The sequence below is a fragment of the Heliobacterium chlorum genome, from assembly GCF_014502795.1.
Taxonomy (GTDB): Bacteria; Bacillota; Desulfitobacteriia; order Heliobacteriales; family Heliobacteriaceae; genus Heliobacterium; species Heliobacterium chlorum.
Map to the genome: position 1 here is coordinate 519,041 of NZ_JACVHF010000001.1, position 57,214 is coordinate 576,254.

Sequence of the window (57,214 nt, forward strand, 5' to 3'; positions counted from 1 at the left end):
GCGAGACCTTACAAGGGCTTTTAAAAGAAGAATAAGAGAAGAGGGTTCTTATGGCACGGATTTTGATTCAGGGTGGGACAATCCTGCCGATGACCTCCCGCCTAGATATCTGTCAGGGCGATCTCTATATCGTCGATGGGAAGATCGCCGGAGTGTTTCCGGGAAAAGCTCCAGAGGAAATTCAAGGCCCTGATCTGCAGGTGATCGACGGCCGAAACAAAGCCGTCTTACCTGGTCTGGTCAATGCTCACACTCATGCAGCGATGACGCTCTTTCGCAGCTATGCCGATGATCTTCCCTTGATGCGCTGGCTCAATGAGGCCATCTGGCCGGCCGAAGCGAAATTGACCGGTGATGACGTTTACTGGGGAACGATGCTGGCCATCGCCGAGATGTTGAAGTCCGGTACGACTGTTTTTGCCGACATGTACTTCTTTATGGACCGGGTCGCCGAAGCTGTCGCCGAGAGCGGCATCCGGGGCCATCTTAGCCGGGGCATGATCAGCTTTGGCGCCAGCGCCGAAAAAGCGATCGTCGAATCGGAAGAGCTCTTCCAGCGTTGGAACAACGGCGCTGACGGGCGGGTAAAAATCTGGTTAGGACCCCATGCGCCCTACACCTGTACGCCAGACTATTTGAAACGGGTCATGGAATTAGCTGACCGGTTAGGAACAGGGCTTCATATCCACCTCGCAGAAACACAGACGGAAGTCCAGGACATCACCAAACAATACGGAAAACCGCCCATCCAACTCATGGACAGCATTGGCCTCTTCGAACGGCCAGTTCTCGCCGCCCACTGTGTTCATTTGACAGAAGAAGAACAAAACATACTTGCCACGAAAGGTATCGGTGTAGCTCACAACCCCGAATCAAACATGAAACTCGCCTCAGGGATTGCTCCCGTGGAAAGCCTGCGTCAAAAAGGTGCCGTCATGGCTCTCGGGACGGATGGCGCCGCCAGCAACAATAACCTTGATTTAATAGAAGAGATGCGTCAAGCAGCTTTCCTACAGAAAGTGCACCTGCTCAATCCCGAGGCACTCCCGGCTTACGCCGCCTTAGAGATGGCCACCATCGGCGGGGCCCGTGCCTTAGGTTGGGATGATATGATCGGTTCACTCGAAGTGGGCAAACGAGCCGACATCACCATGGTCAATCTGGCACAACCACACCTCTGTCCCAGCCATGATGTGGTCGCCCATTTGGTCTATTCGGCTCGCGGATCCGACGTCGATACGGTACTCGTCGATGGAAAAGTGCTTCTCCGTGAGGGCAAGCTGACCAGTCTCGATGAAAGCCGGATTATGGAGGAAGCCCGCCTGCGTGCGATCCGCCTGACGACGGACTCGCCTGCACAATAAGGGACACAACTGTGCAAAGTCGTTTCACGGGCTTTACCCAAACAAACAGTAAGCATTTTGCTCACGACGGAAAGAGTTTTATTCAGGAGATATGCTTTAAAAATCGGGTAGAAGGAAGGATAACCTTCCTTCTTTTACTGTGAAGGAAAAACCCTTGACAGAGGGAAGCGGTCATAGTACAATTGCATTCGTTGAGTCTGTCAAGTGCTAACCCTTAACAGAGGGAACCTATGAATGAAGAACAATCCTTAGCAAAACTGCAACGGATGGCCCTGCTGTACGACTTTTATGGTCAATTACTGACGGAGCGGCAGCGGGAAGTCCTCTCGTTATATTATGAAGACAATCTCTCACTGGCGGAGATTGCCTCAGAATCTCAAGTATCGCGGCAAGCCATCTTTGACTTGCTCCGGCGGGCTGAAAAAGTTCTCCTGGGCTATGAAGAAAAGTTGGGATTGCTGCGTCGCTGGCAGGAAGACCGCGACCGCCTGTCGGAAATTCTCATCTTGTTGAAGCGTTCTCGCAGCGGCGGTGATGTGGGTCAGTTGGAAGAGGCTATCCTTCGCTTGAAAGAAATGCTAGGCGAAAGTGGGGAATAGACCCATGGCCATGTTTGAAGGACTCGCGGAAAAACTGCAAAATACGTTAAAAAAACTGCGGGGCAAGGGAAAAGTGACCGAGGCCGACGTGGCCGAAGCCATGCGGGAAGTGCGCATGGCCTTGCTCGCGGCAGATGTCAACTTGAAAGTCGTTAAAGACTTCGTTGCCCGCGTGAAAGAGCGGGCCATCGGCCAGGACGTGCTGGAAAGCTTAACACCGGGACAACAGGTCGTCAAAGTCGTTCATGACGAACTGATTCAGTTGATGGGCGGAACCACCTCCAAGCTGAACATGTCCTCAAAACCGCCGACAGTGGTCATGCTCGTCGGACTGCAAGGTGCCGGTAAAACGACAACCGTTGCCAAACTGGGCCTTTACCTGCGCAAACAGGGACGGCGCCCCCTCTTAGTTGCCTGTGACGTCTACCGTCCTGCCGCGGTAAAACAGCTACAGGTGCTTGGCAACCAGCTTGATCTCCCTGTCTTCTCCATGGGGACAGGCGTCAGCCCTGTCGACATCGCCCGGGGTGCTACGGAATACGCCGTCGCTCAAGGCCGTGATGTGATCCTTCTCGATACAGCCGGACGCTTGCACATCAACGAAGAGTTGATGGATGAGCTAAAGTCGATCAAGTCCACCGTAAAACCTCATGAGATCATGCTCGTTGTCGACGCCATGACCGGTCAAGACGCTGTGAACGTGGCCGATTCCTTCCATAAACAACTCGGTTTGGACGGTGTCGTATTGACGAAGCTTGACGGTGATGCTCGAGGCGGGGCCGCACTCTCAGTCAAAGCGGTCACCGGTTGTCCAATCAAGTTCGCTGGCATGGGCGAAAAACCGGATGCCTTGGAGCCCTTCCATCCCGACCGGTTGGCTTCCCGTATCTTAGGCATGGGTGATGTGCTCTCCCTGATCGAGAAAGCCCAATCGACCTTTGACGCCAAAATGGCTAAAGAGATGGAGCAAAAGCTGCGCAAGTCTGACTTCAACTTTGAAGACTTTCTCTTCCAAGTGCAGCAGATGCAGAAGATGGGGCCTCTTGACCAACTTGTAGGCATGCTGCCGGGCATGGGCAAAATGAAAGCCCTCAAAGATGTTCAGTTTGACGAAAAAGAGATCAAGCATGTGGAAGCGATCATTCTTTCGATGACGCCGGAAGAACGACAGAATCCGCAAATTCTGAAGGACAGCCGAAAACGTCGCATCGCAAAAGGGTCGGGCACCTCGGTGCAGCAGGTGAACAACCTGATCAAGACCTACGAGCAGACTCGCAAGATGTTCAAACAATTTGCTGATATGCGCGGCAAAGGCCCCGGAAAAGGTCCTGGCGGAAAAGGTAAGGGTATGTTCAAGCTGCCCTTTATGAAATAGGTTCTATTTTTCGAATCGACAGGACCAGACTCTTTGAAGGAGGTGATACACTTGGCAACTCGTATTCGACTGAAACGTATGGGTATGAAAAAAGCTCCCTTTTACCGGGTCGTAGTAGCGGACTCCCGTTCTCCTCGGGATGGACGCTTTATTGAAGAGATCGGCATTTACAATCCGACGAAAGATCCGGCTATCGTCCAAATTGATGAGGAAAAAGCCCTCAAATGGCTGAACAACGGTGCTCAACCTTCGGATACCGTCAAGGCTTTGCTGAATAAGGCGGGGATCCTGGACAAATGGGCTCAGAAAAAAGCCTAAGCTTTTTTGAGTCTGATGGGGAATGTCCAGTGGGGAGGTACCCACGTGAAAGAATTAGTTGAAATACTGGCCAAAGCTCTGGTCGATCGACCGGATCAGGTGCAAGTGACCCAATCAGAATCGGAGAAGCAAGTTCTCATTGAACTTCGCGTCGCCCCGGAAGATATGGGAAAAGTCATTGGCAAACAAGGCAAGATTGCCAAGGCGATTCGCACCATGGTAAAAGCTGCTGCGGCGAAAGACGGCCGACGTGTCGTTGTAGAGATTGTCTAAACGGCTTGTTTAAGCCGGAAATGGGGGAAAAGGGGGCTTTAGGCTCCCTTTTTCTCGTCTCATAAGGTGATTCTATTTTCAATAGGGGGCAGCCGGTTTATGAACAAATTCGTCCGGGTTGGACAGATCATCAATACACAAGGTGTCAAAGGACAAGTCCGTGTTTGGCCGTTGACGAAAGACCCGGCCAGGTTTATGCAATTGAAACGTGTTTACCTGGAGGGAAAGGTTCCCGGCTGTCCGGAAATGTTGACGATCGTCTCTTCGAAAGCGCACAAAAACCTATTTCTACTCACCTTCGAAGAGATTCAGGATATGACGACTGCGGAAAAACTAAAGGATATCTATTTGACGATTCCTATGGAAGAGGTTCCGCCTCTTGAGGAAGGCGCCTATTATCACTTCCAATTGGAAGGACTTAAAGTCTTCACTGAAGCTGGGGAATCGCTTGGCTTGTTGCGACAAATTATCGAGACCGGAAGCAACGATGTCTATCTGGTCCGTTCAGAAGATACAGGAAAAGAAGTGCTGATTCCGGCGCTAAAATCAGTCGTGCTGCAGGTGGATTTGGAAAAAGGGTGCATGACCGTACAATTGCCGGAAGGATTGCTTGAGTGAAACCGATGAAGATCGATGTATTAACGATTTTTCCTGATATGTTTAAAGGTCCCATGGAGACGAGCATCATCGGCCGCGCCCAAGGTAAGGGGATCGTATCCATTCAGACCCATGATGTACGAGACTACACAGACAACAAGCATCGCCGTGTCGACGACACCCCTTTTGGCGGGGGAGCCGGCATGGTCATGATGGCGCAACCTTTTTTTGATGCCTTAGAAAAGATTCTCGACGCAAAAGCTGGAGAAAAGGCGCCCGATACCCGTGTAGTCCTGTTAACTCCACAGGGTAAGACCTTTGACCAGGCGAAAGCCCGGGAGCTCTCGCAAATCCCTCGCCTCGTCATGCTCTGCGGGCGTTATGAAGGCATCGATGATCGGGTTCGACAAGTTTGGGTCGATGAAGAGTTGTCTATCGGCGACTATGTCCTGACTGGCGGTGAACTGGCCGCCATGGTCATCATTGATGCTGTGGTGAGACTTCTCCCCGGTGCCCTGGGAGACGAAAGCTCTGCCGAAGAAGAGTCTTTTAGCGACGGGTTGTTGGAATATCCTCAGTTTACCAAGCCTGCGCAGTTTCGCGGACTTGAAGTGCCACCAGTACTGCTCAGCGGGCATCACGCATCGATCCGCCGTTGGCGAAGAAAAGAATCGCTGAAGCGCACCTATCAAGTTCGTCCGGAATTATTAAAGGAACGAAACTTTGATTTTGACGATCAGGTGCTGATGGCCGAGGCGCTGCAAGAACTAGGGCATGATGTAGAAATACCCCGAAAAGAGAAAAAGAAGCGAACCAAGGGGAGGGGCTAGATTCCATTGGATTTGAAAGATGTGCCGCTCTATATCGGCCTGATCCACCATCCCGTCTACAACAAGCGCATGCAGGTCATCGCCACATCGGTGACGAATCTCGACTTGCATGACATTTCCCGTACGGCCACGACCTATGATGTAGCCGGCTATTTTGTCATCCACCCTCACCAAGCGCAACAACGACTCGTCTCCGAGATCCTGCGGTACTGGATCGAGGGCTATGGCGCCGAATACAACCCTGATCGCAAGGAAGCCTTGGAACGATTGACCGTGGCTAGCACTTTAGAAGATGCGAAAAAGATGATCGAGCAAAAAGAAGGCCGTCTGCCTAAAGTCATCACCACGGATGCCCGAATTTATCCTCATTCGGTCGGATACCGGGAGATGCGTAAAAAACTAGTGCAAGAAGAAGGGCCCTGGCTGTTGCTCTTCGGCACTGGTTTCGGCATGGAACAAGAGTTGATGGAGTCGGCCGACCATATATTATATCCCATCTGGGGACGAGGTCCCTATAACCATCTCTCCGTTCGGAGTGCGGCGGCGATCATCCTTGATCGGTTGTTAGGAGAGGCCTGGTACGAAGGGGAGTTTTCCCCGGTTAAAGAGTAATACACACTAGTTGTATGTTCAAAATCCTTCCCCTCATTTTATTTTTCCTGAATCAGCATAATTCTCTAAGACCTTCTGCGTTAACAGTAGTCGAGTTTTTTCAATAAAGCTAAACTCTTTGTTGCGTAGAAATTGTGATTATGATATACTAACTTTTGTTTGATACCGGGGAGTTATGCTCTTCGGAAGCAAGGGTGGTCCGCTGCCCCGTATAGAAACTGGGGGTAAGAACGCCTAGGCGAGGAAGGGGGTTCAGAGTATGCAAGACATTATTCGTCAAATCGAAGCAGAACAACTGCGTAAAGATATTCCTCAGTTTAATCCTGGGGATACGGTGAAAGTCCACGTCAAAGTCGTGGAAGGTAACCGTGAGCGGATTCAGGTGTTTGAAGGCATTGTCATCAAACGTCGTGGCGGTGGAATCAGTGAGACTTTCACTGTTCGCCGTGTATCCTACGGTGTCGCCGTAGAACGGACTTTCCTCGTCCATTCTCCGCGTATCGACAAGCTCGAAGTGGTACGTCGCGGTCGCGTTCGTCGGGCCAAACTGTACTACCTGCGCGGCTTGTCCGGTAAAGCTGCCCGGATCAAAGACAAACGCTAGACTGGTTACAGGGACTGGGAAACCAGTCCCTTTTGTCTATTATTCCTATGGAATATAATGGAAATGGACTAGGGGAGGTATCCTCGTGGAAGAGATGAAAGGGCCGGAGGATTCTACCGTCCAGGCTGAACAAAAACAACCCAAATCGGCCATTCGAGAAATCGCTGAAGCGGTCTTAATCGCCGTCGTGCTGGCTTTTGTAATCCGGTTCTTTTTGTTTCAGCCTTTTTACATCCCTTCGGGCTCGATGGAGCCCACCCTCATGCCGCTGGATCGGATTATCGTCAGTAAGGTGAACTATTATTTTAGTGAGCCGAAGCGGGGCGATATCATCGTCTTCCGTTACCCATTGGATGAAAGCCGCGACTTTGTCAAGCGGGTCATCGCCCTTGGCGGTGAGACAGTGGAGATTCGCAATAACCAGTTGTATGTAAACGGAGAGAAGATCTCCGAACCGTACCTTCCCCCGCTGAAAATGGAGGACTTCGGACCAAAGGCAGTTCCAGAGGGACAGCTCTTTGTCATGGGTGATAACCGCAACCATTCCGATGACAGCCGCCGCTGGGGTTTTGTGCCGAGGAATAACATCATCGGCAAAGCGGTATTTTTATATTGGCCTTTAAATCGGATTCGCACAACGGAGGGCATCTAAGTTGAGTGGGATACAATGGTATCCAGGACATATGACTCGTGCACGGCGTCAGGTAGAAGCGGACTTGGCCAAGGTGGACTTGGCGCTGGAACTCGTCGACGCCCGCGTTCCTGTGAGCAGTCGTAACCCTGACATCGATCGAATACTCGGCCAAAAACCACGGATCATCTTGCTAAACAAGTCTGATTTAGCCCACCCGGCGGCAACGCAGAAGTTCGCTGAGAGTTTCCGCAGCCGCGGGATTCCGGCTTTGTCCATCGATGCTGCTTCGGGAGAGGGAGTGAAAGCGATCGCTCCCGCTGTAGAACAGGCTTTACAACAGTTGTTACAGCGATGGCAGCAGCGGGGGATGCGTCCTCGGCCTTTCCGGGCCATGGTCTTGGGAATTCCCAACGTGGGCAAGTCATCGTTGATCAACCGGTTAGCCGGTCGGAGAAGAACCGTAACGGCAGATCGTCCCGGTGTCACTCGGGGACCGCAATGGGTAAGCATCGGACAAAAGCTCGAACTGCTCGATACGCCGGGAATTTTATGGCCCAAGTTCGAAGATCCGATGGTCGGCTTAAAACTATCGGCCACAGGAGCGGTCAGCGACCTGGTCGTCGATGTGCAGCATGTGGCTTCCTATATCCTGCAGGCGATTCGGGATAAGGCAGTGGAGACCCTGCAAGAACGGTATAGCCTGAACGTCTTGGAAGTGCCTGAGGTGAATTGGCTCGACGCGGTAGCCAAACGGCGCGGATTTTTGCTTTCCGGCGGAGTCTTCGACCGGGAAAAAGCAGCTATTCAAGTCTTAGGAGATTTCCGAGCTGGCAAACTGGGCCGGTTCACTCTCGACGTAACGGAATAAATGAAAGCACCCTTAGTCGAAGGGTGCTTTTTGTTATTGCTTTTGGATCTCTGTCAATGGGACAATAGAGTAGCCCCGTTCCTTTATGGCTGTCATCATATCTTCCATCTGGTCGACGACAGCTTTCGAGTTGCCATGAAGTAAAATGATAGCACCCGGGTGGAGTTGGCTAAGGACATCGTTGTAGACTTTGCGCGGAGAAGAGGACGGAAGCCAATCTACGGAAGAGATACTCCAAAAAATCGTTTGATAACCGAGGCTTTTTGTTGCATCCAAACTGGAACGGCTAAACTCTCCTTTTGGCGGACGAAGATATTTGGCCGCATAATCACATCCGGAAGCTTGTTGGATGTCCCGGTGAAGGGACATGATCTCCTCGGTCAGTTTATCTTGAGAAAGATCAGGCAAACTGGGATGATTCCAAGTGTGATTTCCTATGTCATGGCCTTCGGCGATCATGCGTTTCAATAAATCCGGTTGCGTCTTTACCCAGTGACCGGTTAAAAAAAAGGCAGCCTTCGCATCATGCTTCTTCAATACATCAAGGATGCGTGGTGTAGCGCCTTCCAATTCGTATCCCATATCAAAGGTGATCGCTAGGACCTTCTGGGCCCCGCTTCCTTTATAGATAGCGTTGTATTCCTTCAACAAGTCTTGTTGCCACTGAGGGACATAAGGGGGTTGCTCTTCTTTAGAACGGACAAATCCCCAACCGTATTTTTTATGAGGATCTCGAACGTTGGGATTGTTCGCCGGCGCATTTTCCGGGGAACTGTTTTCTAAGCGATTATACTCGAGGGAGAGATATTCCTTCGGTGGATGTAAAGGTTGCAAGCCCACAAACCCGATAATACCAACAAGAGATAAAATTAAAGCGATTTTTAGCGCGATATTTTTCAAGGGACACCTCCATTCCCGTTCTTCAAAAGGTAGTTTGTCTAGGCGGGAATGAAGCTATGGGAGGTATCTAAAGGACCGGCAGGTGTTCCTTTCCAACGAATTAGGGAGTTGAAGAAGTTGTCAAAGAGCAGTCAACTGTTGCAAGATTCCTGGTTAACGACAGAAACAAAGTTGAGGGAGATGGGATTCGAACGGATTGCCGGCATCGACGAAGCAGGTCGCGGACCGCTAGCTGGTCCTGTGGCAGCAGCAGCTGTCATCTTACCGCCCTTCTGCCACATTGAAGGATTAAACGACTCCAAAAAGCTCAGCGCTGCTCGGCGAGAGCGTCTCGCCCAAGAAATCCGGCGACAAGCCTTGGCATGTGCAGTCGCCGTTGTCGCAGCGAGGGTGATCGACCAAATTGGTATACTCCCGGCTACCTTTAGGGCCATGTCCTTAGCCGTTAGCAACTTAAGGATCCAACCGGATTATCTCTTCGTCGATGGCAACCTGCCTTTGCCCCAGTATAAGGGCACACAGGAAACACTCATCGGCGGTGACGGACTGGCTGCTCCAGTAGCTGCCGCTTCGATCCTGGCGAAAGTCACCCGAGATCAATTAATGATCCGTTTTAATCAGATTTTTCCCGGTTATGGCTTCGAGAAACATAAAGGCTATGGCACGGTAGCCCATCGAGAAGCGATCATTCTTCGAGGGCCCAGTTTGATTCACCGCACCTCTTTTCTGCATATCGACAAGTGGGAGGAGGAATGAACCTTGACAATGGATGTCACCCAAGTGGTACTGCGGTCTTTGCTTTCACAGATGTCGCAGCGAAACAATGGTGAAGGCAGCGAATGGAAGATTGGCGCCCTCCTCAAAGGGCTAGTCTTGGAAATGGTTCTTCCAGACACGTATACGGTAAAAATGGACGGAAAAAAGCTATCCCTGCAATCGCCATACCCATTAACAGCAGGTCAAGAGATCGAATTACAGATACAGGGAGTCAACGAAAAGCAGATCCAAGCCCGCCTCATCCCGCCAGGACAGAAAGAGCTAGCGGGAGAAAGAACGTCTCTGGTACTTCGCCAAGCCGGTGTTGAAGACAACGCCCAAAACCGGACAATCTTTAAATCCCTTACATCGGCCATGCTTTCATTGAGCCGAGAGAACTTTCAGCAAGTGGCCCGGGCCATGATGGTGATGGGTAAACAGGATTTAGGTACAGCTCAAATCGCTGCCTTTGCGTTGAAAGCAGGATTACCTCTCGAGAGCGACGTGCTGCAAATTATGCAGCGAGTTTTTACGGAGCCCGATCCTGTCCAAGGGCTGCAACGATGGATCAACGATACAAAACAACTCTTGCAAGGACAAGGCCAACAGTCCCAGGCGTTGACTCAACTGGAGGAAATACTTCAACAGGTTCGACTCAGCCCTGACGATGGAACGGCTGAAATCGCGCAAAAGCTGGAGAGCCTCTTCAAAAATCAACAGATGCCTGGGAAAAGCACCTCTGGTGCTTCCAGTTTCGCAAGCACCTCCTCATCGACAGTTTTCTCGGGAAAAGAGGCTACGACCGGCCTTCCCGACGGGGAGAAGTCGTCTGTGCAAGAGCCTCACGCCGCCTCTTTTTTCTTGGCGACAGCGGATCCAGAGAAGGAAACGGGCTTCTTCGTCACTGCTTCGACGAATCGAACACAAGGAGAAAGCGAGAGAGCCGGACTAGAGGCTGGGCGATCCGGTCTTTCGAATCTGAATCAAGAAGGTGAGGGGAAAGACCCTTCCCCGATCGACTCATCGAAAGGGAAAAAAGCTTCAGGTCAGCAAAACCAGATCGAACATGTAGAAAAGAATTCGGGAGCCCTAAAACATGCTTCACCAGGAGAAGAAAAAAATCTGCTTCCATTGATCAGTCGAGCCGTGAAAGAAGTGGAACAGTTTTTCAAGTCGCCGGGAACCGAAAGAGCGGAAGTGCTCACTAATGGCGCTGCTGTTGAAGAACAGTGGGCCGGTCAGCAAATCTTGCAAGGGCTAAACAAAGGAGTAAGCGGTTCTAACGATTATTTGTATTTTTCCATCCCCTATTTGCACAGAGACGGCAGCGAAGGCACCGGTCAGTTGAGAGTATATAAAGATGGGAAAAACCGTACCTTGGACCCAAAAAACCTCAGGCTGGCTCTCGTTTTAGATACGGAACATCTAGGTCCTATCGCTGTGGAACTGGCTTTGCGGCAGCGGGACGTAATAAGTAAAGTTACCGTGTACGATGTAGACATCATGAAAGAAGGCATGGACGCTTGGCCGGAACTTCAGAAAGCTTTATCCGAACAGGGATTCCGACTCCATAGTGCCGATTGGAAAGTAGGCACCCCGCCTGATTTACGTCCGCAACCGACAACTGCAGCTATTCCGAAAGAACCTGGACAAATCAACATTCGCATTTAGATAGAGCAAAAGGAGATGGTTCTATGGCCGAACGTGACAGTGGCGACGGTGAAACCGGAAGAAAAAGACTAGACAAAGCCGTCGCTCTCAAGTACAATCCTGCCGACGATGACGTTCCCAAGGTGGTCGCAACCGGGCAAGGACACCTAGCCCGTCGAATTTTAGAAGTGGCGAAAGAAAAAGACATCCCCGTCTATAAAGATCCCACGCTCGTCAACCTACTTGCCAAGCTTGACCTGGGTGCCGAGATACCGCCGGAATTATACCGGATGGTGGCCGAGGTTTTAGCCTTTATCTACCGCCTCGATCGTCGAGTGGCAGAAAATAGTGAGAAATGAAGATATTTATCGAACAAGAGACTATGCATTATATTTCCCGGTTTCCTGAATGTATACATGGACAGGGCCGGGATTTTGCTTTAATATGAACAGGGAACGTCGACTCTATGTAAAAGGTTTATAATCCCCTCTAATATTTCATTTTTGTGGAAGGGTTTTTTCCGAAAACGCAGAATAATAAACTTTTGGGATCTCGTCTTTTGGTCAGCTCTTCCGTTATTTTCAAATATGATTACACAGGAAGGAGGGAACAAGGTTGTTGAAAGAATACTTGGGCATCAGTTTGTTCCTGGCCGCCGGTTTCATTATCCCGATCGCTGCATTCCTCGTCTCTAGGTTGTTTCAGACGCGGAGAACCAGTCGGGTCAAAGCCGATCCTTATGAGTGCGGTATGGAAACGATTGGGGACACATGGGTTCAGTTTAAATCAAACTACTTTCTTTACGCCTTGGTGTTTGTGGCCTTTGATGTAGAGACCGTATTCCTCTATCCCTGGGCCGTCAAGTTCCAGCAGCTGGGAACCTTTGCATTCGTGGAGATGTTCATCTTCATCGCTATCTTAGTAGTAGGTTTCTGGTATGCCTGGAAGGAAGGAGCTTTGGAATGGAAATAGGCAAAAACGTCGACGTTCTTAACGACGCCCAAGTGCAGGAACTCGTCCAAAAGAACATCATCATGACCAGTCTTGAGTCTGTCTTTAACTGGGCCAGAGGCAACTCCTTTTGGCCATTGTCTTCCGGGTTAGCTTGTTGTGCGATTGAGATGATGGCCAGCGCAGGTCCGCGCTTCGACATCGCTCGGTTTGGGTACGAGGTATTCCGACCTTCTGTGCGGCAAGCGGACTGCATCATCATCGCCGGTACGGTGACATGGAAAATGGCACCCGCCTTGGTGCGGCTATATGAACAGATGCCGGAACCGAAATGGATCTTGGCCATGGGTTCTTGTGCCTGCACCGGAGGACCCTTTGTGGACTCCTATGCGGTTGTACCCGGCGTGGACAAGATTCTTCCGGTAGACGTATATATTCCTGGTTGCCCGCCTCGTCCAGAAGCCTTAATCGACGGATTCTTGAAACTGAAAGAAAAAGTTCAAAACCCAACCAAAGTGGGGTTGAAGCATGGCAATTAATCTGTTAGACCGGTATAATCCGGAAGAATTGAACGCCAAGCTGGGGACAACTGTGGAGGTCGTCGGCGAAGGCGTGAGCCGCTCCCTAGTCGTCACCAAGGAAAACCTCATTCCCGTCATGGAAAAGTTGTGTAAGAGCCCCGAATGGGCTTTTGATATGTTGTCGGATATCTCGTCGGTCGACCGCAAAGATGCCGGCCTGGAAGTGGTTTATCAACTCTTTTCCATAAAGCACAAGTATGACCTGCGGGTAAAAACGATCACTGCTAGGGATGAGGCGCAGGTTCCCACGGTGACGAGCATTTGGCCGGGCGCTAACTTTATGGAACGTGAAGTCTACGACCTGATGGGCGTCGCTTTTCCAGGACACCCGAATATGACTCGATTGCTGCTACCGGAGGAGTTCGAAGGACACCCGCTGCGTAAAGACTTCAAGCTCCAACCCAGAGCTTAGGATAGGGTGAGGTGAGACCTTTTGCAAACACAAAAATATGAACTGAATATGGGTCCCCAGCACCCTTCGACCCACGGGGTGTTGCGGATTCTCTTAGAACTGGACGGGGAGATCGTCGTTAAGGCGACACCGATTATCGGATATCTTCACCGGGGCATTGAGAAGATCTGTGAAAATAAAACCTATGTGCAGACGATCCCCTTTACCGACCGGATGGATTACCTGGCTGCCATGGGCAATAACTTAGGCATCTCCCAGGCCATCGAAAAACTGATGGGCGTAGCAGTTCCGGAGAGAGCCGAATACATCCGGGTGATTATGGCCGAATTGTCTCGGATCGCCTCCCATATGATCTGTATCGGCAGTTTGGTGATGGACATCGGCGGTGTAACCGGTTTTACTTTCTGCATTCGCGACCGTGAAGAGATTTTGGAACTATTCAACCGAGCTTGCGGAGCTCGCATGACCTTCAACTATATCCGTGTCGGTGGTGTCTCCCAAGACCTTCCCGAAGGATGGGTTGATGCCTGCTGGAAGTTTGTCAAGAACTTTGACAGAGTGATGGAGACCTACAACAACCTGATCGTTGGCAATGAGATTGTCCAACTGCGCTTGAAAGATATCGCCTTTTTAAGTGCAGAACGAGCCATCGCCATGTCAGCAACGGGTGCCGTCTTACGGGCCAGCGGTGTCAACTATGACGTTCGCAAAGCTGATCCCTACGGCATTTACGACCGTTTTGATTTTGACATTCCTCTCGGTCAAAAAGGAGACAACTGGGACCGCTTTATGCTCCGCTTTTACGAGATGGAGCAGTCAGTGCGGATCATTAAACAAGCGCTGGAGCAAATGCCTGAAGGACCGGTCATGGCCAAGGTTCCGAAAGTCATCAAACCACCTGCTGGCGAAGTCTATCACCGTGTCGAAAACGCGAAGGGTGAAATCGGCTTTTATGTCGTCAGCGACGGGACAACCAAACCGTACCGCTGGCATGCCCGCCGCGCCGCCATGGTCAACTTGCAGCTCTTAGATGAACTTTGTCAAGGCAACAAATTGGGCGACGTCGTCGCGATTCTCGGTACCCTGGACCCCGTTCTGGGTGAGGTAGACTGTTAAGGGAAGGTGGGGGATGTTACTGTGAACGATTCGAATATTTTTATGCTCATCTCCAGCTTCTTGCGGTCTTTACTAAGCCCGTTGTTGGGGAATGATGCCACCGACATGTCCATCTACGTCGTTGGACTGGTCGGCGTAATCATCGTTGTATTTACCAACGCGGTCATTCTGGTCCTGATGGAACGGAAAGTGGCCGGTTTTATGCAGTCCCGGTTGGGTCCGAACCGTGTCGGTCCCTGGGGGATTCTCCAAACGGTGGCCGATACACTGAAACTCTTAAGTAAGGAAGACTACCAACCGCGGGAAGTTGACAAGTGGGTCTGGGCTTTGGCTCCGGCGCTGCTGTTCATCCCTGCACTGGGCGCTTATGCAGTCATTCCTTTTGATAATCAAGCGGTCCCCGTTGATTTGAACATCGGTATTTTCTACTTTATTGCGCTCTCCTCGCTGTCCACACTGCCTTTCTTGATGGCCGGGTGGGGTTCCAACAACAAATATTCCATGCTCGGCGGCATGCGGGCTGTGGCCCAGATGATCAGTTACGAGATCCCCTTGATCTTCTCTATACTCGGAGTCATCATGCTGGTCGGATCCTTGCAGATGTCTTCCATCGTCGAGGCCCAATCGAAAGTCTGGTTTGTCTTGCTGCAGCCAGTGGCCTTTGTCATCTATGTCATCGCCGCTACGGCGGAAACGAACCGTACGCCTTTTGACCTCGTCGAGTGCGAAGGGGAAATCGTTGCCGGTCCCTTTACGGAGTACTCGGGCATGCGCTGGTCCATGTTCTTCTTGGCCGAATATGCCAACTTATTTGCCGTATCGGCCATCGCTACCACACTGTTTCTTGGGGGCTGGCAGCCCTTGCCGTTGCCCGGGGCACTCGGAGATATTCTGCACTTTATCCCCGGTTGGATATGGTTTGCGGCAAAAACCTACTTCATGATCTTCGTCTTCATGTGGTTCAGATGGACCTTCCCCCGTTTTCGGATGGACCAACTGATGTCCTTTGGCTGGAAAGTGCTGCTGCCCCTGTCTCTGGCAAATATCCTGATCACCGGTGTAGGTATTTACTTCTACCGTGTGATGATAGGAGGGTAAACGATGCAGGGTATAGGCTTACTCAAAGGGATGTTCGTCACGATCCAAGAGTTCTTCCGTAAACCTGTTACGGAAGAATATCCGGATGTGATGCCCGACCTGGGAGATCGGTTCCGAGGCGGCACAATCAAGCTGAAGACAAGCAAGTGTATCTCCTGTGGAATCTGTATGAACTCCTGTCCGAATGGTTCGATTAAACTGACAAGTGTCAGAGACGAGAACAACAAGCGTCATTTGAGCACCTATGTTCACGACTCTGGTTTGTGCCTCTACTGCAACTTGTGTATCGAATCTTGCCCGGTCAAATGTATCGATTGGACGAATGAATTCGCCTTCTCCGGTTACAGCCGAGAGGATCTGATCTTCGATTGCATCGACTTGGCAAAAAAACGGGGTTATGATGTCCCAGAAGTGAAAGCGACTCCGGAAGCTGGGGAAAAGGGGTGACAAGCCGGTGAATGACTTTATCTTCGCAGCTGCCTTTTATGGCCTGGCGGGAATGACGATCTTGTCAGCGGCCGGTGTAGTATTCCTGAAAGACATTGTTCACAGCGCATTGATGTTGGCATTGTCCTTCATCGGTGTGGCTGGACTTTACGTCCTGCTGAACGCCGATTTCCTGGCAGCCGTTCAAATCCTCGTCTATGGCGGCGCCGTGGCGATCTTGATCGCCTTCGGTGTCATGTTGACACGCCGTAGAAACATGAAAGAATCCAACCCCAACAACCGTTGGGTGATCTATGCATCCTTCGTCTCGGCCGCCTTCTTCGCGATCTGCGGCTGGGCTTTGATGGGTACAGACTTCAAACCGGTCGGGCAACAGGTGAATCCTGAAGCCGCCGTAGAAGGTCTCGCATCACTGCTTTTGGGAGACTATGTGGTGGCATTTGAATCTGCAGCCGTCTTGCTACTGGTGGCTTTGGTCGGCGCGATTATCCTTGCGAAGGGGGCGAAAGAAGCGTGACCATAGGATTAACGCATTTTCTGCTCCTCGGAACGGCTCTGTTCTGCCTCGGTTTGTATGGCCTTCTGTCGAAACGCAATGCCATCGCGATTCTGATGGGAATCGAATTGATGCTGAACGCAGTCAACATCAACCTGATCGCCTTCAATAAATATGTGGCGGCTGGGAGTTATACCGGACAAGTATTTTCTGTGTTTGTCATCGTGGTAGCCGCAGCTGAAGTGGCCGTAGGTCTGGCTCTTGTCCTTGCCATTTACAAGGATCGTCTCAGCACAAATGTGGATGACCTCGATTGGCTCAAATGGTAATCATGGAGCACAGCGACATCCGGAAAGTAAGGTAGGTGTGGCAAAGGAATGGATTTTGCCCTGTTTAGTCTGAATAATGCCTGGCTGATTCCGCTGCTGCCCTTTATGGCCTTTGTGCTGATCGCGTTTGTTTTCAAAAATATGGAGAAGACAGCGTCGACAACGGCCATCCTGTTCAGCGGGACTTCCTTCCTTATCGCGTTGGGAGTGGTCACTGCTGTACTGCAGCGCCCGGAACTGATTGAAAACCCCTTTGTAAAAGAAGTCCGGTGGTTTTCCATGCCCGGATTGCATATCACCATGGGTCAATTGATCGACCCTGTCGCGGCGATGATGCTCTTCGTCGTTTCTCTGGTGGCAACCTTGGTCATGATCTACTCCACCGGGTATATGCATGGAGACCCTGGGTATACACGGTTCTTCGCATACCTCTGTCTCTTTGCGACATCCATGCTCGGTCTCGTCATCGCGACCAACTTACTGCAAATGTTCATCTTCTGGGAACTGGTAGGTCTTTGTTCTTACCTGCTCATCGGTTATTACTATTTCAAAGACTCCGCCCGTGAAGCAGCCAAAAAAGCCTTTATGACGACTCGGATCGGCGACTTTGGTTTGCTACTGGGGATTATGTTCCTGCAACTCAACTTCGGTACCCTGGAGTTTACTGAACTGGCCGACAAGCTTCCTGCTTTCGCAGTAGCTCATCCGGCTCTCGTGACACTCATGGGCATCTTGGTCTTCATCGGTCCCATCGGTAAGTCCGGTCAGTTCCCGCTGCACGTCTGGTTGCCGGACGCGATGGAAGGCCCCACGCCGGTCTCCGCCTTGATTCACGCCGCAACGATGGTCGTCGCCGGTGTTTATCTGGTGGCCCGCGCCTTCACTCTCTTTGAAGTATCTCCCGAAGCGATGCATGTTATTGCCTACATCGGTGGTTTTACGGCCTTCTTTGCCGCATCGATCGCGCTGACGCAACGGGAAATGAAACGAATTTTGGCTTATTCCACCGTATCCCAGTTGGGATACATGATGATGGCGTTAGGTGTGGGCAGCTTAACTGCATCCATGTTCCACCTGATGACCCACGCCTTCTTCAAAGCCCTCATGTTCTTGGCTGCCGGTTCGGTCCTTCACGCCCTCCATGGCACAACAGACATCTTTGAGATGGGCGGCCTGAAAAAGAAAATGCCCTACACGACGGCCTTCATGTGTATTGGCCTCGTAGCCATTGCCGGGGTGCCGCCTTTCGCCGGGTTTTGGTCGAAGGACGAAATCCTGTTGATGACCAAACTGCACGGATTCACCGACCTTTACTATCTCGCGTCGTTGACAGCTTTCATGACCGCCTTCTACATGTCACGGATGGTCTTTACAGCTTTCTTCGGCAAAGAGAATCCTCATAACCATCCTCATGAATCTCCCTGGAGCATGCTCTTCCCCATGTCGGTGCTGGCTGTTCTGGCTTGTGTCGGTGGTCTCGTTGGCACACCTTGGACTGAACATGGCTTTGGCTACTGGGTTCGCTACGGTGAACTCCACCATCCCGAGGTGGATTGGACCGTCATGGGTGGTTCCGTTCTGCTTGGCCTAGCTGGTATGAGCTTAGCTTGGATCATCTATGGGGCCAAACTGATCGATGCGAACAAGCTGGCCCGCCGGGCAGGTTTCCTGCACACCTTGTCTTATCGCAAATTCTTCATCGATGAAATCTATCAATGGATCAACAAGGTCATCGTCGACGGAACAGGCCGATTCCTCTACTGGATCGATATTCACGTCGTCGACGGATTTATCGACGGTCTTGCCGACGGTACCGATTGGTCTGGCAAAATGTTGCGCCGCGTACAAACTGGTCAAGTACAGGTGTATGCGCTCATCTTCTTTGCTGCTGTAGTATTCATCGCAGTCATCATGGGGCTGATGGGAGAAAGCTCTGCCATGGCCTTGATCGGAGGTGGAAAGTAAATGGGCTTCCCGTTGCTGACCATCGCGCTGCTGGCGCCGATCATCGGGGCCTTGGTGCTGGTGTTTATCCCGAAAGACGAGCATAAAATCGTCAAAGCCATCTCTGCCTTTGTTATGGCCATATCCTTGGGGTTAACCTTGGTGGCCTATTTCGGTTATGACTTTGCCAAAGGCGGTATGCAGTTCACGGAAGATATCGTCTGGGTAAAAGAGCTTGGTGTAACCTACGCCATGGGTGTAGACGGCATTTCCTTGCCCATGCTGCTCTTGACCAACTTGATCGGCTTCAGCGCCGTCTTCGCTTCTTGGAATGTAGAAAAACGCCCGAAGACCTTCTTTATCCTGTTGCTTCTGCTGATCGCCGGGGTTATGGGAACATTCATCGCTCGTGACCTCTTTATTTTCTTCCTCTTCTACGAAGTGGTTGTCATCCCGCTCTATATCATGGTTATCATCTGGGGTTCCAGCAAACGGGTGACGAAAGAGTACGCCGGTATGAAGCTGACCATCTACCTGCTGATCGGTTCGGCTTTCCTACTCGTAGGGCTCATCGCCATCTACTTGAACGCCTATCCGGTGGGACAACGGACATTCATGATCGATAAGCTCGCGGCAGCAAGTTACAGCGAACCTTTCCAAATCTTCGCTTTTGCCCTTCTAGCGGTCGGTTTTGGTTCTCTCTTGTCCATGTTCCCCTTTCACTCCTGGTCCCCCGACGGTTATGCTGGTGCTCCGACAGCCGTCTCCATGATTCACGCAGGCGTCTTAAAGAAAATCGGTGGTTATGGTTTGATTCGTGTCGGATTGTTAGCATTACCTTTGGGAGCGAAGTTCTGGGCGCCTGTCATCGCCTTCCTCGCCGTCTGTAACGTAGCTTACGCAGCGATGATCGCTTTGGCTCAGAAAGACTTGAAATATGTTATCGGTTACTCATCGGTCAGCCACATGGGTTACGTGCTCATCGGTCTGGCTGCCCTAAACGTGATCGGCATCAACGGTGCCGTCGCCAACATGTTTGCTCACGGTGTCATGTCGGCGCTGTTTTTCTCCATGATCGGTTACGTCTATGAGAAAACCCATACCCGTTATATCCCCGACCTGGGTGGTCTGGCTCACCAGATGCCTCGCGTAGCCATCGGTTTTATGATGGCAGGTATGGCCTCCCTCGGTCTGCCAGGTTTAGTCTCCTTTATCCCGGAGTTCACCATCTTTGTCGGCTCCTTTGCCGTCTATCCCACCATGGCCATCATCGCCATCGCCGGGATCATCATCACCGCATTGTATACGCTGCGTGCCCTTGCCAATGTGCTCTTTGGTCCTCGCCGTCCTGAATTCGACCACTATCCTGACGCAAAAGGACCGGAAATGGTGCCTCTCTTGGTCCTCGGTTCTGTTCTCGTCCTGGGTGGTATCTTCCCGCACTTGATTCTTGACATGGTCAATTCGGGAGTCGAACCGCTGGTCAGCGCGATGATGGCCAAACTGGGTGCCGCTGCAACGATTGGAGGTGGATTCTAGCATGAATATGAGCCTGCTTTCCACCGAGATACTGACAGCGGTTCTAGCTTGCGGCTTGTTGATTTTATGCTTGTTATCCCCCAACAAGGAAAAACACCGGGGTATCGGCTATGCGACCCTTTTCGGTTTACTGGCGATTCTGGTGACGACCTTCTTCCAATACGGGATCAATGAGACCACTTTCCATGAGTTGTGGATTCATGACGATTATTCCGTATTCATGAAGGAACTGTTCTTGGTCGCTGCCATTTTAGTCACCTTGTCCTCTATCGACTTTGTAGACACATTGCCCCGGTTCCGGAGCGAATACTATTCCCTCATCGTCTTTGCTGCCCTAGGTATGATGGTGATGGCGTCGGCCAACGATTTAGTCACCATCTACGTAGGCATGGAATTGATGACGATCACCTTTTTCGTCCTCGTCGCCTACGTTTTAGGCAACGGACGTTCGTCCGAAGCTGGGGTGAAGTACCTGCTCCTTGGCGCTGCCTCATCGGCAGTTCTGCTCTTTGGTATGAGCTTGCTCTACGGTTTGACTGGTACGACAGTCATCCCGGAAATGATGGCAAAGTTGCACTGGAGCCCCGCTCTGGTAATCGCCGTCGTGACCTTGATTGCTGGTTTTGGATTCAAGATCTCAGCGGTTCCGTTCCACATGTGGTCCCCCGATATCTATGAGGGGGCACCGACGCCGATCACCGGCTACTTGGCTGTGGCATCGAAAGCGGCCGGTTTTGCCGTACTTGTTCGGGTCTTCATTGACGGACTCCCGCTGCAAAACGGCGTTGACTGGTTGACGGTTATGTCCGTCCTGGCCGGTATCACCATGGTGATCGGTAACGTCGTCGCCATTCCGCAGACCAACATCAAGCGGATGCTCGCTTACTCTTCTGTGGCGCAAGCTGGTTATCTGCTCGTCGGCTTGATGTCTGCTGACGCCGCCGGCGTAAAAGGCATTCTCTTCTACGCCATGCTCTATGTGGTGGCGAACATGGGTGCCTTTGCCGTCGCTATTGTCGTCGCGAAGGAACTCGGTACCGAAGAGATTCCCGATTATGCCGGTCTGGCGATTCGTCAACCTCTTCTCGCTTCCGTCATGACCATCAGCCTGCTTTCTCTGGCTGGTATTCCGCCTCTGGCCGGTTTTGTCGGTAAACTGTACCTCTTCTCTGCCATCATGGATAAAGGGGTCTTGTGGCCGGCCTTTGTAGGCTTTGTCATGTCGATGGTCTCTGTTTACTACTACTTGAATGTAGCCTTGTACATGTGGCGGGATGAGCCGAAAGACAACCGTCCTATCCATGTGCCGGGTGCGATTAAATTCACGGTCCTCTTCGCTATGGTCGCTACGGTGTTCTTCGGAATCTACCCGGGCCCCTTGGCCGAAGTGGCCACGATGGCCGCAAAATCCTTGTTCTAAGTCTTTGCAAATGAATGGGAAGAGCCGGAGAAAAACTGTCGTTTTGCTCCGGCTTTTTTCAGACAAAACAAGGAGTAGGGAGATGGTTTTTCATGAGCCTGCCAAAAATACTGAAAATTGCCAGTTTGCTGGTAATGCTGCTCGGCGTAGTGATGAGCGTCAATGTAGTCAACAGTACTCAAGAGCTTCAAAATACTCCTGGCTACCAGTCTGCCAAGCTAGCTGTGCAAGAGAACCCGAATGATCAAGCAGCACAAGCAGAATTGGCGAAATTTGAAGCGTCTATTGAAGAGACTTATAACCAAAAAGCGGTTTTGATGTGGATTTATTTGCTTTCCGGTTCTACCGGTTTTGGAGTTCTTTTTACGCTCAGTAATTATCTGAGTAAGAGGGAAGACGAGGCACAAGCGAGATAGGTATGTATTGGTTGTTAAATTTTAAAGGTAGAAGGGCTTGGGTATAGTACCCAGGCTCTTCTTTTTTATCAAATCCAACACGATTGCTCCATCTAATCGTTGATTGGCTCGATTAGTTTGCTCAGTCGCTACCGGGTAAGGTGGCTTGAAACTGGCGATAACCTAAACGATGAGCATATTTTTCAGTCAATTCCTGATGCTTTGACCATATTCGAAGAAGTTCTAAATCCTTAATGTCATCAAGGTGACTATTCGAAAAATCTAGAGAACCTGCTGTTTTAGCTACAGATGCTCCTTCGATGCTTTCAATGGTAAAACCGGATTGCTTAAAAAATTGAATCCATTCGGATTCCGTCGGGATGTTGTTCATACCATAAAACTGGGATAGTTCTTGAAATTCCGTGCTGGAAAGGGTCGATTCAGCGGTCATTTCTAGATCGAGTAAGCGACCACCAGGTTTCAATACCCTAGCATATTCAGACAAAGATTTATGGATATCTGTAAAGACGGTAACTGATTCAGCGACAATCAAATCAAAAGTACTGTTTTGCATAGGAAGATTTTCTATATCTCCTTGGATTAATTGTACGGTTAATCGCTCTTGAGTAAATCGTCTATGTGCATTCCGAATCATGAGCGGGTTTAGGTCCAAAGCGGTTATAGCACAACCGTAGGCACGAACGAGGTATGAAGATGTTAGTCCGGTTCCACATCCTGCGTCAAGTACTGTCCAGTTTTGTTGAATTTGTTGCTTTTGCATCAATCTTTTTGTATGAAGAAAGCCTCCAGGATGGGCACCATTTACTCCTAATAAGGCAAGTAGGTCCTGATAAGTCCTTTTTTGCACAGGTAAACCCCCTGTAAATTGTGGTGGTAAATTTTTGAGTCCCTTTTATCCAAGAGCTGATTGTCAAACTTATATGCTATGATGATAGTTTTAACTTGGCCTTATGGTTTACTTCAGTAATCCCAAAGAGAATATAAAATTAAATAGCGTGGGCAGCTTTCACTGCCGCACGCTAAAACAAACTGTCTTACCGTTTAAAAACCTGCGCCAAAACCATAACCAAATCCGGTGCCGAGGATAGCTATGATGATAATCAAAATAGCCAAAGCTACAATGCTATTTCCGATATAGCCGCCTGTTCCGCAGCCGCATGCACTCATAGTTCATACCTCCTTTTTCAGCATCAAAATTCCTCAGGGATCACCGACGGCACCAAAGCCAATAATGGCCGGATAAAATGCCCCGATAACAATGAGGGCAATTACGAGTCCAGCAACGGTTCCAAAACCTCCACCAAAGAACCCGCCAGCATAACCATTAGCCATTTTTCTCTACCTCCTCTCTAGAACTAGGCATTTGGAAGTTATTGCCTGATTCCAATTTACGTATAGCATATCAAAGATGTGATTGTCCACAACAAGAAGGATGGTGAATAATCACAGTTCAACCCCTCATCTTCGTATTATAGAAGTGGGACTAATTTCCATACGGATTGTTAGGGCTTTGATTAGGAGGGGATGGAATGTATAGCACGATCAGTCCAGTTGGCTATCGAACAGTGTCACCTCATTGCGGAAGAAATTGTAGATTGCGTCTTCAGAATGGAAGATATCTCAATGGGACGATTCACCGAGTTACTCCGAGAGGAGTTTATCTCCGTGGAATTGACCCGCCAGGGGTAGGATACGGTGCATACGGAGGGATTTACGGGGGCTATCCAGGTTATTGGTTTTTCCCCTTTTGGGCAATAACTTCGTTAGCCCTCGCGGCGGCTTTATGGTGGTAAGTAGAGAAGCGTCCGGCTTTACAAGGCCGACGCTTCTTTTTTGACGATTCCATAAGTTTTATTACCGGGCTAGCTCCGTTCCTAGAGCCCGGCGCTTACGGTAGGAAAGGGACAATAAAAAAGCTCAGGATGACCTATCCTGAACTAAAGCAAACTAAAAATTAAGTTAGACCGTATCCTTTTCTATCGAAAGAGCCTAACACTAATAAGCACCGAAACCAAATCCAAAACCGGTGCCGAGAATAGCAATAATAATAATTAAAATGGCTAAAGCGACGATGCTATTGCCGATATAACCGCCACCGGTGGTTACGCATGCACCCATGTTACGTACCTCCTTTCTAGCGCGATTTGCATTAGAAAATTAAACCGTATAACCAACACCAATAATGGCCGGGAAGAAAGCTCCGATGACAATGAGGGCAATAACTAAACCGACGACTGTGGCGAAGCCGACGTTGCCAAATACTGCACCACCGCAAGACATAAAAAGCACCCCTTTCTTCAAAACGTTAAGAGGTAACCGAACCTCAATACCACTATATGGAAATATCTCTTGTGGTGATAATCAAAAAAACGCAGAAACATATTTCACGGTGCTCGAACTTTTAGGTCAAATCGTAATCCCTACAGGATATCTATCTTTATGATGTTTTTTGATATCGTTATAAATTCTTACAACATACTTTGGCATGATGAAAGAATATGGAATCGAAAATCGGGATTGGAATAGAGCGATAATTGCGTTTGAGTTCAACTAAAAAGAGGAAATAAATCCCTGTTATCGAAAAATATATTATAAAAACACCTGAGGTGAACTATGCAACGAAAACGTCTAGGCCAGTGGGGAGAAGAGACGGCACAAAACTTTCTTCTCGAAAAAGGATGGCACCTCCTCGCTAAAAATTATCGCACCCCTTTTGGCGAGATTGATTTGATATTTCGTGACCGGCAATGGATCGTTTTTGTGGAAGTTCGTGCCCGTTCCACCTTGCTTATGGGACGAGCTGAAGAAACCATCGATTATCGTAAACGAAAACGGTTGCTCACGACGGCCTCTCATTTTCTATCGAGCTACTCCGGCCCAAGGCTTAGCCCTCGCTTTGATTTCATCGGCATCCTCCGACATGATGAAATCAACTATGAATTAAACCATATCTGTGGCATTTTTACCCCCTGAAACGTCTCGGTGTAAAAAAAGATGCAAAATAAACGGAAATTGGAGGAAAAACGTTGCAGTCGTCGAAAAGGTACCAGGAAATAAAAGGTATTTTATGCTTTGCGACGGCTGGAGGGGTACATTGAGTATGTTGGCCCGGATACATAGTGTCGTTTTGGAAGGGTTGACGGCAAAAACGATTGAAGTCGAAGTGGATGTTTCCAACGGACTGCCGGCCTTTGACATGGTTGGACTGCCGGCGACGGCAGTCCGGGAGGCGCGGGAACGAGTCCGGTCAGCTATTCGCAACAGCGGATACGATTTTCCGCTTCGCCGAATCACCGTAAATCTAGCACCGGCTGATGTTCGGAAGGAAGGATCAGGGCTCGACATCCCCATCGCCCTTGGAATATTGGCAGCTACAGGTCAAGTAACCGGTTGCCTTGAAAACTGGTTTTTCGTCGGTGAATTGGCTTTAGATGGATTCATTCGGCCTGTCAGCGGTATCTTAGCCATGGTTTGGGGGTTGGCCCACAGCACGAGAGAAAGAGAACATATCAAGTTTTTGGTACCCGATGCGAATAAGGCGGAAGCGTCGCGCATACAGGGAATTAAAGTGTATGGTGCAACAAAATTAATCTCGATCGTAGAGATGTTGAACCATGGCTTTACGGAAGTCCCTATTCCCCATACTCGATGGGAAGGTGAAGTTCAGCCCGATTTTGACGACACCATCGATCTATCTGCAATCAAAGGGCAAAGGTCAGCAAAGCGGGCGATGGAGATTAGCGCTGCCGGCGGTCATAATCTCGTTTTTATCGGGCCGCCAGGGACGGGGAAAACGATGTTGGCCCGCAGTATGCCCGGCATCCTCCCGCCTATGACAGAAAAAGAATCACTGGAAACGACGATGATTTATTCTGTTGCCGGCGCATTGCCCGATGGAGTGACTTGGCTTACGCGGCGTCCTTTTCGAACACCCCATCATCATACGACCTTATCGGCACTGATCGGTGGGGGAAGGCCGCCTCGTCCCGGAGAGATCACTTTGGCCCACAACGGCGTACTTTTCATGGATGAATGGCCTGAATTCTCTAGAGATGTCTTAGAAGCTTTTCGGCAACCATTAGAAGACGGGAAAGTAACGATAGCCCGTCTCGGAGGGACCGTTACATATCCTGCGCGAATGATTTTGATCTGTTCTAGTAACCCTTGTCCGTGCGGATTTTTTGGAGATGAGGAGAAAGAATGCAACTGTTCCTCTTTAGCCATTGAACGCTATCGTAACCGCATCTCCGGCCCCCTCTGGGACCGGATGGATTTGCAGGTCATGGTCTACCGGCCAAAATATGAACAGTTGCGAAACTCTTCCTTAGAAAAAGAAGAATCGTCGGAGACAGTGAGAGAACGGGTAATCGCTGCTCGGGAACGGCAGTTGAGACGTAGTCCTTGGTGCAACGCCCATTTAGATGCAGAGATGATGAAGCAGGTTTGCCATATTTCAGACAAGGCGGAATCGCTTTTGGAGCAAGCTTATCGCCGATTAAACTTAAGCGGCCGGGGACTCCACCGGACCCTAAAAGTGGCCCGGACGATTGCCGATTTGCATGGTTCAGAACAAATTTCAGAAACCCATATTGCGGAAGCATTGCAGTACCGGTTGTGAAAAGCTATACATACCAGGGATTGAATCCTTGACAACAGGGTTCGTTACCCGTTAATGTTAGAATCAATCTATGGCATGAATATCCAGACTTCCCGGTGGGGTTCTTACTAACCCGGAGGGATAATCATGGCATCGAATACACTTCGAGAACGAGAATGTTGGGTGGCTCTTTCGGCCTTACCCGGAATCGGAGCCCGGCGGTTTTATATGTTACTCGATCATTTTGGTACGGCCCAGGCGGCTTGGAACGCCAGTGATCAAGACTGGGATGGTGTAGCCGGGCTCAGCCGTAACGGCTGGCTGCGCACTCTGCTGGCCCGGAGAAAGAGCCAGCCAGAAGATCTGCTCAAAGGAATTTCCCGGGGCAGCATTCAGGCACTGACCCTATTCGATGAAAACTACCCATCCCTATTGCGAAACGTGCCTGACCCACCGCCTGTGCTTTATGTCAGAGGGAAACTGTTGCCGGAAGACCAGAAAGCTATCGCGATTGTAGGAACGCGCAACGCCTCTGCTTATGGGGCGAAAGTCTGCGCTCAATTAAGCCGGGAATTGGTGCAACGGGGCATTACTGTCGTCAGTGGCTTGGCCCGGGGTATCGACGGCATCGCCCATCGACAAGCACTAGAGAGCGGTGGACGGACTATTGCCGTTCTAGCCAGCGGCGTTGATATCATCTATCCGCCGGAACATTATCGTTTGGCAGAGCAGATTGTAGAACGGGGCGCTCTCGTCAGCGAATACCCTCCCGGTAAACCGCCGGAGCCGGGGCAATTTCCCGCCCGCAACCGGATCATATCGGGTTTGACAACTGGCGTGATCGTCGTCGAAGCGGCAGAGAAGTCCGGGGCGCTGATTACGGCCGATCAGGCCCTAGAACAGGGGCGGGAAGTCTTTGCCGTCCCCGGTCCAATCACACAGAGACAGAGTGCAGGGCCCCATCGACTCATCCAGCAAGGGGCTAAGTTGATTGTATCCATTGATGATGTGTTAAATGAGGTTCCTGAACAGCTTTCCCTGCCGATTGGCGATATGGACGAAGGAAGGACCCCTATGACTTCGCCGGAAGAACGCATCTTTTTTCAGCTTGATTGGGAGCCCAAGAGCGTAGATCAATTGGTCGAACAGACAGGCTTGACCGGCTCAGAAGTCGCTTCCGTGCTAACCTTGTTAGAACTCAAAGGAATGGCCAAGGCGGTTCCAGGTGGTCGATTTGTCGCTGTATAATAGAAGGGACTGTATTCACTGCAGCCGGGCAATAATAGCCGTTAGATTTCCTGTGCGGATTTCCTATAGAAGAGATTTGAGGTGACCTGGTTGTCCAACAAGGTACTTGTCATTGTCGAATCACCTGCCAAAGCGAAGACCATTAGCAAGTTTTTAGGCCGCCGCTATCAGGTGAAGGCATCCATGGGTCACGTGCGAGACCTGCCGAAAAGCCAATTCGGCGTGGATGTGGAAAACGATTTCGAACCAAAATACATCACTATCCGCGGCAAAGGCGATTTATTAAAAGAATTGCGTTCGGCAGCCAAGAAGTCCGATCATATCTTGCTCGGCACTGACCCGGATCGTGAAGGAGAAGCGATCGCCTGGCATCTTGCTCAAGTGTTGGGGCTCGATGATAAAGAGCCCTGCCGGATCGAATTTAACGAGATCACAAAGACGGCGATTCAAAACGCTGTTAAAAACCCACGCCCTGTCGAACGCCCGCGGGTGGAAGCTCAACAGGCGAGACGGATCTTAGACCGCCTGGTAGGGTATAACTTGAGCCCTCTTTTGTGGCGGAAGATCAAAAAAGGCCTCTCCGCTGGCCGGGTCCAGTCTGTCGCTGTACGATTGATCAATGATCGCGAAGAGGAGATCAACGACTTCAAGCCCGAAGAGTATTGGACGCTGACAGCAGAACTGAAGGCGACTAAAGGCGCCTTAAAAGCTCGCCTGAACAGGTACGATGATGCAAAGATCGAAGTAAACAATCAAACCGAAATGAACCGCATTCTCGCTGAGCTGAAAGGACAGCCATTTGTCGTCAGTGAAGTAAAGACCCGGGAGAAGCGGCGTAACCCGTCGGCCCCTTTCACAACCAGTTCGTTGCAGCAGGAAGCGTATCGAAAGCTCGGATTTACCGCCCGTAAAACGATGATGATCGCTCAACAGCTCTATGAAGGCCTCGACCTTGGCAAGGATGAAGGTACCGTCGGTCTGGTCACCTATATCCGTACCGATTCGGTGCGGGTCTCAGAAACGGCTATCGACGACGTGCGTACCCATATTTTAGGTCGCTTTGGCCCTGAATACCTGCCAGCAGAACCTCGCCAGTATGAAAGCAAGGGAAAGATTCAAAATGCCCATGAGGCCATCCGCCCGACAGCCGTAGCGAGAGAGCCTGAGGGGATTAAGGGGATCGTCACAAACGATCAGTTTAAGCTATATAAGCTGATTTATGAACGCTTCGTCGCCAGTCAGATGAGTTCAGCCGTTCTCGATACGACGACCATCGATATCAAAGCGGCAAACTACGGTTTTCGCGCTTCCGGATCGGTGCTCAAATTCCCTGGTTTTATGAAAGTCTACATCGAGGGCAAAGACGAGGAAAGCTCTGATGATGAAGGCTTGCTGCCGGAAGTAGCCGTCGACGAAACGCTGGCCCTGAAGAAACTCGATCCGAAACAGCATTTCACCCAACCGCCGCCGCGCTATACGGAAGCGACCCTCGTTAAGGCTCTTGAGGAAAAGGGGATCGGCCGTCCTTCCACCTACGCGCCGATCATTGAGACGATTGTGGCTCGGGGATATGTAGCCCGCGAGGAAAAACAGTTTTTCTTGACCGAACTTGGCGAAGTCGTCGTCGATCTGCTCAAGGAGCATTTTCCAGACATTATCGATGTAGAATTCACAGCCAGCATGGAATCGAAACTGGACTCCATCGAAGAGGAAGAGTATGAGTGGAAGAAGGTGCTCCGGGACTTTTACGAGCCTTTTCGGGAGACATTGGAAGAAGCCGAAGAAGAGATCGGCGAGATAGAGATCGCCGATGAAGTCAGCGACCAGCTCTGTGAAGTCTGTGGAACGAATCTCGTCGTCAAACAGGGCCGCTTCGGTAAGTTTTTGGCTTGTCCTCGGTTCCCAGAGTGCCGCTTTACGAAGCCCTTGCTCGAAGAGATCGGCGTGCCCTGCCCGAAATGCGGAGGTGCCGTTGTTTTGCGGCGAACAAAAAAAGGACGTAAATTCTTCGGCTGTTCCAACTACCCCGAATGTGATTACGTATCCTGGGAACGCCCCACCGATGTGCCCTGTCCGCAATGCGGTAAACTGTTAGTTCAGAAAGAATCAAAAAAAATGGGTACCCGCCGCGTCTGCACGACCGAGGGTTGTGGTTTTGAAGAAGTTCTGCCGGAAGGTTCACCAACTGGAACAGTGAGCCATTATAATGAAGAAAATCGTGAAAAGATCCTCGGAGAAAACCTCGCAGAAGCTCCCGTAGAAAACGTTAACGAAAACCATGAAGAACAGGTGACAGCAGAGTGAAAGTAACGATTGTCGGTGCCGGTTTGGCCGGTTCCGAGGCGGCCTGGCAACTGGCCCGGCAAGGAATTCCCGTACGATTGATGGAGATGCGCCCCGCCACGATGACGCCAGCCCACAAGACGGGCGATTTTGCGGAGTTGGTCTGTTCCAACTCCCTGCGTGGAGCGGCACTGGAAAACGCTGTCGGCCTGTTGAAAGAAGAGATGCGGCGGATCGGTTCGCTCATCATCGAAATGGCTGACCTTCATTCGGTCCCTGCCGGGGGAGCCTTGGCGGTCGACCGCCATGCTTTTGCCGAAGCGATTACGGAACGATTGACCCAGCATCCTTTGATTGAAATCGAGCAAAAAGAAGTCCAGCAGATCCCCGAAGAGAGACCGCTAATCATCGCCTCTGGCCCGCTGACGTCGCCGGCCCTGTCCCAGTCGATACAGGGTTTGACGGGAGAGGATTACTTCTATTTTTACGACGCGGCTGCACCGATTGTGGCCAGCGAGTCTGTTGACATGTCTGTCGCCTTTTGGGCCTCCCGTTATGACAAGGGCGACGCTGATTACCTAAACTGTCCCATGAACGAGGAAGAATATGATCGCTTCTATCAAGCCTTGATCGAAGCGGAAGTGCACCCCTTAAAGGAGTTTGAGAAGGAGATCTATTTTGAAGGCTGCATGCCTGTAGAAGTTATGGCGAAGAGAGGAAGAGAGACACTTCTCTTTGGTCCGCTAAAGCCTGTCGGCCTCACAGACCCCCGAACTGGAAGGCGCCCCTTCGCTGTCGTTCAACTGCGTAAGGAAAACCGCCAAGGCACTATGTACAATCTGGTCGGCTTTCAGACCCACCTCAAATGGCCCGACCAGAAACGGGTCTTTTCCTTAATTCCTGGTTTGGAACAAGCGGAATTCGTTCGTTACGGTGTAATGCACCGCAATACCTTCATCAACAGCCCGACGCTGTTGCATCCGACTTATCAGCTTCGCAAGGATCCGAACATATTCTTTGCCGGTCAGATTACCGGAGTGGAGGGGTATGTCGAGTCTGCCGCCTCTGGTCTGGCGGCGGGGCTCAATGCGGCTCGCCTCGTCAAAGGAAAGGAGCCGGTAGTGTTTCCACCCGATACGGCCATGGGCGCCTTGCCCGCCTACATTACGACTGCCGAAGCGAAGCACTTCCAGCCGATGAACGTCAACTATGGTCTCTTCCCTCCTTTGGAGGAGAGAATCAAGGGGAAACGTCCACGGCAGCAGGCCCATGCACAGCGGGCATTGCGACGGCTCGATGACTTTTTATCGACCTTGTAGGAGGTAACGGGGAGGGACGTAGGCGATGGCAGACGATGAAATTCTGCAGGCATGGGATCGGTGGATTGACCGTTACGTAGACTATCTCACCGCGGAGAAAAACGTCTCCCTGCACACCCGTTATGCCTATGCAGGTGACTTAAGTCAACTGTTAGAATTGTTGACGATGACAGTGAAGCAAATTCCCCTTCCCCAAATGATTACGGCAAACATGCTTCGTCTTTGCTTGAATCAACTCTATCGCAGCAAAATGGAGCGAACCTCCCTCGCCCGAAAACTAGCCGCCTGGCGCGGCTTTTTTCGCTATCTGATCCGGGAAGGCCAGTTAACTCAAAACCCGATGAGCCGGATTCGGTCTCCCAAAATCGGCCGTCCCCTGCCGAAAGCATTGAGCGAGGGAGGCATAGAAAAGTTGCTGGAAACCTCTCCTTTAGATGAGGGTAACCTAAAAGAAGTTCGTGACCGGGCTATCGTCGAACTCTTCTACGCCTCCGGACTGCGTGTTTCTGAACTGGCCGGGCTGAACCTCGGTGACGTAGACCTCTTATCAGGTCATGTACGGGTTCACGGTAAAGGCGGCAAAGAACGGATTGTCCCTGTAGGGGAGATAGCGGTCCAAAGTGTAACGACGTACATAGAAAAGAGCCGTCCAAGCCTGAATGGACAGAGTCCAAAAACGACGGCGCTCTTTTTAAATCACCGAGGCGGTCGCTTGACGCCACGGGGAATACAAAACATTCTAGCTCAACTTGCCAAAAAAACAGCCCTCGATCAGCCAATCAGCCCCCACATGTTGAGGCATACTTTTGCAACCCACTTACTCGACGGAGGAGCCGACCTGCGGGTTCTTCAGGAGATGCTTGGTCACAGCAAACTCTCGACGACACAGATCTACACCCATGTATCTTCAGAACGGCTGAAACAGATCTATCAAAAAAGTCATCCGAGAGCATAAATCGAATGGCTCACGTATTATATGGAGAGGGGTTGGGCGAATTGAAGTTGATGGGTACGACGATTGTGGCAGTCAAACGCGGTAAAAACGTGGCCGTCGCCGGAGACGGGCAAATCACCTTTGGCGACCGGACGATCATGAAGGCGACAGCCCGGAAAGTACGCCGTCTCTATCAAGGAAAAGTGATCGCCGGCATCGCCGGTTCTGTCGCCGATGCGTTGACGCTGCTCGATAAATTGGAAGCGAAGATACAAGAATTCCGAGGCAACTTAATGCGCGCTGCTGTCGATCTCGCTCGGGAATGGCGTACCGATCGCTATTTGCGAAAGTTAGAGGCGATGATCATCGCCGCTGACCAAGACCATCTCCTGGTCATATCGGGAAACGGTGAAGTTATCGAGCCGGACGACGGAGTGGTGGCTATCGGTTCTGGAGGACCCTATGCTTTGGCGGCGGCACGCGCTCTTGTTCGGCACGCGAACCTAAACCCGGCGGAAATCGTGAAGAACGCCTTGATCGTGGCTTCAGAAATCTGCGTCTACACAAACGACCGGATTACCTTGGAGGAAATCGAAGGGACAGGTGAGCAATGAGTTCGGCAAATTTGACTCCAGCGCAAATTGTAGAAGAACTGGATCGGTATATCGTCGGACAAAAGGCAGCCAAAAAAGCAGTAGCGATTGCCCTTCGCAACCGTTACCGCCGGCAGAAGCTTTCGGAACACCTGCGCGATGAGGTAACACCGAAGAACATCCTCATGATCGGCCCCACCGGAGTGGGGAAAACGGAAATTGCCCGGCGGTTGGCCCGCCTTGTCAACGCGCCTTTTGTCAAGGTAGAAGCGACAAAATTTACCGAGGTTGGATATGTCGGAAGAGACGTCGAATCGATGGTCCGAGACCTTGTAGAGACGGCCATTCGGATGGTGAAAGCAGAGCAACTGGAGAAGGTACAGGTGAAAGCCGAGGCCGAGGCGGAAGAACGTCTCGTCGAACTGCTGGTCCCTGCGCCGAAACCGGCCCGTACGATGAACAATCCCTTCGAAATGCTCTTCGGTGGAACGCAAACACCGGCGGGCTCTTCGACAAGCGACCCCGATATCCAGGAGAAACGGGCGATCATCCGGCAAAAGCTCAAACGAATGGAATTGGAAGACAACGTCTTGGAAGTCGAAGTGGAAGACAGTGGGACTCCTCTTGGCGATATGTTTGCCGGATCCGGCATGGATGAAATGGGAATGAACATTCAGAACATGATCGGACAAATGTTTCCCAAAGGCAAAAAGAAGCGCCGCGTCAACGTTCGGGAAGCTCGTCGAATCCTGGCCATTCAGGAAGCACAAAAGTTGATCGACATGGACGCTGTCCATCGGGAAGCCATCGAAAGAGCAGAACAATCGGGGATCATCTTTTTGGATGAAATTGACAAAATCGCCTCACGAGAAGGCGGTCACGGCCCTGATGTATCCCGCGGCGGTGTTCAGCGGGATATCCTGCCGATCGTGGAAGGTTCTACGGTAATGACCAAATATGGTCCAGTGAAGACAGACCATGTGCTGTTTATCGCCGCAGGTGCCTTTCATGTTTCAAAACCATCTGATTTGATACCGGAATTACAGGGCCGCTTTCCACTGCGTGTCGAATTAGAAGCTTTGAGTCAAGAGGATTTCCAGCGGATTCTGACAGAGCCGGAAAACTCCCTTTTAAAGCAATACGTGGCCTTGTTGTCCACCGAAAACATTGAATTGACCTTCTCTGATGACGCGGTAGAGGCGATGGCCTCGATCGCCTACCGTGTAAACGGACAGACGGAGAATATCGGCGCCAGGCGCCTGCATACGATCTTGGAAAAGGTCTTGGAAGATCTCTCCTTTGACGCCCCCAATCTAATAGAAAAACAAGTCATCATTGACAAAGAGTATGTAGAGACACGATTGGAAAGTATACTGCAACGTGAAGATTTAAGTAGATATATTTTGTGAAAAGCGTTATAATAAACATCTAGAATGGACAATTCGAATCTACTTTCGATGTTTGAATCGTAATATACTTACACCTTACTAAGGAGGCTACTGGGGGAGTTATGCGAACCTTACTAGAAAAGACTAGAACGGTGAATCGGCTCATACAAAAGTCTGCCGGTCATCCGGTAAACTTTGAGGAAATGGCCAAGATCACCAGTGAACTCATCACCGCCAATTGTTACATCATCGGTCGCCGGGGAAAGATACTAGGATATTCGTTTATGCCCCATTTCAATTGTGATATCATGGTGGATATTGTCCAGCATACGGAGCGGTTTCCCGAAAGCTATAACCAAGATCTGATGCGGATCAGCGAAACACAGGCCAACTTTTGCCAAGTTTCCAATGCTTGTGTTTTTAATTATGGCGAGCAGTGTTCTTATGGTCACAAACTCATGACCGTCACACCGATTCTTGGCGGCGGTCAGCGCCTCGGTACACTCGTGTTGGCCAAGTACAACGAAGAATTTACCGATGAAGACCTCATACTGGCCGAATATGCTGCTACGGTCGTTGGTATGGAGATCCTCCGGGCCAAGGCGGAACGGATGGAAGAAGAGGCCCGGAAAAAAGCAGCCGTACAGATCGCGATTGGCACATTGTCTTACAGTGAGTTGGAAGCGGTGAAGCACATCTTTTCCGAACTGGAAGGTAATGAAGGTCTGCTTGTCGCGTCGAAGATTGCTGACCGGGTCGGAATCACTCGTTCGGTCATCGTAAACGCTCTGCGCAAGTTCGAAAGTGCTGGTGTGATTGAATCCAAATCGCTCGGGATGAAAGGTACCTACATTCGAATTTTGAACGATAACTTGATGGAAGAGTTGGAAAAGCTTCGCCATTAATCCTCCGATGGTAGAGTTGTAGTTAAGTCTTAAAAGAATAATTTTTTAATAAAAAAAAGAAGGCGATCTGTCTCGAACAGAAGCCTTCTTTTTTGTTTTTTTCCAAATGGCAACTGCTTTTCTTATTTAAAGCGGCCTGGAAAAGAGGATTTAACTGAGGGACAGCGAAGTTAGAGTGCAGTAATGGACATATGACCGAACAGAGGAATCAGCGGTCACCGATAATAAAATAGCTGAACAAATATGGATGGAAAAATCAAATGAGGTGAGTCCATGGCGGGATTTTTAGACCTACCTATAGTTCGTATTTTGGAGCGAGGCCTCGATGCGTCTTCTCTACGCCATCAGGCTATCTCAGATAACTTGGCAAATATCGATACGCCTGGCTATAAGCGTAAGGAAGTAGTTTTTGAGGACGAATTGGCTTCTGCCTTACGTGGAGACAGCTTTCAAGGCAAGCTAACCCACCCTAAGCATATCCCCTTGAGCGATTCTTCTTCGAACGCCAGTGCCAAAGTGGTTACCCAAGAAGATCAAGAGTATCGGAATGATAAAAACAACGTAGATGTTGACAGGGAAATGGCATTGTTGGCAAAGAATACCCTGTGGTATGATGGAATGGTTAGTTTGGCTTCGCAGAAGTTGTCCACGCTGAAAAGTACCATTCGGGAGGTGCGTTAAGCTATGCGTTTTCTCAGTTCAATCGATACGAGCGCTTCCGGGTTGACCGCCCAACGTTTTCGCATGGACATTATCTCTAACAACTTAGCCAATGTGAATACGACCCGCAGCGGCAATACCGATGCTGACGGTGTACTACCTTACCGTCGTCAGGTACCTGTTTTTGCTGCTCGGGCGAATGAAGTAGATTCCTTCGCTTCTGCCTTATCGAAGGCTCAAGATGGACAGATGGTGACCGGCTCGGGCGTACGGGTCGTCGGAGTGGTCGACGATGAAGCTCCTTTCAAACTTGTGTACGATCCCCAGCACCCGGATGCGATAAAAAACGGTCTGCAGGCAGGCTATGTACGCATGCCAAACGTGAACACCGTTACGGAAATGGTGGACATGATCTCGGCTACCCGCGCATACGAAGCTAACGTCACTGCTGTCAACGCAGCTAAATCGATGGCGATGAAAGCTTTGGAAATCGGTAAAGCCTAATTAATTTAGTACTAAATACCTAATCACTTTTTCCGTTTAGTCTGTTAAGATAGGTAATGTATTTACGGAGGCGTTAAAATGATGGAACTACCGGTCCGTTTCGAGCAATTGCTTCCTTATTCCACCAATACGAATAAAGGGAAGTTGGTTGCCGGATCCGAAGAGTCCAATACTCCCGGACAAAGTTTTTCCGCCATGCTCAAAGACGCTGTGCAGAGTGTGAATACCGCCCAAAACGAGGCGGATAAAATGGCAGCGGATTTTGCTGCAGGCCGTTCTACCGATGTACATACCGTCATGATCGCGACGGAAAAAGCCAGTATCGCCATGCAGTTAACGATTCAAGTCCGAAACCAGGCGATGGAAGCATATCGTGAAATTATGAGAATGCAGGTCTAATCTGCAAGGAACGGTGAAGGGCTGCTGAAACATGAATGATATGATAGAACGGTTGCGCAGCCAATTGAATGAGTTGATGGGTCGCTTTTCTCGCCAGCAAAAGATGATCATGGCGGGCGCTTTTGCAGCTATTCTGATCTCACTGGTTGCTTTTGTCTATTTGGCCGGAAGGCCCGACTATGTGCCTCTGTTTACGAACCTTGAGCCGGCTGATGCCGGTGCCATTCGGGCGAAACTTCAGGAGGCAAAAGCGGACTTTACTGTTTCTGATGACGGGAAGACCATTATGGTCCCATCAAAAGACCAGGCCAATCTTCGACTCGAAATGGCTGCTGCGAACCTTCCAAAGGGAACCGGTTGGGGATATGAGTCCTTTAACGAAAGCCGGTTTGGTGAAACCGAAAAGGAAAAAGATATTCGTTTAAAGGTGGCCACCGAAACCGAACTGGCCCGCACCCTCCAAAACATACCGGGAGTGCAAAACGCGCGAGTGATGATCGTTCCGGCTGCCGATTCCTTGTTCAAAGACAAAGCGACTGATGCGACGGCTTCGGTCATGTTGATTTTGAAACCGTATACTGAATTGGATGAGAAGCAAATCCGAGGCATAATCCATTTGGTTTCACATAGTGTAAAACAACTAAAACCGGAAAATGTGACTGTCGTCGACAATTCGGGCAATGTTTTGTCGGAGGGATTATTTACCGCGACAGGGCCCGATAAAATCAATGTAGACGGTCTGACCCGAGCCCAGATGCAGGCCAAAAAGGATTATGAAACCCACCTGGAACAAAAAGCCCAGGATATGCTGAACCGTGCCTTGGGTGCCGGAAATGCTGTCGTAAAAGTGGCCACCGAATTAGACTTTTCTCAACAAGAGGTGACCGATACGCGATTAGGCAAACCGGTCCCCGTCTCAACCCGTGAGACGACGGAGACTGGTCAAGGCTCTACCGCCTCGGGAACTCCGGGGACAAGTGCGAATATACCGACACAACAAACGACAAATAACGGTACGAGCAGTTATAACAAATCAGACAATATCGTCAATAACGAAATACCGAAAACAGAAACTCACACAGTGACACCTCCTGGTTCAGTAAAACGGTTGAGCGTTTCCGTAATGGTGAACCGGACCTTAGAACCTGACCAGACGCAGCAGTTGGAAAAAGCGGTAGCCCAGGCCGTTGGCATTAAATACCCGATCGACCCCGTTGTAGCAGGTCAACAACCGCCCGCACGGGTCGAACAAATCAGCGTCGTCGGGATACCCTTTGATCGTCAGCCGTTGATGAGATGAATCGCCTGGCAGAGTCTGAAAAATCCTTTCAACGTTACTTGATGATTGGTGCAGCCGTTCTTGCTTTGGCTGCTGTTATCGGAGCTGTCTTACTCGGCCGCAGGATGATGGCTCGTCGTAAGCCAGCCTCAGCACCGGACGAAATCCCCTCTTTGGCCTTTGAAACACCTGTTCCTACTCCGCCGGAGTTGGAATTGACGCCGGAAGAAAAAGAAAAGTTGGCAATGCGTGAACAGATCGAGCAGTTGACCGATTCTGATCCGGAAGCTATCGCTCGTGTATTGAAAACATGGCTAACAGACGACTCGAGGTGATGTTGTGACTGCCAAATCGGCACTGTCTGGAAAACAAAAAGCGGCTATCTTGCTTATTTCCTTAGGCCCTGAGAAGTCAGCCAAGATCTTTAAGCATCTCAAGGAAGAAGAGATTGAGCAGATGACCCTCGAGATCGCCAATATCCGCAAAGTTTTACCTGAAAATCGCGATATGGTCTTTGATGAATTTCACCAGTTGTTCATGGCGCAGGAGTATATCAACTCTGGTGGGATTGACTACGCCAAGGAAGTCTTGGAGAAGGCTTTAGGTCCGCAAAAGGCCGTTGAGATCATCAATCGGCTGACCCAGTCGCTGCAAGTTCGGCCCTTTGAATTTATCCGTCGAACTGATCCGGGGCAACTGCTTAACTTCATCCAATCGGAACACTCCCAGACGATTGCACTCATTTTAGCTTATTTAAATGCGGATCAAGCTTCGATCATCATGTCAGCGCTCCCTCCGGAACGGCAGGCGGAAATCGCTCGTCGTATTGCCCTGATGGACCGTACCTCTCCGGAAGTTATCCGCGAGGTGGAAATGGTTTTAGAGAGGAAATTATCTTCACTCGTATCTCAAGAGCATACCAGTGCCGGCGGTCTCGACACTGTGGTCGAAATGCTCAACCGGGTCGATCGCGGTACAGAAAAATCCATTATGGAAGCTCTGGAGATTCAAGATCCCGAATTAGCAGAAGAGATCAAGAAACGCATGTTTGTCTTTGAAGATATTATCATGCTGGATGATCGCTCCATTCAGCAGGTCTTGCGGGAAGTGGATACGAAAGATTTGGCTCTCGCCCTCAAAGGTTCCAGCGAAGAAGTGGTTCAAAAAATATTCAAAAACGTGTCCAAACGAGCTGGTGAAATGCTGCGTGAAGATATGGAATTCATGGGCCCTGTCCGCCTCCGTGACGTAGAGGAAGCTCAACAACGGATTGTTAACGTAATACGCAAGCTGGAAGAAGCCGGTGAAATCGTCATTGCTCGCGGCGGAGGAGATGAATTGATTGTCTAAGGTTATCAAGTCATCGATCCTTCGAACTAACTCGCCCAAGTATTTAGAAGTTCTGCCCGTTACATTTCAACCTCAGGAGATCCTTCCTGAGGTTGAGCCAGAGAAAACGATCGATCCGGTTCAACTGGCGGAAGAACAGGCAGAACGTATCATGGAAGAGACTCGCTTGGCTGTCCAAGATCTTTTAAATAAGGCAAAAGAACAGGCCAATGCCATCCTCGCTGAAGCAAATCGACAAGCAGAAGAAATCACTCGTTTAGCTGGGCACGAAGTGGATACACTGCGGCGATCCCAAGCAGAACTGGGCTACCAGGAAGGCTACAAAAGGGCTGTTGAACAAGCACAGAGTCAAGCCGAAGCAATCATCGACGAAGCACATCAGGAGGCAGAAGCGGCCCGACAAGCTAAACTTACCTATATAAATAGCAAAGAGCCAGAGATCGTCGAGCTTTCTATCCAGATTGCCGAAAAAATTTTGCAATACGAGATCGCGAATAAACCTGATGTAGTGTTGAATATCGCAATGAACGCGATAAACAAAGTTCGAGACATGAGTGCAGTTGTGTTAAAAATTCATCCTCAAGACTATCCACTTGTTCAATCAGCCAAACCTGAATTGATGCGCTTAATCAAAGGGTTGCGCTCGTTGACTGTGGAAATGGATGAAACAGTTGACCGCGGTGGCTGCATTATCGATACCAGCCATGGCTATGTAGACGCACGGATAGAGGCGCAGTTGGAAGAAGTCTCAAGAGTGATTCGTGAAGTCATGCACAGCTAGGGGAATGGTGCGATGCAAAAATACATGCAAGCGATACGCAACATGGACCCTGTTCGTATGAACGGGAAAGTATCCCAAGTCATCGGACTTGTCGTCCAGTCAGATGGTCCCAGTGCGAACTTGGGAGAACTGTGTCTCGTATCTACGCAATCGAAAACCGAGTGGGTCCGAGCCGAAGTGGTTGGTTTTCGGGAAAAAAAGACCTTACTGATGCCCCTGGGGAACATGGCCGGCATCGGCCCTGGCTCTCAAGTCTTAGCTACAGGTGACGAACTGAAAATCCCTGTCGGGTATCCCCTTCTCGGTCGCGTTCTTGATGGTTTGGGAAATCCGATGGATGGGTTAGGTCCTCTTCCGGTAGACGAAACGTATCCCCTCATGGCCAACCCTCCCAATCCGTTGACCCGTCAGCGGATTCGACAGTCCCTTTCTTTGGGAGTTAAAGCGATGGACGGCCTTTTGACCTGTGGTAAAGGTCAGCGGATGGGCATTTTCGCCGGTTCCGGTGTCGGTAAAAGTACTCTATTGGGAATGATCGCCCGGAACACAACGGCTGACATAAATGTCATCGGTTTAATCGGTGAACGGGGGCGGGAAGTCCGAGAGTTCATCGAAAAAGATCTGGGGCCGGAGGGGTTGTCCCGGTCAGTCGTCGTCGTCGCCACCTCCGATCAACCGGCACTCGTTCGGTTAAAAGGAGCTTTTGTGGCAACTGCTATCGCGGAGTACTTCCGAGACCAAGGCAAAGATGTCATGCTGATGATGGACTCAGTGACCCGCTTTGCCATGGCCCAACGGGAAGTTGGATTGGCCGTCGGTGAACCGCCAGCAACGCGAGGTTATACACCTTCCGTTTTCGCTCTTCTGCCAAAATTGCTGGAACGTTCTGGTACATCTCACAGCGGAACCATCACTGGGCTATACACGGTGCTTGTGGACGGTGATGACATGAATGAACCGATCGCTGATGCTGTTCGCGGGATTTTAGATGGACACGTCATTCTCTCGAGAGATTTGGCGGCCCAAAACCATTATCCAGCTGTTGATGTACTCAATAGTGTGAGCCGTGTCATGATCGAGTTGATCGAACCAGAACACCGTGACGTAGCTGCCCAATTGCGTCAGGTATTGGCTACATACCGCGAAGCCAAAGACCTGATCGATATTGGAGCCTACCAGCGAGGGGCCAACCCACGAATCGACTACGCCCTTGATAAAATTGAAGCCTGCCGCTCCTTTTTACGGCAGGATATATATGAGTCAGTTCCTTTTTCAGAATCGGTGCAGCAGATTAAGGATATCTTTGTTCGATGAAACCCTTTCGATTTAAGTTACAAGCAGCCTTAAGTCTAAAATTGCGTCAAGAAGATATACTCAAAGGAGATCTGCAGCGACAACAAAAAGTCATTGAAGGACTTGAGTATGAACTGCGGGAAACGCAAAAAAAAATGGCCGAAGCTATCGAAAATATTCGTCCCACTCCTGGAGCAGTTTTTGATGTCGAAGCGAGGCTTTTTTTTAATCAATTTTGGCTTAAACTCAAGTCACTAGAAAGCTGTCAGATTTCGGAAATTGAATCGGAACGGGACACACTTGCCAAGATACGGCAGCAATTGATGGAAACGATGCGTGAACGCAAAATACTAGAAAAGTTGCGAGAAAAACATCTGGCCGATTATCAACGTGAGATTCTGAGGGAAGAACAAAAAGTCCTTGATGAACTGGCACTCAGTCGATATATTCGCAATGAAAATACACAGGGATAGGAGGGGAGAAAGTGCCTGAAAAGGTAGATAGTCGGGAAAAACAAGGGATGTCCAATCTGAAACTGTTCTTCATATTGGCAGTACCTGTTATGCTTCTAGCTGCCTTGGCGGCGGCACAGACTGTCGGAGCTATCGATATCACCCCTTACCTCCGTCAAATCCCTGTTGTGGGAACGATGATACCTAAGAGTGACCCTGCAAAGCAAGGTTCCCAGCAAACCCTCGAAGAAGCTCGCATCGCACAGTTGGAAGCGGAAAAAGCTGACTTGGATGCGAAATTAGCAGAAGTACAATCTAAATCGACGACACCCATTGCCCAAGACAGCCAGGTTTTGAAAGAAAAAGCCGACTTGGAGAAACAACTCACAGACATAAAAAATCAAATTGATAAAGATAACCGCGTAAAACTAGACACACAAAAACTTGCTGAGCGCCTTTCTGCTATGAAACCGGCCAGTGCCGCCAAAATTATGGAGAACTTACCCGACGATACCGTTAACAGCTTGCTCGATCAAATGGACGTAGATGTAGCCGCAAAAATAACGGCAGCTTTAGATCCTGTTCGTGCCGCCCGGTTGACGATGCCAACGGGTGGGGAAGATCAGGAAGCACGCCGAAAGGCTGATGCTGATTTAAAGCGTAGTCAACTGTCCAAAGCCAACTATCAAAATATCGGCAAGTCCTTGGCTGCCATGAAGGTGGAAGATGCTGCTGCCGTCATTGAACAACTGCCTGATGACATCAGCGTATCGATCCTTCGTGAAATGGATCAAACGGCTACCGGAAAGATCCTTTCCGAACTGGCTTCCATCAATCCGGAACGGGCGGCTCGCCTCGTCGCTTTAATGGGGCGAACTGTGTAATATCCTTTCTACTTCATTTGAAAGGGGGGATGCCAGTAAGCCCTAAGCAGAATCGGTCAAGGAAAGAGAACTCAGGGAGGTGAATCTATGGCAGATATCTCATCGATTGAGGTCACACGATCCATTCTTTCGAATGCCTCCGCAGAATCTACAGCGAAGGGTACGTCGACGGCGTCGGGAAAAGTCTTTGGTAGTTTTCTGCAGGACATCATGCCATCCATCACTGATGGTAGGTACGGAACATTACAGAACGCTAAATACGATCCTGTTCGAGCTTTTGAAGCATCCAGCTATTCCAACCGTTATCAATTGAATAAATACATACAGCTGCATAGCAACAGCAATACCAAACCTAATGTTTCAAGCCATAGGTCGGAATCATCTGCAACGGATCCGCAAAGGCAATTGAAGCAAGCCCAATCGACGAAATCACAGTCATCGAATCAACAAAAGAACCATGTTCAAAAAGTCTCTGCAGAAGAAATTGCACAAGACCAAAAGGACGCAGCGGAAGAGACAAGGCAGGACAGGTCGAACGAAGTGGATCGAGCAGAAACAGAGTCTAAGGAGAAAACAAATTCTGAGAGTCGGGACGTTGCGGTGAGCGATGAACAGGACGCTTCTCAACCGGAAAAAACAAAAGAAGGGTCTAGTGATTCTTCTATTCCAAGCGAACTTCTGGCACTTCTAAACAAGCTTCCCGATGATGTCAAAAAAAGCGCTCTTACACAGGATTCGGTCAATCCTGTTGATTCGACTGCACAGACCACTACTTCAGTTACAACGGCTGGAGAACAGGGGAAACAGGCTGCACAAATAGAGGTTATTTCTCAGGGCCAGCAACTGATCCCTCGAACTGATGCAGATGAAGCCACATTGATGAAACAAGGATCTGTTCCATCACAAACAGGATCGACAACTGATTTGAACCTCGCCGCGTCGAAGGAAGCTCAAAGGGATTCGTCCGATAACCAGGTAGTTGTTATAGATAACCGGGTGAATGTGAGTCCGAATCAACTGTCTTTGATCGCTCAACTGAGAAAAACGGCAACTGACGATGCCAAATCGAGTGAGGCGATGCCCAGAGACATGCAACTTACTGTTGATGGACAACAGACGAATCAAAGTCAAGGATCACAGTTATCCGGGGTCACCGCTGTCGTTACGGGTAACGGGCAGCAGGCGGGAAGTTTTTCCGGAGGCCAAAAGCAATCTGACCTCTTTCACGAAATGACCCAAAATGGAGCGATAGCAGGGAAGGAAGACCCTTTTTCACGTCAACCCGATGGGCAAGGTGTGAGTTCCAGAACGACTAACGATTTCTCCGCTTTCATCAAAGCAGCAGGCAAAGAGGATGTAAAAGCATCTCGTCAAGAAGTGTTTCGCCAAATGGTGGAAAACACTCAGCTGTTGAAAAAAAGCGGTGGCAGTGAATTAAAAATCCAATTAAAGCCAGAAGTCTTAGGAAAAATGCAACTCAGTTTGTCTATAGATTCAGGTATTGTGTCGGTCCGTTTTTCCGCGGAAAATCCGCAAGTACGTCAAATGCTTGAATCCAATCTGCCGGAGTTGAAGCACTCTTTGGAAGAACAGGGATTAAAATTTGACCGTATAGAAGTGTCTGTAGGAAATCAAAATCTAAACTCTCAACAGCAGGGAGGGTCCTCCAATCCTTCGAGCTGGAGTCAGGAAAATGAATACGGCCGACCTTACTCATCCAACACGGGAACTGTAGAGGCAGAGGTTGAGTTGGGTCAAGAATCAAAACAAAACCTAATCGGGAGATACAATCAGGACGATACGACCGTCGAATTTTTAGCCTAAAATGAAAATGGAAGAACCGATAAAAGGAGGCGAAACCCAGTGGCTAGCCCGATTGAAAATACAGGTCCGGTCTACCAGAATCAAACGGGTTCAACGACTCAACGGAAAACAAATGACAGTTTAGGCAAAGATGATTTTTTGAAACTTCTCGTTACCCAACTAAAGTATCAAGATCCCATGCAACCGATGGAGGATAAAGAGTTTATTGCTCAAATGGCCCAGTTCAGTGCATTAGAGCAAATGAAGAACATGGCTGAGGGGTTTACGGAGTTAAAAACATCCCAAGAAGAAATGTTTAAAAACATGAGTAATCTATTTTCTACACAACAGAACTTACAGATGGATAATCTCATTTTCCAATCGGTCAGTTTCACAGGAAAAACGGTAGACGCTACTGTCGCTAAGCTTGATGAAGCAGGAAAACCGGTCACAAATGCTGATGGACAAGAGGTTACGGAAAGCATTCATGGTACTGTTAAGGCCGTTAAAATCGAGAAGGGTATTCCCATCCTGCAAGTGGAATACAGCCAAGATGGCGTAACAAAGAGCCGCAATGTTTACCTCGGTGAAATTAACCAAATCGCTTAAACATCAAACAGATGAGGAGGTCACCGGCCGTGGATACCCGTATCGTCTATCCACAACCGTTAATGCCCGGAATTGGCAAGCCGGTAACCGGGATTACTCCCCATCCCAATGCCAAGGCTTCCGAGGAATCTTTCCAAAAAATCCTCGATCAAAAAGCCCTAAAATTTTCTGCGCATGCTTTACAGCGGCTTACACAGCGTAACATCAAGCTCGATGATGCTGAGATTAGCAAACTGAACGAGGCCGTGGACAAGGCGAGTCAAAGAGGAGCTAGGGAATCTCTTATTCTTATGAAGGATATGGCCTTGGTCGTTTCGATTAAAAACCGAACAGTCATCACGGCAGTGGATGGGTCGGCCATGAAGGACAATGTGTTTACCAATATCGACAGTGCAGTCATCGTACCGGATTGACAGGCTGGACCTCTGATGAGGAAGCCTTGGCTGTGGAGTGATGGAAACAGCCATCCGGGCAAATACCCGAAAGGGGGAGGTCTTTACTTATGATGCGTTCGCTCTTTTCCGCAGTTACGGCTTTGCGGAATCACCAGACTCGTATGGATGTCATCGGCAACAACATTGCTAACGTGAACACAGTCGGCTTTAAGAAAAGCCGGGTTACCTTTTCTGATACTCTCAACCAAACCATTCGCGGAGCTTCTTCCGGTGATGATGGCGGACGAGGCGGTACAAACCCTATGCAGGTCGGTCTAGGTATGAATGTGGCGACCATCGAAATGGTTCCGACGGCGACGAGTGTCCAAGGGACCGGGAAAAACTCCGATTTAGCTATCGATGGAGATGGATTCTTTTTGCTTGATGACGGAGGTACCCAGTACTACACCCGTGCAGGGAACTTCGATCTAGACAACGAGTATCGCTTTGTCCGTACAGACAATGGGATGAGAGTCATGGGCTATATGGCAGATCCCACCGGAGCGATTGATACGACCAAAGCCCCAGTGGAAATCAACCTCAAAGATAAACAATACATGAAAGCCTACGCAACGAATCGTGTTGAGTTCTTTAGAAACCTGGGAAGCACAAGCGGAAAAACGAACGCGATTGAGAAGACGGTAGAAGTGTATGATTCCCAGGGTGGTAAACACGATTTAGTCGTTCAGTTTAAAAATGTTAGTTCTGCCGGCGACCCGAATCACTGGACAGTAAATGCTAAAATTAAATCTGGTAATGGAACTGGGTATATATCCGGTTTAATATCCGGTAATTTGCGTTTCAACAACGATGGTACGTATAAATCATTTAGTGCCGTAACCACTGTTCCTTTTAACTATAAAAACGGTACAACTTCTGCCAAAGTCATGTCTGCTAAAGTTTACAGCGCAGCTTTTGTATTCCCGAGCGCAAAAAATGATACTAACTTCTATATAGACTTCAGTAAAATGACCCAGTTTGCTTCGGAGACGACTGCCGACAAGTTGGATCAAAACGGCTATGCCGACGGGTCGTTGAAGTCCTATGCAATTGACTCGTCAGGAGCATTGACCGGTGTTTTCTCAAATGGTAAATCTTTAGCCCTGGCACAAGTTGCCGTTAGTTCTTTTTCCAACCCTGCCGGTTTGCTAAAAGCAGGTTCAAACTTGTATACCAAATCGAATAACAGCGGTATGGAGAACACAGGGACACCGGGAAGCGGAAGCCGTGGCGCCATTCAACCAGGTGCCTTGGAGATGTCCAACGTCGATCTGTCCCAGGAATTTACCGATATGATCACCACCCAACGGGGGTTCCAAGCGAACAGCCGTATCATTACAGTTTCTGATACCATGTTGGAAGAGTTGGTGAATTTGAAACGATAGGATAGCTGGCGGGCGGGTTAGGTAAACCAACCCCACCCGCCCTTTTTCTAAAGAGGGGGATGTTATTGATCAAGCTAAGCCGTCTAAATAAGACGGAACTCGTAGTTAACGCTGAACTGATCGAAACGATAGAATCGACCCCTGACAGCGTAGTAACCTTGACGACAGGAAAAAAACTGGTCGTGCTCGATAGTACGGATGAAATCATCGCAAAAGTCATTGCCTACCGGCTAGCCTGTTCGGGTCGAAACAAAGATTTAGAGCAAATGTAAACGTTGACAAAAAGAAGGAGCTAGCAGGAAGATCACGAATCAATATATAATGGGTAATGAAAGCTGTAAGCTGGTTTTAATGTAACACTCATATACGAGGAAGGAGCGTTTTTCCGGATGGCTGAAACCGAAAACGCCCCCCAAAAAAAACCTATGAACGTAAAGTTGATCGTTATCGTGGTTGCGGTTCTGGCTGCCGCTGCCATTATCGCCGTGGGGGTTTTTTATTACTTTGTCAGTCCCAGCACATCCGCTACGAACAAAACGCAGGCTGTGCGAACACCGGGAGTCCTCTTTGAAATCGGTGATTTCACTACGAACTTGGCCGATCCAGGAGGAAAGCGGTTTCTTAAAGCAAAAGTAACGATGGAACTGAACGAAGAAAAGAAAGATGAGAAAAAACTAGCCGAATTAAAAGAACAACTGCCGATCATTCGTGACCGAATCCTAAACATACTCAGTTCAAAAACGGTAGAAGACTTACAGACAAATGAAGGCCGGGACAAAGTAAAAAAGGAAATATTGATTGCGCTCAACAAACAGTTTGGGGCTGACAGATTTCGCAATGTATATTTCTCGGATATTGTTTACCAATAGTTCTACCCACAGCGGGACTTATAATTTTGGAGGTGAGGGTAGAACGTGAGTGACATTCTGTCCCAGGCAGAGATTGATGCTCTCTTGGCTGCCCTTGCCAGCGGTCAAGTAACGGCGGAAGATGTCAAAGACGATTTGGCTAGTAAAATTCGTGTTTATGATTTTAAGCGACCGAACAAGTTTTCCAAAGACCAAATTCATACTCTCCAAGTTATCTATGAGAACTATTGTCGTAGTCTGACCACGTTTTTTGCGGCTCACCTGCGTACGTTGGTTCAAATATCAGTTCAGTCTCTAGACCAATTGACCTATGAGGAATTCATTCGCTCCATTCCGAACCCAACGATTGTAAACATTTTTACCATGCATCCATTGAACGGCAATGGAATCATGGAGGTTCATCCGAATATCGCTTTCTCAGTTATCGACCGTCTTTTTGGGGGTCCTGGACAACCTCCAGACAAAGTTCGAGGTCTTACCGAAATTGAACAATCAGTGTTTCAGCGAACAACACGGCGTATGTTGGACAGCTTTACCGAAGCTTGGGATAACATCGCGCAGGTAAAAGCGCGGTTAGAAATGATTGAAACCAACCCCCAGTTTATTCAGATCGTGGCTCCAACAGAAATGGTCGTTGTCATTACCTTGTCTTGCAAAATCGGTGAGGTTGAGGGAATGATCAACATCTGCCTTCCTTATATATTACTGGAACCGATTATCAGTAAACTCAGTGCTCATTTTTGGTTTTCCAATGCGTCAAAAGAACGAACAGCAGAACAACTGGCGGCTCTTCGCACCCGCCTGGAACGGGCTTTAATTCCGATCAGCGTTTTGCTGGGACGTACAACCCTGACTGTGAGCGAACTGCTCGATTTGCAAATGGGTGACGTTATTCAACTGGAAAACAAAGCTTCCTCCGAACTGGAAGTTCTCATCGGCCAACGGACAAAGTATTACGGACGTCCGGGAACCATGGGCTCCAAAGTGGGAATCCAAATCACCTCGACCTTCGACAAAGGAGTTGAGATAGATGATGAGTAGCGGCGTCCTTTCCCAAGAGGAAATCGATGCACTGCTCAGAGGAGCAGATATCCCCAGTGAGCCAGAGGCGCCGCCACCTTCTTCGGAAGTCACTACAGACTTTAGTGATTTAGATAGAGACGTGATTGGAGAAATCTCCAATATCTCTATGGGAACGGCAGCTACGACGCTATCCACATTACTAGGGAAAAAAGTGGACATAACCACTCCTCGGGTGACTGTGACTACTAAAGCAGCCATTCAGAAGGAATATCCTTCTCCCTTTGTGGTCGTGGATGTACATTATACACAAGGTTTGGAAGGAAATAACGTTTTGATCATCAGAGAGTCGGACGTAGCTATCATCGTCGACTTGATGATGGGCGGCGATGGCATGGCGCCTCCGACTGAACTGAATGAAATCCACTTCAGTGCCATATCGGAAGCTATGAACCAGATGATGGGTTCTGCTTCCACATCGATGGCGACAATGCTATCGAAAAAGATCGATATCTCACCTCCATCGTTAAATACCATCGATTTAGCGAACGAAATGCTACCTCAGCCAGAAACAGATCCTATCGTAAAAGTCTCTTTTCGTATGGTCATTGAAGGGCTTATCGACAGCGAACTGATGCAAATCTATCCCATTCCCTTTGCCAAGGCTTTAGTACAAGGATTGATGGGAGACATGAATGATTCTCCCTCTTCCAGCGCTCCGCCGCCGGCGGCGGCACCACCTCCGTCTTCTGCCTATGCTCCGCCGCCTCCGCCTCCGAGCCCCTCGGCTCCACCTCCAGCTCCGCCGATGCCTTCGTACCCGCCCAACGCCGAACCGATGGCTGCCGCAGCACCGCCTGGCTATGGAAGCCCGCCGCCGGGATACGGATATCCAACGCAGCCGCCGGCTTACTACGGACCTCCTCCGGGTATGTACCCACAACAGCCCGTTAATTACGCCCAACCCCCGCAAACTCCGCCGGTGCCTGTAAATCCGGTTCAATTCGCCCCATTGCAACCTCAACGGGGCGGCAAAGACATGACCAACCTTAACCTGATCATGGACGTTCCACTTCAGGTTACTGTTGAGCTAGGCAAATCTAAAAAAACGATTCGAGATATTTTAGACTTAGGGCCCGGTTCGGTCATCGAACTTGATAAACTCGCCGGGGAACCGGTAGACATACTGGTAAATGGTAAATTGGTTGCCAAGGGAGAAGTTGTGGTTATCGACGAAAACTTTGGTGTACGCATTACGGACATCGTTAGCCCCATCGAAAGATTAGGTAATTTACAATAAACGGAGGATGAGAGTAATGTCAAACCGGATTTTAATTGTAGACGACGCCGCTTTCATGCGCATGATGATCAAAGACATCTTGACAAAAAACGGGTTTCAAGTCGTCGGCGAAGCAGAAAACGGTGCTATCGCCGTGGAAAAATGGAAAGAATTCCGTCCCGACTTGACGACGATGGATATCACTATGCCTGAGATGGACGGCATTAACGCAGTCCGCGCGATTCGGAGTGTAGACCCCGGCGCACGTATTATCATGTGCAGTGCCATGGGTCAACAAGCCATGGTTATTGACGCGATCCAAGCGGGAGCGAAAGACTTTATCGTAAAACCCTTTCAACCGGATCGCGTTTTAGAAGCAGTGAGAAAAGCCTTAGGATAAACCCGGGTTGATGTTGCCCTGCTCCCCCCATACCCGGGAAGGGGAGGTGCTTATGAACGTTTATCGGCGTATTGGCCGCCGGATGCTCGGCGGCCTGGCGTTTTTTGGTCTACTTTTTGCATTACTGAGTACTCCTTACCTGGCACTGGCCGATGACGCCAATAACGGCGATATTCAACATAAAGAGTACGGTCCCCAATCAGTCGCTGCGTCCGATAAGTCAGGCACAATGCCAGGGACAGGTGATTTACTCTTACGCCTATTCCTCACATTGGTTGTACTTGGTGGGGTCGGCTGGGGAGTCGTCCGTTTTTGGAAGCGAAGCTTCCAGGTACCGAGCCGAGGAAATTGGCTTGCCGTATTAGACCAAGTCAGTCTCGGACCGAACAAAAATATCTATGTTACTGAAATTGCCGGCAAGGTTTTTGTCATCGGTGCTACAGACCATGCGATTCAACCGATCATGGAAATTACCGACGAAAATATGATTGATTCAATACGTCAATCCCAGACGGAAGCACAACAAAAATCACTCCTCGAAGAGGTACTCGGTTTAATCAAGAAGACGACGGGGAAAGAACGTTCCGAAGCCTCAGAACAATCTTTTCATCTCGAAATGATGCAACAGATTGATAAATTGAATAGGCTGCGACGAGAGCAATTTCCAAATCAAGACGGAAACAGGGAAGGGGAGAACCGCTTGTGAAGTCCTCGAAGCGCCGAGGCTTCATCATATTGACGGCTATCCTGTTACTGATATGCTGGACAGGCGTCGTTTCAGAAGCAGTCGCTGCTCCCATCCCTATCCCCACAGTGAGCATCGGGGTGGATTCGACGAATAATCCTACGGAAATGTCTAAGAGCTTGCAAGTATTGTTTCTGCTCACCGTGCTGTCCCTGGCGCCGTCGATTCTGGTCATGATGACCAGCTTTACTCGGATTCTAGTCGTTTTGCATTTTACTCGAACAGCCTTGTCTCTGCAAACGATGCCGCCGAACCAAATACTGATTGGTTTGTCCTTATTCTTAACCTTTTTTATCATGGCTCCGACCTGGGGCAACATCAATGATCAAGCGCTTCAACCTTATTTAAATGGTCAGATCTCCCAAGAGCAAGCCTTGGATAAGGGCCTATATCCCTTGCGAGAGTTTATGCTGAAACAAACTCGGGAAAAAGATTTAGCACTCTTTGTCAATATGTCGAATGTAGAACAACCGAAGACTTATGGCGATATCCCTACGCGAGCCATTATCCCTGCTTTTATTCTCAGTGAATTAAAAACGGCCTTTCAAATTGGTGCTGTGATATACTTGCCGTTCATCGTCATAGATATGATCGTCGGTTCCGTCCTCATGTCGATGGGTATGATGATGCTGCCGCCTATGATGATCTCGCTTCCCTTCAAAATCCTTCTTTTTGTGCTGGTGGATGGTTGGTATCTCATCGTGAAATCACTGATCCTGAGCTACCAGTAAAAGAAGAGGGGGCTTTACGGTGACTCCTGAACTGATCATTCAACTTGGACGAGATGCCTTGGTAGCCGTTTTACTGATATCAGCACCACTTCTTGGAGCCAGTTTATTGATTGGCTTGATCATCAGTGTTTTTCAGGCAACCACCCAAATTCAAGAAGCTACATTGACATTTGTACCGAAGATCATTGCCGTTTTGCTGGTTATCATGATCTTCGGTCCTTGGATGTTACAAGAGTTGATGCGTTACACAGACCAATTATTAGGCTCTTTGAATCAATACACCTTCATCCGATAAAATTATGAAACCCCTATAGAGAGGAAAAGAACGGTGGAAGCCATCATCAATAGTTGGTTAAATCAGCTCGATCTGTTGTTGCTGATGATGAGTCGTGTTGCCGGTATTTTCGTCTTGGCACCAATATTCAACTTTCCCGGTATAAGTACAACCGTCAAGATCGGCTTTTCTTTTCTTCTCTCTTTGATCGTAATGTTAACTCTTCCAACGAGCTCTTTATTTGTTCCTCCTACAGATTTAGTCAGTTATGTGCTGATTTTGCTTCAGGAGATCGTCATCGGTCTTTCCATCGGTTTTATTCTTCAACTCGTTTATGCGGCCATATTGACCGCCGGACAGATCATCGACCTTCAGCTTGGTTTTGGTATTGTCAATATTATGGACCCCATGTGGGGGACGCAAGTCCCGATGACAGGTACATTCCTACAAATCCTGGCCTTATTGCTTTTCGTCACCTATGATGGCCATCTTTTACTGGTAAAAACCTTGATGGACAGTTTTCACATGATCCCAGTCGGAGGAACTGCTTTGACGCTGGCCCATTCAGGTCAACTTGCAGATTTTATGACTCGATTAGTTTGCAGTGTCTTGTTGACCGGTGTTCAATTAGCCATGCCGATCATCGGTGTTATCTTAATTAATGACATCGCTATGGGAATCGTCTCTCGCACGGTACCGCAGATGAACCTCTTTGTCGTCGGCGTCCCGGTGAAAATTCTCGTCGGCATCGCGTTTCTGTGGATTATCCTCCCTTTCTATGTGGAAGGCCTAAACCGTCTTTATGAGATCAGTTTTTCCAACGTCCACGATTTTCTTAGACTCCTTAGCCCCTAAGGCTGAAAAAAGGAATGACGCCGGTGCTGAAATGGGATCTGCAATGGTTCTCTGGAGAAAAGTCAGAAAAACCGACGGCAAAACGTCGCGCTGATGCGCGGAAGAAAGGTCAAGTCGCTAGAAGCACCGAGTTAAACACTGCTTTTTCTTTATTATTTTCATTTTTGGCACTGAAGTATTTTGGTATTCAAACCATCGATGGTTTCGAGCGGATAATGATGTACTATTTAAGTACATTTTCACAGGAAAATATAAGTCCCGTGACGGTCATGTCAACCGGACTCGATGTTGCCTTTCGGGCTTTACTACTGGTAGCACCCTTTTTGCTGGTGGCGTTAACCGCCGGTATCTTGGCCAGTTACCTGCAAGTGGGCTTTTTGTTTTCTTTTGAAGGCATAAAGATGAACTGGAGCAAGTTAAACCCACTAAATGGACTTCAACGGATGTTTTCAAAACAATCGCTTGTGGAACTAATTAAGTCTTTATTAAAAGTGACGATCATAAGCTATGTTGCTTACACAGCGATCGATAAACACCTCTATGTTTTTCCTACGTTACTTGGAGCCGATGTTAATACGGCGGTAGCTGCCGTTTCTGAAATTGCCTACGATGTGGGATTGCGAGTCGCTCTGTTGCTGCTTATCGTCGCCGGGCTAGATTACTGGTTTCAGTGGTACAGCCATGAAGATTCATTAAAAATGTCCAAACAAGAAGTTAAAGATGAGCACAAACAGTCTGAAGGGGATCCTTTAATCAAAGGCAAAATCAGGCAACGCATGCGGGAAGCGGCAATGCGTAGGATGATGCAGGAATTGCCTAAGGCAGATGTCGTCATTACGAACCCGACCCACTTTGCCGTTGCCTTAAAATACGAAGGCGCTTTGATGACTGCTCCGGTCGTGATTGCCAAAGGGCAAGATTACGTAGCATTAAAAATCAAAGAGATCGCTCAATCTCATGGGATTCCTACTGTGGAAGATAGACCTTTGGCACAGGCCTTATACCGGACAGTAGAGATTGGTCAAGCAATTCCTGCAGAACTGTTTCAGGCCGTTGCAGAAGTCTTTGCCTTCGTCTACCGACTTAAGAAAAAGAAAGCTTAATTCAAATAAGAGAGACTATTTTCTCGGAAAGGATGTGTCATCATGGCTGGACCACAGTCTCAAGCAAAATCGAATAACCTCGCAGGCATCGGTGTAGCCATTGCAGTGTTGGCCACTGTGGTCATGATGATCGTCCCCTTAAAGCCTGTCTTTTTGGATATGCTTTTGATATTTAACATCTCCATCGCCATATTGATATTGCTCGCGACAATGTTCATTGAGGGCGCCTTGGAAATCTCCGTTTTTCCGACGCTGCTGTTGATCACTACACTATTTCGTTTGGCCTTAAACGTTTCGTCGACGCGATTAGTGCTGCTGGACGGATATGCGGGACAAGTGATTGAGAAGTTTGGAACGTTTGTGCTCGGTGGGAGTCCTGTTGTCGGTTTTATTGTGTTTTTAATATTGGTGATCATCCAGTTTATTGTGATTACCAAAGGCGCCGAACGTGTCGCCGAAGTGGCCGCCCGGTTTACTTTGGATGCCATGCCCGGTAAGCAAATGGCAATCGATGCGGACTTAAACTCCGGGTTGATCAATGAAAGTGAAGCTAAAAAGCGCCGAAAAGACATCCAGCGTGAAGCAGACTTTTACGGTGCGATGGATGGTGCTGTCAAGTTTGTCAAAGGCGATGCGATCGCCGGCATCATCATCTTGTTTGTCAATATTTTCGGCGGATTCTTCATCGGTCTTTTGCAGAAGAACTTATCCATGACCCAAGCAGCGATGAAATATACGATTTTAACAGTTGGCGATGGGTTGGTCACGCAAATTCCCGCCTTACTCATCTCAACGGCTACAGGCGTCATTGTCACCCGAGCTGCTTCGGAAGCCAACTTAGGGCAAGATCTATTGTCCCAGCTATTTGGCTATCCCCGTACCCTCTATATTGCCTCCGGTGTATTGGTGGTACTCGGCATCATCGGACTGCCGCCGATCCCTTTGTTGACGATGGCAGCCGTACTTGGCTTTATCGGATACCGTATGGATAGAACCAATAAAGAAACTGCCATTGCCGAAATTGAAAAAGCCCAGGAACAAGAGATCGAAGAGATTAAAAAACCAGAAAACGTCGTATCCTTGCTCAATGTGGATCCTCTGGAATTGGAAATGGGTTACGCACTAATACCTCTGGTCGATGTTCAACAAGGCGGCGATCTTCTCGACCGCGTCATCATGATTCGTCGGCAATGTGCTTTGGAATTGGGTTTGGTCGTTCCCCCGATCCGGCTGCGTGACAATATGCAGTTAAAACCGAACGCCTACACCATCAAAATCAAAGGTGTAGAAGTGACTAACGGGGAAATCATGATCGATCACTATATGGCCATGGCACCGGGAGTTGATGACGGCGTAATACCGGGCATCGATACAAGAGAACCTGCCTTTGGATTGCCGGCGAAGTGGATTACACCCCAACTGAGAGATCAAGCAGAACTGGCCGGTTACACTGTCGTAGATCCGCCGAGCGTGGTAGCAACACACTTGACAGAAGTGATTAAAACCCACGCCTATGAAATACTGGGTCGTCAAGATGTTCAAGGGCTTCTCGATCATGTCAAGCAAACTCACCCGGCCGTTGTTTCTGAACTCATACCCGATCTGTTATCTTTAGGTGATTTACAAAAAGTCCTCGCCGGATTGCTAAAAGAACGTGTGCCTATTCGAGATTTGGTTACGATTATGGAGACCCTGGCTGACCATGCCCGGTTGACCAAGGACACAGATGTTTTAATTGAATATGCCCGCCAAGCCTTGTCTCGACAAATCGTGAAATCTTACCTTCTGCCGGGAACGAATCAATTGCCGGTCATCTCGTTGGATCCCGCTTTAGAGAATAATATTCGAGAGTCGATTCAACAAACGGAACACGGCACCTATCTAGCGATGGATCCGATGGAAGCCCAAAAAGTGATCTCCGCTTTGGTAAAAGAAGTAGAACGGGTTTCACAAATGGGATATCAACCGGTCATCTTATGTGCACCGATCGTACGGTTGTATTTCAAGCGATTAACCGAAAGGGCTGTACCTCAATTGGTTGTTCTATCCTATAATGAAATCGGAACTCAACTTGAGGTTCAAACGATAGGGATGGTGAGATAAACTTTGCGGGTCAAACGTTTTGTCGCTTCAACCGTGCAAGAAGCCATGAACAAGATGAAAGCCGAGATGGGAAAAGACGCAATTATCCTCCACACCCGAAAAATAAAAGAAGGTGGTTTCTTCGGCTTTTTTGCTAGGGAAATGGTGGAAATCACGGGTGCAGTGGAAGATACCTTGGTTCTGCCGAAAGACCAAGGCAAAGAGAAATCGATCTCACTGCCAAAAACAAAGAAAGTTGATCCGGCTCCAAGTAGCGGTGAGAAATTCGATATTCGACTTGACCAGCCCGTATCGATTGACAAGCAACTTTTTGGGAACGGGAATGCGAACCTGCAAGAGCCGCCTCGGATCGCCGAAAACGTACCTCCCCCTGTGTCGGAGAAGCCATTAACATCAACCGTAAGTACGCACGTTAGTTCTCCCACAAACAGCGGCATTGGTGAAGAACTGAATCAAATGAAAACGCTAATGGGGCAGATCTTAGGGCGTCTTCAAGAAGTGGATGCCAATCTACCTTATGAGTTGATTGTCGCTTATAAGCGGTTGATAGACAATGATGTCGATGAAAGCGTCGCACGAAAAATCGTCGAAGATGTATATGATGAG

68 protein-coding genes (2 of these 68 cut by a window edge) are annotated in these 57,214 nt (G+C 49.3%); 62 read left to right on the top strand and 6 right to left on the bottom strand.

Features of this window, described 5'->3' with window-relative positions; all coding sequences use genetic code 11:
- From mtnA to ylqF, 12 genes are all read left to right on the top strand, one after another.
- Positions 1–35, top strand: partial view of an S-methyl-5-thioribose-1-phosphate isomerase gene (gene mtnA / locus H1S01_RS02445; protein WP_170291559.1) — the end only. It extends 1,003 nt beyond the left edge of the window; 35 of the gene's 1,038 nt are visible here — the last part of the coding sequence; its start codon lies beyond the left edge, outside the window; it ends in the stop codon at positions 33–35.
- A gap of 15 nt (positions 36–50) precedes the next feature.
- Complete coding sequence (locus tag H1S01_RS02450) at positions 51–1,364, top strand: amidohydrolase (protein WP_188038501.1); 1,314 nt, start codon at positions 51–53, stop codon at positions 1,362–1,364.
- Positions 1,365–1,594: 230 nt separating this feature from the next.
- A complete protein-coding gene (locus tag H1S01_RS02455; RefSeq protein WP_155474763.1) occupies positions 1,595–1,963 on the top strand; it encodes a putative DNA-binding protein in 369 nt (122 codons plus the stop codon).
- A 10-nt stretch (positions 1,964–1,973) separates the two neighbouring features.
- Entirely contained in the window at positions 1,974–3,338 is a 1,365-nt protein-coding gene (ffh, locus tag H1S01_RS02460; RefSeq protein ID WP_155474948.1) for a signal recognition particle protein, read from the top strand.
- A 51-nt stretch (positions 3,339–3,389) separates the two neighbouring features.
- A complete protein-coding gene (rpsP, locus tag H1S01_RS02465) occupies positions 3,390–3,656 on the top strand; it encodes a 30S ribosomal protein S16 (RefSeq protein WP_155474764.1) in 267 nt (88 codons plus the stop codon).
- A 45-nt stretch (positions 3,657–3,701) separates the two neighbouring features.
- The gene (locus tag H1S01_RS02470) at positions 3,702–3,929 is read left to right on the top strand and encodes a KH domain-containing protein (protein ID WP_170291560.1); all 228 of its coding nucleotides are present in this window, start codon (positions 3,702–3,704) and stop codon (positions 3,927–3,929) included.
- Between the two features lie 99 nt (positions 3,930–4,028).
- A complete protein-coding gene (gene rimM, locus H1S01_RS02475; protein WP_188038502.1) occupies positions 4,029–4,547 on the top strand; it encodes a ribosome maturation factor RimM in 519 nt (172 codons plus the stop codon).
- 5 nt (positions 4,548–4,552) lie between these two features.
- Complete coding sequence (gene trmD / locus H1S01_RS02480) at positions 4,553–5,356, top strand: tRNA (guanosine(37)-N1)-methyltransferase TrmD (protein ID WP_188038619.1); 804 nt, start codon at positions 4,553–4,555, stop codon at positions 5,354–5,356.
- 6 nt (positions 5,357–5,362) lie between these two features.
- Positions 5,363–5,968, top strand: coding sequence for an RNA methyltransferase (locus H1S01_RS02485; RefSeq protein WP_423751910.1), 606 nt, complete (start codon positions 5,363–5,365; stop codon positions 5,966–5,968).
- Between the two features lie 259 nt (positions 5,969–6,227).
- Positions 6,228–6,572, top strand: a complete 345-nt coding sequence (gene rplS / locus H1S01_RS02490) for a 50S ribosomal protein L19 (protein ID WP_155474768.1) — start codon at positions 6,228–6,230, stop codon at positions 6,570–6,572.
- Between the two features lie 94 nt (positions 6,573–6,666).
- Complete coding sequence (lepB, locus tag H1S01_RS02495; protein ID WP_188038621.1) at positions 6,667–7,224, top strand: signal peptidase I; 558 nt, start codon at positions 6,667–6,669, stop codon at positions 7,222–7,224.
- Position 7,225: 1 nt separating this feature from the next.
- Positions 7,226–8,074, top strand: a complete 849-nt coding sequence (ylqF, locus tag H1S01_RS02500; protein WP_188038503.1) for a ribosome biogenesis GTPase YlqF — start codon at positions 7,226–7,228, stop codon at positions 8,072–8,074.
- 33 nt (positions 8,075–8,107) lie between these two features.
- On the opposite strand, the gene H1S01_RS02505 is transcribed toward ylqF, so the two are convergent.
- Positions 8,108–8,974: a polysaccharide deacetylase family protein gene (locus H1S01_RS02505; RefSeq protein ID WP_188038504.1), complete on the bottom strand. Its 867-nt coding sequence runs from the start codon at positions 8,972–8,974 to the stop codon at positions 8,108–8,110.
- A gap of 117 nt (positions 8,975–9,091) precedes the next feature.
- On the opposite strand from H1S01_RS02505, the gene H1S01_RS02510 reads away from it, so the two are divergent.
- The 15 genes from H1S01_RS02510 to H1S01_RS02580 all read left to right on the top strand — a co-directional run bounded on the left by H1S01_RS02510 (position 9,092) and on the right by H1S01_RS02580 (position 22,129).
- The gene (locus H1S01_RS02510) at positions 9,092–9,730 is read left to right on the top strand and encodes a ribonuclease HII (RefSeq protein ID WP_243236883.1); all 639 of its coding nucleotides are present in this window, start codon (positions 9,092–9,094) and stop codon (positions 9,728–9,730) included.
- A 3-nt stretch (positions 9,731–9,733) separates the two neighbouring features.
- On the top strand, positions 9,734–11,401 hold the full coding sequence (locus H1S01_RS02515; RefSeq protein WP_188038506.1) for a hypothetical protein: 1,668 nt from the start codon (positions 9,734–9,736) through the stop codon (positions 11,399–11,401).
- Positions 11,402–11,424: 23 nt separating this feature from the next.
- On the top strand, positions 11,425–11,739 hold the full coding sequence (locus H1S01_RS02520; RefSeq protein ID WP_188038507.1) for an EscU/YscU/HrcU family type III secretion system export apparatus switch protein: 315 nt from the start codon (positions 11,425–11,427) through the stop codon (positions 11,737–11,739).
- A 313-nt stretch (positions 11,740–12,052) separates the two neighbouring features.
- A complete protein-coding gene (locus tag H1S01_RS02525) occupies positions 12,053–12,352 on the top strand; it encodes an NADH-quinone oxidoreductase subunit A (protein WP_407928929.1) in 300 nt (99 codons plus the stop codon).
- Positions 12,343–12,870: an NADH-quinone oxidoreductase subunit B gene (locus tag H1S01_RS02530; RefSeq protein WP_155474775.1), complete on the top strand. Its 528-nt coding sequence runs from the start codon at positions 12,343–12,345 to the stop codon at positions 12,868–12,870. The genes H1S01_RS02525 and H1S01_RS02530 overlap by 10 nt, the downstream gene beginning before the upstream one ends.
- Positions 12,860–13,324 (top strand): NADH-quinone oxidoreductase subunit C, encoded by a 465-nt coding sequence (locus H1S01_RS02535; RefSeq protein WP_188038509.1) that lies wholly within the window; start codon positions 12,860–12,862, stop codon positions 13,322–13,324. The genes H1S01_RS02530 and H1S01_RS02535 overlap by 11 nt, the downstream gene beginning before the upstream one ends.
- A 21-nt stretch (positions 13,325–13,345) precedes the next feature.
- Entirely contained in the window at positions 13,346–14,440 is a 1,095-nt protein-coding gene (locus tag H1S01_RS02540) for an NADH-quinone oxidoreductase subunit D (RefSeq protein ID WP_188038510.1), read from the top strand.
- 21 nt (positions 14,441–14,461) lie between these two features.
- The gene (gene nuoH / locus H1S01_RS02545) at positions 14,462–15,538 is read left to right on the top strand and encodes an NADH-quinone oxidoreductase subunit NuoH (RefSeq protein WP_341479010.1); all 1,077 of its coding nucleotides are present in this window, start codon (positions 14,462–14,464) and stop codon (positions 15,536–15,538) included.
- 3 nt (positions 15,539–15,541) lie between these two features.
- On the top strand, positions 15,542–15,985 hold the full coding sequence (locus tag H1S01_RS02550) for an NADH-quinone oxidoreductase subunit I (protein ID WP_155474778.1): 444 nt from the start codon (positions 15,542–15,544) through the stop codon (positions 15,983–15,985).
- A gap of 7 nt (positions 15,986–15,992) precedes the next feature.
- A complete protein-coding gene (locus H1S01_RS02555) occupies positions 15,993–16,502 on the top strand; it encodes an NADH-quinone oxidoreductase subunit J family protein (protein WP_341479011.1) in 510 nt (169 codons plus the stop codon).
- Positions 16,499–16,810, top strand: a complete 312-nt coding sequence (gene nuoK, locus H1S01_RS02560) for an NADH-quinone oxidoreductase subunit NuoK (protein ID WP_328597286.1) — start codon at positions 16,499–16,501, stop codon at positions 16,808–16,810. The genes H1S01_RS02555 and nuoK overlap by 4 nt, the downstream gene beginning before the upstream one ends.
- A gap of 48 nt (positions 16,811–16,858) precedes the next feature.
- On the top strand, positions 16,859–18,775 hold the full coding sequence (gene nuoL, locus H1S01_RS02565; RefSeq protein WP_188038511.1) for an NADH-quinone oxidoreductase subunit L: 1,917 nt from the start codon (positions 16,859–16,861) through the stop codon (positions 18,773–18,775).
- The gene (locus H1S01_RS02570; RefSeq protein ID WP_188038512.1) at positions 18,776–20,293 is read left to right on the top strand and encodes a complex I subunit 4 family protein; all 1,518 of its coding nucleotides are present in this window, start codon (positions 18,776–18,778) and stop codon (positions 20,291–20,293) included. It begins immediately after the preceding gene.
- A 1-nt stretch (position 20,294) separates the two neighbouring features.
- On the top strand, positions 20,295–21,713 hold the full coding sequence (locus tag H1S01_RS02575; protein ID WP_188038513.1) for an NADH-quinone oxidoreductase subunit N: 1,419 nt from the start codon (positions 20,295–20,297) through the stop codon (positions 21,711–21,713).
- A gap of 92 nt (positions 21,714–21,805) precedes the next feature.
- Positions 21,806–22,129, top strand: coding sequence for a hypothetical protein (locus tag H1S01_RS02580; protein WP_188038514.1), 324 nt, complete (start codon positions 21,806–21,808; stop codon positions 22,127–22,129).
- Between the two features lie 121 nt (positions 22,130–22,250).
- Here H1S01_RS02580 and H1S01_RS02585 read toward each other — a convergent pair whose 3' ends face one another.
- The 5 genes from H1S01_RS02585 to H1S01_RS21835 all read right to left on the bottom strand — a co-directional run bounded on the left by H1S01_RS02585 (position 22,251) and on the right by H1S01_RS21835 (position 24,409).
- Positions 22,251–22,976, bottom strand: a complete 726-nt coding sequence (locus tag H1S01_RS02585; RefSeq protein WP_188038515.1) for a methyltransferase domain-containing protein — start codon at positions 22,974–22,976, stop codon at positions 22,251–22,253.
- 194 nt (positions 22,977–23,170) lie between these two features.
- On the bottom strand, positions 23,171–23,296 hold the full coding sequence (locus tag H1S01_RS21820) for a hypothetical protein (protein ID WP_279286924.1): 126 nt from the start codon (positions 23,294–23,296) through the stop codon (positions 23,171–23,173).
- A gap of 33 nt (positions 23,297–23,329) precedes the next feature.
- On the bottom strand, positions 23,330–23,461 hold the full coding sequence (locus H1S01_RS21825) for a hypothetical protein (RefSeq protein WP_268891999.1): 132 nt from the start codon (positions 23,459–23,461) through the stop codon (positions 23,330–23,332).
- A 663-nt stretch (positions 23,462–24,124) separates the two neighbouring features.
- Positions 24,125–24,247 carry a hypothetical protein gene (locus H1S01_RS21830; RefSeq protein ID WP_268892000.1) on the bottom strand — a complete coding sequence of 41 codons (123 nt, stop codon included), beginning with the start codon at positions 24,245–24,247 and terminating at the stop codon, positions 24,125–24,127.
- Between the two features lie 39 nt (positions 24,248–24,286).
- The gene (locus H1S01_RS21835; protein WP_268892001.1) at positions 24,287–24,409 is read right to left on the bottom strand and encodes a hypothetical protein; all 123 of its coding nucleotides are present in this window, start codon (positions 24,407–24,409) and stop codon (positions 24,287–24,289) included.
- A 333-nt stretch (positions 24,410–24,742) separates the two neighbouring features.
- On the opposite strand from H1S01_RS21835, the gene H1S01_RS02590 reads away from it, so the two are divergent.
- From H1S01_RS02590 to flhF, 35 genes are all read left to right on the top strand, one after another.
- Positions 24,743–25,102: a YraN family protein gene (locus H1S01_RS02590; RefSeq protein ID WP_188038516.1), complete on the top strand. Its 360-nt coding sequence runs from the start codon at positions 24,743–24,745 to the stop codon at positions 25,100–25,102.
- A gap of 127 nt (positions 25,103–25,229) precedes the next feature.
- Complete coding sequence (locus H1S01_RS02595) at positions 25,230–26,747, top strand: YifB family Mg chelatase-like AAA ATPase (protein WP_188038624.1); 1,518 nt, start codon at positions 25,230–25,232, stop codon at positions 26,745–26,747.
- A 126-nt stretch (positions 26,748–26,873) separates the two neighbouring features.
- Positions 26,874–27,974, top strand: a complete 1,101-nt coding sequence (gene dprA, locus H1S01_RS02600; protein ID WP_188038517.1) for a DNA-processing protein DprA — start codon at positions 26,874–26,876, stop codon at positions 27,972–27,974.
- Between the two features lie 90 nt (positions 27,975–28,064).
- The gene (gene topA / locus H1S01_RS02605; RefSeq protein ID WP_188038625.1) at positions 28,065–30,278 is read left to right on the top strand and encodes a type I DNA topoisomerase; all 2,214 of its coding nucleotides are present in this window, start codon (positions 28,065–28,067) and stop codon (positions 30,276–30,278) included.
- On the top strand, positions 30,275–31,576 hold the full coding sequence (trmFO, locus tag H1S01_RS02610) for a methylenetetrahydrofolate--tRNA-(uracil(54)-C(5))-methyltransferase (FADH(2)-oxidizing) TrmFO (RefSeq protein ID WP_188038518.1): 1,302 nt from the start codon (positions 30,275–30,277) through the stop codon (positions 31,574–31,576). Before topA ends, trmFO begins: the two co-directional genes overlap by 4 nt.
- Positions 31,577–31,601: 25 nt before the next feature.
- A complete protein-coding gene (gene xerC, locus H1S01_RS02615; RefSeq protein ID WP_188038519.1) occupies positions 31,602–32,531 on the top strand; it encodes a tyrosine recombinase XerC in 930 nt (309 codons plus the stop codon).
- A 5-nt stretch (positions 32,532–32,536) separates the two neighbouring features.
- Complete coding sequence (gene hslV / locus H1S01_RS02620) at positions 32,537–33,124, top strand: ATP-dependent protease subunit HslV (protein ID WP_279286925.1); 588 nt, start codon at positions 32,537–32,539, stop codon at positions 33,122–33,124.
- Positions 33,121–34,512 carry an ATP-dependent protease ATPase subunit HslU gene (gene hslU, locus H1S01_RS02625; RefSeq protein WP_188038520.1) on the top strand — a complete coding sequence of 464 codons (1,392 nt, stop codon included), beginning with the start codon at positions 33,121–33,123 and terminating at the stop codon, positions 34,510–34,512. The genes hslV and hslU overlap by 4 nt, the downstream gene beginning before the upstream one ends.
- 101 nt (positions 34,513–34,613) lie before the next feature.
- Positions 34,614–35,396: a GTP-sensing pleiotropic transcriptional regulator CodY gene (gene codY / locus H1S01_RS02630; protein WP_188038521.1), complete on the top strand. Its 783-nt coding sequence runs from the start codon at positions 34,614–34,616 to the stop codon at positions 35,394–35,396.
- A 273-nt stretch (positions 35,397–35,669) separates the two neighbouring features.
- The gene (gene flgB, locus H1S01_RS02635; RefSeq protein WP_188038522.1) at positions 35,670–36,077 is read left to right on the top strand and encodes a flagellar basal body rod protein FlgB; all 408 of its coding nucleotides are present in this window, start codon (positions 35,670–35,672) and stop codon (positions 36,075–36,077) included.
- Positions 36,078–36,080: 3 nt separating this feature from the next.
- Positions 36,081–36,560 carry a flagellar basal body rod protein FlgC gene (gene flgC / locus H1S01_RS02640; protein ID WP_188038523.1) on the top strand — a complete coding sequence of 160 codons (480 nt, stop codon included), beginning with the start codon at positions 36,081–36,083 and terminating at the stop codon, positions 36,558–36,560.
- A 78-nt stretch (positions 36,561–36,638) separates the two neighbouring features.
- The gene (gene fliE / locus H1S01_RS02645) at positions 36,639–36,959 is read left to right on the top strand and encodes a flagellar hook-basal body complex protein FliE (RefSeq protein ID WP_243236884.1); all 321 of its coding nucleotides are present in this window, start codon (positions 36,639–36,641) and stop codon (positions 36,957–36,959) included.
- Positions 36,960–36,990: 31 nt separating this feature from the next.
- Positions 36,991–38,259, top strand: coding sequence for a flagellar basal-body MS-ring/collar protein FliF (gene fliF / locus H1S01_RS02650; protein WP_188038524.1), 1,269 nt, complete (start codon positions 36,991–36,993; stop codon positions 38,257–38,259).
- Entirely contained in the window at positions 38,256–38,573 is a 318-nt protein-coding gene (locus H1S01_RS02655; RefSeq protein ID WP_188038525.1) for a hypothetical protein, read from the top strand. The genes fliF and H1S01_RS02655 overlap by 4 nt, the downstream gene beginning before the upstream one ends.
- A gap of 4 nt (positions 38,574–38,577) precedes the next feature.
- The gene (fliG, locus tag H1S01_RS02660) at positions 38,578–39,588 is read left to right on the top strand and encodes a flagellar motor switch protein FliG (protein WP_188038526.1); all 1,011 of its coding nucleotides are present in this window, start codon (positions 38,578–38,580) and stop codon (positions 39,586–39,588) included.
- Positions 39,581–40,369, top strand: coding sequence for a FliH/SctL family protein (locus H1S01_RS02665; protein ID WP_188038527.1), 789 nt, complete (start codon positions 39,581–39,583; stop codon positions 40,367–40,369). Before fliG ends, H1S01_RS02665 begins: the two co-directional genes overlap by 8 nt.
- 12 nt (positions 40,370–40,381) lie before the next feature.
- A complete protein-coding gene (fliI, locus tag H1S01_RS02670) occupies positions 40,382–41,683 on the top strand; it encodes a flagellar protein export ATPase FliI (RefSeq protein ID WP_188038528.1) in 1,302 nt (433 codons plus the stop codon).
- Positions 41,680–42,135: a flagellar export protein FliJ gene (fliJ, locus tag H1S01_RS02675; RefSeq protein ID WP_188038529.1), complete on the top strand. Its 456-nt coding sequence runs from the start codon at positions 41,680–41,682 to the stop codon at positions 42,133–42,135. Before fliI ends, fliJ begins: the two co-directional genes overlap by 4 nt.
- 11 nt (positions 42,136–42,146) lie before the next feature.
- Positions 42,147–42,998, top strand: a complete 852-nt coding sequence (locus H1S01_RS21840) for a magnesium transporter MgtE N-terminal domain-containing protein (protein WP_188038530.1) — start codon at positions 42,147–42,149, stop codon at positions 42,996–42,998.
- Positions 42,999–43,085: 87 nt separating this feature from the next.
- Positions 43,086–44,822, top strand: a complete 1,737-nt coding sequence (locus tag H1S01_RS02685; protein WP_188038531.1) for a flagellar hook-length control protein FliK — start codon at positions 43,086–43,088, stop codon at positions 44,820–44,822.
- 39 nt (positions 44,823–44,861) lie between these two features.
- Positions 44,862–45,410 carry a flagellar hook capping FlgD N-terminal domain-containing protein gene (locus tag H1S01_RS02690; RefSeq protein ID WP_188038532.1) on the top strand — a complete coding sequence of 183 codons (549 nt, stop codon included), beginning with the start codon at positions 44,862–44,864 and terminating at the stop codon, positions 45,408–45,410.
- A gap of 29 nt (positions 45,411–45,439) precedes the next feature.
- Positions 45,440–45,823 (top strand): TIGR02530 family flagellar biosynthesis protein, encoded by a 384-nt coding sequence (locus H1S01_RS02695; protein ID WP_341479012.1) that lies wholly within the window; start codon positions 45,440–45,442, stop codon positions 45,821–45,823.
- Between the two features lie 89 nt (positions 45,824–45,912).
- Positions 45,913–47,229, top strand: coding sequence for a flagellar hook protein FlgE (locus tag H1S01_RS02700; RefSeq protein ID WP_188038533.1), 1,317 nt, complete (start codon positions 45,913–45,915; stop codon positions 47,227–47,229).
- Positions 47,230–47,294: 65 nt separating this feature from the next.
- Positions 47,295–47,501: a flagellar FlbD family protein gene (locus H1S01_RS02705; RefSeq protein WP_188038534.1), complete on the top strand. Its 207-nt coding sequence runs from the start codon at positions 47,295–47,297 to the stop codon at positions 47,499–47,501.
- Between the two features lie 117 nt (positions 47,502–47,618).
- Positions 47,619–48,098, top strand: a complete 480-nt coding sequence (locus H1S01_RS02710; RefSeq protein ID WP_188038535.1) for a flagellar basal body-associated FliL family protein — start codon at positions 47,619–47,621, stop codon at positions 48,096–48,098.
- A 45-nt stretch (positions 48,099–48,143) separates the two neighbouring features.
- Entirely contained in the window at positions 48,144–49,139 is a 996-nt protein-coding gene (gene fliM / locus H1S01_RS02715) for a flagellar motor switch protein FliM (RefSeq protein WP_188038536.1), read from the top strand.
- Entirely contained in the window at positions 49,129–50,418 is a 1,290-nt protein-coding gene (gene fliY, locus H1S01_RS02720) for a flagellar motor switch phosphatase FliY (RefSeq protein ID WP_341479013.1), read from the top strand. The genes fliM and fliY overlap by 11 nt, the downstream gene beginning before the upstream one ends.
- A gap of 16 nt (positions 50,419–50,434) precedes the next feature.
- Entirely contained in the window at positions 50,435–50,797 is a 363-nt protein-coding gene (locus H1S01_RS02725; protein ID WP_188038537.1) for a response regulator, read from the top strand.
- Between the two features lie 52 nt (positions 50,798–50,849).
- Positions 50,850–51,503: a flagellar biosynthetic protein FliO gene (locus H1S01_RS02730; protein WP_188038538.1), complete on the top strand. Its 654-nt coding sequence runs from the start codon at positions 50,850–50,852 to the stop codon at positions 51,501–51,503.
- 146 nt (positions 51,504–51,649) lie between these two features.
- Positions 51,650–52,273, top strand: coding sequence for a flagellar type III secretion system pore protein FliP (gene fliP / locus H1S01_RS02735; RefSeq protein ID WP_207732163.1), 624 nt, complete (start codon positions 51,650–51,652; stop codon positions 52,271–52,273).
- A gap of 19 nt (positions 52,274–52,292) precedes the next feature.
- The gene (gene fliQ, locus H1S01_RS02740) at positions 52,293–52,568 is read left to right on the top strand and encodes a flagellar biosynthesis protein FliQ (protein WP_188038539.1); all 276 of its coding nucleotides are present in this window, start codon (positions 52,293–52,295) and stop codon (positions 52,566–52,568) included.
- A 33-nt stretch (positions 52,569–52,601) separates the two neighbouring features.
- Positions 52,602–53,402 carry a flagellar biosynthetic protein FliR gene (fliR, locus tag H1S01_RS02745; protein ID WP_188038540.1) on the top strand — a complete coding sequence of 267 codons (801 nt, stop codon included), beginning with the start codon at positions 52,602–52,604 and terminating at the stop codon, positions 53,400–53,402.
- Between the two features lie 14 nt (positions 53,403–53,416).
- Positions 53,417–54,505 carry a flagellar biosynthesis protein FlhB gene (gene flhB / locus H1S01_RS02750; protein WP_188038541.1) on the top strand — a complete coding sequence of 363 codons (1,089 nt, stop codon included), beginning with the start codon at positions 53,417–53,419 and terminating at the stop codon, positions 54,503–54,505.
- 42 nt (positions 54,506–54,547) lie between these two features.
- Entirely contained in the window at positions 54,548–56,608 is a 2,061-nt protein-coding gene (gene flhA / locus H1S01_RS02755) for a flagellar biosynthesis protein FlhA (protein WP_188038542.1), read from the top strand.
- Between the two features lie 3 nt (positions 56,609–56,611).
- Positions 56,612–57,214, top strand: the 5' portion of a protein-coding gene (gene flhF, locus H1S01_RS02760; RefSeq protein WP_188038543.1) for a flagellar biosynthesis GTPase FlhF. The gene runs 705 nt beyond the window's last position; only the first 603 of its 1,308 coding nucleotides appear in the window; its start codon is at positions 56,612–56,614; its stop codon lies off the right edge, out of view.

Excerpts from the sequence above, each read along its gene's own strand:
- H1S01_RS02450 (WP_188038501.1), top strand. The coding sequence starts at position 51 with ATGGCACGGATTTTGATTCAGGGTGGGACAATCCTGCCGATGACCTCC.
- H1S01_RS21830 (WP_268892000.1), bottom strand. The coding sequence starts at position 24,247 with ATGGGTGCATGCGTAACCACCGGTGGCGGTTATATCGGCAATAGCATC.
- flgB (WP_188038522.1), top strand. The coding sequence starts at position 35,670 with ATGGCGGGATTTTTAGACCTACCTATAGTTCGTATTTTGGAGCGAGGC.
- H1S01_RS02550 (WP_155474778.1), top strand. The coding sequence starts at position 15,542 with ATGCAGGGTATAGGCTTACTCAAAGGGATGTTCGTCACGATCCAAGAG.
- H1S01_RS02655 (WP_188038525.1), top strand. The coding sequence starts at position 38,256 with ATGAATCGCCTGGCAGAGTCTGAAAAATCCTTTCAACGTTACTTGATG.
- H1S01_RS02575 (WP_188038513.1), top strand. The coding sequence starts at position 20,295 with ATGAATATGAGCCTGCTTTCCACCGAGATACTGACAGCGGTTCTAGCT.
- H1S01_RS02595 (WP_188038624.1), top strand. The coding sequence starts at position 25,230 with ATGTTGGCCCGGATACATAGTGTCGTTTTGGAAGGGTTGACGGCAAAA.
- flhA (WP_188038542.1), top strand. The coding sequence starts at position 54,548 with ATGGCTGGACCACAGTCTCAAGCAAAATCGAATAACCTCGCAGGCATC.
- H1S01_RS02530 (WP_155474775.1), top strand. The coding sequence starts at position 12,343 with ATGGAAATAGGCAAAAACGTCGACGTTCTTAACGACGCCCAAGTGCAG.
- lepB (WP_188038621.1), top strand. The coding sequence starts at position 6,667 with ATGAAAGGGCCGGAGGATTCTACCGTCCAGGCTGAACAAAAACAACCC.
- H1S01_RS21835 (WP_268892001.1), bottom strand. The coding sequence starts at position 24,409 with ATGTCTTGCGGTGGTGCAGTATTTGGCAACGTCGGCTTCGCCACAGTC.
- H1S01_RS02455 (WP_155474763.1), top strand. The coding sequence starts at position 1,595 with ATGAATGAAGAACAATCCTTAGCAAAACTGCAACGGATGGCCCTGCTG.
- nuoL (WP_188038511.1), top strand. The coding sequence starts at position 16,859 with ATGGATTTTGCCCTGTTTAGTCTGAATAATGCCTGGCTGATTCCGCTG.
- fliI (WP_188038528.1), top strand. The coding sequence starts at position 40,382 with ATGCAAAAATACATGCAAGCGATACGCAACATGGACCCTGTTCGTATG.
- hslU (WP_188038520.1), top strand. The coding sequence starts at position 33,121 with ATGAGTTCGGCAAATTTGACTCCAGCGCAAATTGTAGAAGAACTGGAT.
- flhB (WP_188038541.1), top strand. The coding sequence starts at position 53,417 with ATGACGCCGGTGCTGAAATGGGATCTGCAATGGTTCTCTGGAGAAAAG.
- H1S01_RS02520 (WP_188038507.1), top strand. The coding sequence starts at position 11,425 with ATGGCCGAACGTGACAGTGGCGACGGTGAAACCGGAAGAAAAAGACTA.
- hslV (WP_279286925.1), top strand. The coding sequence starts at position 32,537 with ATGGCTCACGTATTATATGGAGAGGGGTTGGGCGAATTGAAGTTGATG.
- trmD (WP_188038619.1), top strand. The coding sequence starts at position 4,553 with ATGAAGATCGATGTATTAACGATTTTTCCTGATATGTTTAAAGGTCCC.
- H1S01_RS02570 (WP_188038512.1), top strand. The coding sequence starts at position 18,776 with ATGGGCTTCCCGTTGCTGACCATCGCGCTGCTGGCGCCGATCATCGGG.
- H1S01_RS02685 (WP_188038531.1), top strand. The coding sequence starts at position 43,086 with ATGGCAGATATCTCATCGATTGAGGTCACACGATCCATTCTTTCGAAT.
- rplS (WP_155474768.1), top strand. The coding sequence starts at position 6,228 with ATGCAAGACATTATTCGTCAAATCGAAGCAGAACAACTGCGTAAAGAT.
- flgC (WP_188038523.1), top strand. The coding sequence starts at position 36,081 with ATGCGTTTTCTCAGTTCAATCGATACGAGCGCTTCCGGGTTGACCGCC.
- H1S01_RS02725 (WP_188038537.1), top strand. The coding sequence starts at position 50,435 with ATGTCAAACCGGATTTTAATTGTAGACGACGCCGCTTTCATGCGCATG.
- H1S01_RS02580 (WP_188038514.1), top strand. The coding sequence starts at position 21,806 with ATGAGCCTGCCAAAAATACTGAAAATTGCCAGTTTGCTGGTAATGCTG.
- H1S01_RS02700 (WP_188038533.1), top strand. The coding sequence starts at position 45,913 with ATGATGCGTTCGCTCTTTTCCGCAGTTACGGCTTTGCGGAATCACCAG.
- H1S01_RS02730 (WP_188038538.1), top strand. The coding sequence starts at position 50,850 with ATGAACGTTTATCGGCGTATTGGCCGCCGGATGCTCGGCGGCCTGGCG.
- H1S01_RS02590 (WP_188038516.1), top strand. The coding sequence starts at position 24,743 with ATGCAACGAAAACGTCTAGGCCAGTGGGGAGAAGAGACGGCACAAAAC.
- H1S01_RS02710 (WP_188038535.1), top strand. The coding sequence starts at position 47,619 with ATGGCTGAAACCGAAAACGCCCCCCAAAAAAAACCTATGAACGTAAAG.
- codY (WP_188038521.1), top strand. The coding sequence starts at position 34,614 with ATGCGAACCTTACTAGAAAAGACTAGAACGGTGAATCGGCTCATACAA.
- fliY (WP_341479013.1), top strand. The coding sequence starts at position 49,129 with ATGATGAGTAGCGGCGTCCTTTCCCAAGAGGAAATCGATGCACTGCTC.
- fliP (WP_207732163.1), top strand. The coding sequence starts at position 51,650 with ATGTCTAAGAGCTTGCAAGTATTGTTTCTGCTCACCGTGCTGTCCCTG.
- fliF (WP_188038524.1), top strand. The coding sequence starts at position 36,991 with ATGAATGATATGATAGAACGGTTGCGCAGCCAATTGAATGAGTTGATG.
- ffh (WP_155474948.1), top strand. The coding sequence starts at position 1,974 with ATGTTTGAAGGACTCGCGGAAAAACTGCAAAATACGTTAAAAAAACTG.
- dprA (WP_188038517.1), top strand. The coding sequence starts at position 26,874 with ATGGCATCGAATACACTTCGAGAACGAGAATGTTGGGTGGCTCTTTCG.
- H1S01_RS21825 (WP_268891999.1), bottom strand. The coding sequence starts at position 23,461 with ATGGCTAATGGTTATGCTGGCGGGTTCTTTGGTGGAGGTTTTGGAACC.
- xerC (WP_188038519.1), top strand. The coding sequence starts at position 31,602 with ATGGCAGACGATGAAATTCTGCAGGCATGGGATCGGTGGATTGACCGT.
- H1S01_RS02535 (WP_188038509.1), top strand. The coding sequence starts at position 12,860 with ATGGCAATTAATCTGTTAGACCGGTATAATCCGGAAGAATTGAACGCC.
- rimM (WP_188038502.1), top strand. The coding sequence starts at position 4,029 with ATGAACAAATTCGTCCGGGTTGGACAGATCATCAATACACAAGGTGTC.
- fliE (WP_243236884.1), top strand. The coding sequence starts at position 36,639 with ATGATGGAACTACCGGTCCGTTTCGAGCAATTGCTTCCTTATTCCACC.
- H1S01_RS21820 (WP_279286924.1), bottom strand. The coding sequence starts at position 23,296 with ATGAGTGCATGCGGCTGCGGAACAGGCGGCTATATCGGAAATAGCATT.
- fliJ (WP_188038529.1), top strand. The coding sequence starts at position 41,680 with ATGAAACCCTTTCGATTTAAGTTACAAGCAGCCTTAAGTCTAAAATTG.